Annotated in this window: 49 protein-coding genes and 1 tRNA gene (2 of these 50 only partly in view); 31 read left to right on the top strand and 19 right to left on the bottom strand. The window is 76.1% G+C overall.

Going from position 1 to position 56,812, the window contains the following annotated elements; genetic code table 11:
• The 4 genes from U5M74_RS08880 to U5M74_RS08865 form a co-directional block, all read left to right on the top strand.
• Positions 1-1,688 carry the 3' portion of an MMPL family transporter gene (locus U5M74_RS08880; RefSeq protein ID WP_410908179.1) on the top strand. The gene continues 1,330 nt to the left of window position 1, outside the view, so only the last 1,688 of its 3,018 coding nucleotides appear in the window; the start codon falls outside the window, past its left edge; the stop codon is at positions 1,686-1,688.
• Positions 1,685-3,904, top strand: coding sequence for a YhgE/Pip family protein (locus U5M74_RS08875; RefSeq protein WP_410908177.1), 2,220 nt, complete (start codon positions 1,685-1,687; stop codon positions 3,902-3,904). Before U5M74_RS08880 ends, U5M74_RS08875 begins: the two co-directional genes overlap by 4 nt.
• Positions 3,905-4,118: 214 nt before the next feature.
• Complete coding sequence (locus U5M74_RS08870) at positions 4,119-5,102, top strand: ATP-binding cassette domain-containing protein (protein ID WP_410908175.1); 984 nt, start codon at positions 4,119-4,121, stop codon at positions 5,100-5,102.
• Positions 5,099-5,959 (top strand): ABC transporter permease, encoded by an 861-nt coding sequence (locus tag U5M74_RS08865; RefSeq protein WP_410908173.1) that lies wholly within the window; start codon positions 5,099-5,101, stop codon positions 5,957-5,959. Before U5M74_RS08870 ends, U5M74_RS08865 begins: the two co-directional genes overlap by 4 nt.
• A gap of 57 nt (positions 5,960-6,016) precedes the next feature.
• Here U5M74_RS08865 and U5M74_RS08860 read toward each other — a convergent pair whose 3' ends face one another.
• Together U5M74_RS08860 and U5M74_RS08855 are read right to left on the bottom strand one after the other, a co-directional pair.
• Positions 6,017-6,733, bottom strand: a complete 717-nt coding sequence (locus U5M74_RS08860; RefSeq protein ID WP_410908171.1) for a hypothetical protein — start codon at positions 6,731-6,733, stop codon at positions 6,017-6,019.
• Between the two features lie 43 nt (positions 6,734-6,776).
• Entirely contained in the window at positions 6,777-7,610 is an 834-nt protein-coding gene (locus tag U5M74_RS08855) for an aldo/keto reductase (protein ID WP_410908169.1), read from the bottom strand.
• Positions 7,611-7,790: 180 nt separating this feature from the next.
• Here U5M74_RS08855 and U5M74_RS08850 point away from each other — a divergent pair, with 180 nt between their 5' ends.
• Positions 7,791-9,821, top strand: a complete 2,031-nt coding sequence (locus tag U5M74_RS08850; protein ID WP_410908167.1) for an NHL domain-containing thioredoxin family protein — start codon at positions 7,791-7,793, stop codon at positions 9,819-9,821.
• Positions 9,822-9,958: 137 nt separating this feature from the next.
• Complete coding sequence (locus tag U5M74_RS08845; RefSeq protein ID WP_410908165.1) at positions 9,959-10,333, top strand: DUF5655 domain-containing protein; 375 nt, start codon at positions 9,959-9,961, stop codon at positions 10,331-10,333.
• Between the two features lie 49 nt (positions 10,334-10,382).
• On the opposite strand, the gene U5M74_RS08840 is transcribed toward U5M74_RS08845, so the two are convergent.
• The 5 genes from U5M74_RS08840 to U5M74_RS08820 all read right to left on the bottom strand — a co-directional run bounded on the left by U5M74_RS08840 (position 10,383) and on the right by U5M74_RS08820 (position 12,999).
• Positions 10,383-11,048, bottom strand: coding sequence for an HAD family hydrolase (locus U5M74_RS08840; protein WP_410908163.1), 666 nt, complete (start codon positions 11,046-11,048; stop codon positions 10,383-10,385).
• An 89-nt stretch (positions 11,049-11,137) separates the two neighbouring features.
• Positions 11,138-11,596, bottom strand: coding sequence for a PTS glucose transporter subunit IIA (locus U5M74_RS08835; protein WP_410908161.1), 459 nt, complete (start codon positions 11,594-11,596; stop codon positions 11,138-11,140).
• Entirely contained in the window at positions 11,593-11,823 is a 231-nt protein-coding gene (locus tag U5M74_RS08830; protein ID WP_069984131.1) for a PTS glucose/sucrose transporter subunit IIB, read from the bottom strand. Before U5M74_RS08830 ends, U5M74_RS08835 begins: the two co-directional genes overlap by 4 nt.
• A gap of 67 nt (positions 11,824-11,890) precedes the next feature.
• On the bottom strand, positions 11,891-12,136 hold the full coding sequence (locus U5M74_RS08825; RefSeq protein WP_069984132.1) for a glucose PTS transporter subunit EIIB: 246 nt from the start codon (positions 12,134-12,136) through the stop codon (positions 11,891-11,893).
• Entirely contained in the window at positions 12,133-12,999 is an 867-nt protein-coding gene (locus U5M74_RS08820; RefSeq protein ID WP_410908159.1) for a GntR family transcriptional regulator, read from the bottom strand. The genes U5M74_RS08825 and U5M74_RS08820 overlap by 4 nt, the downstream gene beginning before the upstream one ends.
• Positions 13,000-13,221: 222 nt before the next feature.
• Here U5M74_RS08820 and U5M74_RS08815 point away from each other — a divergent pair, with 222 nt between their 5' ends.
• Both U5M74_RS08815 and ptsP read left to right on the top strand, forming a co-directional pair.
• Positions 13,222-14,805 (top strand): PTS transporter subunit EIIC, encoded by a 1,584-nt coding sequence (locus U5M74_RS08815; protein ID WP_410908157.1) that lies wholly within the window; start codon positions 13,222-13,224, stop codon positions 14,803-14,805.
• Positions 14,802-16,481: a phosphoenolpyruvate--protein phosphotransferase gene (gene ptsP, locus U5M74_RS08810; RefSeq protein WP_410908155.1), complete on the top strand. Its 1,680-nt coding sequence runs from the start codon at positions 14,802-14,804 to the stop codon at positions 16,479-16,481. Before U5M74_RS08815 ends, ptsP begins: the two co-directional genes overlap by 4 nt.
• Before the next feature lie 68 nt (positions 16,482-16,549).
• Here ptsP and U5M74_RS08805 read toward each other — a convergent pair whose 3' ends face one another.
• Positions 16,550-16,819 carry an HPr family phosphocarrier protein gene (locus U5M74_RS08805; protein ID WP_410908153.1) on the bottom strand — a complete coding sequence of 90 codons (270 nt, stop codon included), beginning with the start codon at positions 16,817-16,819 and terminating at the stop codon, positions 16,550-16,552.
• Positions 16,820-16,953: 134 nt separating this feature from the next.
• Between U5M74_RS08805 and U5M74_RS08800 the strand changes: the two genes are divergently transcribed.
• On the top strand, positions 16,954-17,883 hold the full coding sequence (locus tag U5M74_RS08800; protein ID WP_410908151.1) for a sugar phosphate isomerase/epimerase family protein: 930 nt from the start codon (positions 16,954-16,956) through the stop codon (positions 17,881-17,883).
• Positions 17,884-17,997: 114 nt separating this feature from the next.
• On the opposite strand, the gene U5M74_RS08795 is transcribed toward U5M74_RS08800, so the two are convergent.
• On the bottom strand, positions 17,998-18,600 hold the full coding sequence (locus tag U5M74_RS08795) for a TetR/AcrR family transcriptional regulator (protein WP_410908149.1): 603 nt from the start codon (positions 18,598-18,600) through the stop codon (positions 17,998-18,000).
• Positions 18,601-18,653: 53 nt separating this feature from the next.
• Here U5M74_RS08795 and U5M74_RS08790 point away from each other — a divergent pair, with 53 nt between their 5' ends.
• The 3 genes from U5M74_RS08790 to U5M74_RS08780 all read left to right on the top strand — a co-directional run bounded on the left by U5M74_RS08790 (position 18,654) and on the right by U5M74_RS08780 (position 22,361).
• Positions 18,654-19,205, top strand: a complete 552-nt coding sequence (locus tag U5M74_RS08790) for a DinB family protein (RefSeq protein ID WP_410908147.1) — start codon at positions 18,654-18,656, stop codon at positions 19,203-19,205.
• 23 nt (positions 19,206-19,228) lie between these two features.
• Positions 19,229-20,233, top strand: coding sequence for a hypothetical protein (locus U5M74_RS08785; RefSeq protein ID WP_410908145.1), 1,005 nt, complete (start codon positions 19,229-19,231; stop codon positions 20,231-20,233).
• Positions 20,234-21,248: 1,015 nt separating this feature from the next.
• Positions 21,249-22,361, top strand: coding sequence for a pirin family protein (locus U5M74_RS08780; RefSeq protein ID WP_410908143.1), 1,113 nt, complete (start codon positions 21,249-21,251; stop codon positions 22,359-22,361).
• Between the two features lie 78 nt (positions 22,362-22,439).
• Here the strand turns inward: U5M74_RS08780 and U5M74_RS08775 are convergent, their stop codons facing one another.
• Complete coding sequence (locus tag U5M74_RS08775; protein ID WP_410908141.1) at positions 22,440-25,268, bottom strand: DVUA0089 family protein; 2,829 nt, start codon at positions 25,266-25,268, stop codon at positions 22,440-22,442.
• Positions 25,269-25,546: 278 nt separating this feature from the next.
• Between U5M74_RS08775 and U5M74_RS08770 the strand changes: the two genes are divergently transcribed.
• The gene (locus U5M74_RS08770) at positions 25,547-27,805 is read left to right on the top strand and encodes a diguanylate cyclase domain-containing protein (protein WP_410908139.1); all 2,259 of its coding nucleotides are present in this window, start codon (positions 25,547-25,549) and stop codon (positions 27,803-27,805) included.
• A gap of 40 nt (positions 27,806-27,845) precedes the next feature.
• Here the strand turns inward: U5M74_RS08770 and U5M74_RS08765 are convergent.
• A tRNA-Gly gene (locus U5M74_RS08765) sits at positions 27,846-27,919 on the bottom strand.
• Between the two features lie 96 nt (positions 27,920-28,015).
• On the opposite strand from U5M74_RS08765, the gene dcd reads away from it, so the two are divergent.
• The 9 genes from dcd to U5M74_RS08720 all read left to right on the top strand — a co-directional run bounded on the left by dcd (position 28,016) and on the right by U5M74_RS08720 (position 37,535).
• Positions 28,016-28,591, top strand: a complete 576-nt coding sequence (gene dcd / locus U5M74_RS08760; protein WP_410908137.1) for a dCTP deaminase — start codon at positions 28,016-28,018, stop codon at positions 28,589-28,591.
• 185 nt (positions 28,592-28,776) lie between these two features.
• The gene (locus U5M74_RS08755) at positions 28,777-29,898 is read left to right on the top strand and encodes a hypothetical protein (RefSeq protein ID WP_410908135.1); all 1,122 of its coding nucleotides are present in this window, start codon (positions 28,777-28,779) and stop codon (positions 29,896-29,898) included.
• Between the two features lie 190 nt (positions 29,899-30,088).
• Complete coding sequence (locus U5M74_RS08750) at positions 30,089-33,133, top strand: Na+/H+ antiporter subunit A (protein ID WP_410908133.1); 3,045 nt, start codon at positions 30,089-30,091, stop codon at positions 33,131-33,133.
• The gene (locus tag U5M74_RS08745) at positions 33,130-33,729 is read left to right on the top strand and encodes a Na(+)/H(+) antiporter subunit C (protein ID WP_410908131.1); all 600 of its coding nucleotides are present in this window, start codon (positions 33,130-33,132) and stop codon (positions 33,727-33,729) included. The genes U5M74_RS08750 and U5M74_RS08745 overlap by 4 nt, the downstream gene beginning before the upstream one ends.
• The gene (locus U5M74_RS08740) at positions 33,726-35,342 is read left to right on the top strand and encodes a Na+/H+ antiporter subunit D (protein ID WP_410908129.1); all 1,617 of its coding nucleotides are present in this window, start codon (positions 33,726-33,728) and stop codon (positions 35,340-35,342) included. The genes U5M74_RS08745 and U5M74_RS08740 overlap by 4 nt, the downstream gene beginning before the upstream one ends.
• Positions 35,339-35,971, top strand: a complete 633-nt coding sequence (locus U5M74_RS08735; protein ID WP_410908127.1) for a Na+/H+ antiporter subunit E — start codon at positions 35,339-35,341, stop codon at positions 35,969-35,971. Before U5M74_RS08740 ends, U5M74_RS08735 begins: the two co-directional genes overlap by 4 nt.
• Positions 35,968-36,357, top strand: coding sequence for a monovalent cation/H+ antiporter complex subunit F (locus tag U5M74_RS08730; RefSeq protein ID WP_410908125.1), 390 nt, complete (start codon positions 35,968-35,970; stop codon positions 36,355-36,357). Before U5M74_RS08735 ends, U5M74_RS08730 begins: the two co-directional genes overlap by 4 nt.
• On the top strand, positions 36,354-36,752 hold the full coding sequence (gene mnhG, locus U5M74_RS08725; RefSeq protein WP_410908123.1) for a monovalent cation/H(+) antiporter subunit G: 399 nt from the start codon (positions 36,354-36,356) through the stop codon (positions 36,750-36,752). The genes U5M74_RS08730 and mnhG overlap by 4 nt, the downstream gene beginning before the upstream one ends.
• Positions 36,753-36,812: 60 nt before the next feature.
• A complete protein-coding gene (locus tag U5M74_RS08720; protein ID WP_410908121.1) occupies positions 36,813-37,535 on the top strand; it encodes an AAA family ATPase in 723 nt (240 codons plus the stop codon).
• 79 nt (positions 37,536-37,614) lie between these two features.
• On the opposite strand, the gene U5M74_RS08715 is transcribed toward U5M74_RS08720, so the two are convergent.
• The 5 genes from U5M74_RS08715 to U5M74_RS08695 form a co-directional block, all read right to left on the bottom strand.
• The gene (locus U5M74_RS08715; protein ID WP_410908119.1) at positions 37,615-38,523 is read right to left on the bottom strand and encodes an alpha/beta fold hydrolase; all 909 of its coding nucleotides are present in this window, start codon (positions 38,521-38,523) and stop codon (positions 37,615-37,617) included.
• Between the two features lie 84 nt (positions 38,524-38,607).
• Complete coding sequence (locus U5M74_RS08710) at positions 38,608-39,183, bottom strand: methylated-DNA--[protein]-cysteine S-methyltransferase (protein ID WP_410908117.1); 576 nt, start codon at positions 39,181-39,183, stop codon at positions 38,608-38,610.
• A complete protein-coding gene (locus U5M74_RS08705) occupies positions 39,180-40,928 on the bottom strand; it encodes an AlkA N-terminal domain-containing protein (protein WP_410908115.1) in 1,749 nt (582 codons plus the stop codon). The genes U5M74_RS08710 and U5M74_RS08705 overlap by 4 nt, the downstream gene beginning before the upstream one ends.
• A 158-nt stretch (positions 40,929-41,086) precedes the next feature.
• The gene (locus U5M74_RS08700; protein ID WP_410908113.1) at positions 41,087-42,106 is read right to left on the bottom strand and encodes an alpha/beta hydrolase; all 1,020 of its coding nucleotides are present in this window, start codon (positions 42,104-42,106) and stop codon (positions 41,087-41,089) included.
• Complete coding sequence (locus U5M74_RS08695) at positions 42,103-42,348, bottom strand: hypothetical protein (protein WP_410908111.1); 246 nt, start codon at positions 42,346-42,348, stop codon at positions 42,103-42,105. The genes U5M74_RS08700 and U5M74_RS08695 overlap by 4 nt, the downstream gene beginning before the upstream one ends.
• Positions 42,349-42,520: 172 nt before the next feature.
• Between U5M74_RS08695 and clpB the strand changes: the two genes are divergently transcribed.
• On the top strand, positions 42,521-45,145 hold the full coding sequence (gene clpB / locus U5M74_RS08690; protein ID WP_410908109.1) for an ATP-dependent chaperone ClpB: 2,625 nt from the start codon (positions 42,521-42,523) through the stop codon (positions 45,143-45,145).
• Between the two features lie 231 nt (positions 45,146-45,376).
• Positions 45,377-46,543, top strand: a complete 1,167-nt coding sequence (locus tag U5M74_RS08685) for a glutamate--cysteine ligase (RefSeq protein WP_410908107.1) — start codon at positions 45,377-45,379, stop codon at positions 46,541-46,543.
• 3 nt (positions 46,544-46,546) lie between these two features.
• Here the strand turns inward: U5M74_RS08685 and U5M74_RS08680 are convergent, their stop codons facing one another.
• Complete coding sequence (locus U5M74_RS08680; RefSeq protein WP_410908105.1) at positions 46,547-47,242, bottom strand: septum formation family protein; 696 nt, start codon at positions 47,240-47,242, stop codon at positions 46,547-46,549.
• Between the two features lie 62 nt (positions 47,243-47,304).
• Positions 47,305-48,141: an exodeoxyribonuclease III gene (locus U5M74_RS08675; protein ID WP_410908103.1), complete on the bottom strand. Its 837-nt coding sequence runs from the start codon at positions 48,139-48,141 to the stop codon at positions 47,305-47,307.
• 317 nt (positions 48,142-48,458) lie between these two features.
• Here U5M74_RS08675 and U5M74_RS08670 point away from each other — a divergent pair, with 317 nt between their 5' ends.
• From U5M74_RS08670 to U5M74_RS08645, 6 genes are read left to right on the top strand one after another with little or no spacing between them, the layout of a single operon-like run.
• The gene (locus U5M74_RS08670) at positions 48,459-50,066 is read left to right on the top strand and encodes an ABC transporter substrate-binding protein (RefSeq protein ID WP_410908101.1); all 1,608 of its coding nucleotides are present in this window, start codon (positions 48,459-48,461) and stop codon (positions 50,064-50,066) included.
• A gap of 28 nt (positions 50,067-50,094) precedes the next feature.
• Entirely contained in the window at positions 50,095-51,078 is a 984-nt protein-coding gene (locus tag U5M74_RS08665; protein WP_410908099.1) for an ABC transporter permease, read from the top strand.
• Positions 51,075-51,938 carry an ABC transporter permease gene (locus U5M74_RS08660; RefSeq protein WP_410908097.1) on the top strand — a complete coding sequence of 288 codons (864 nt, stop codon included), beginning with the start codon at positions 51,075-51,077 and terminating at the stop codon, positions 51,936-51,938. Before U5M74_RS08665 ends, U5M74_RS08660 begins: the two co-directional genes overlap by 4 nt.
• A complete protein-coding gene (locus U5M74_RS08655; RefSeq protein WP_410908095.1) occupies positions 51,935-53,743 on the top strand; it encodes a dipeptide ABC transporter ATP-binding protein in 1,809 nt (602 codons plus the stop codon). The genes U5M74_RS08660 and U5M74_RS08655 overlap by 4 nt, the downstream gene beginning before the upstream one ends.
• Positions 53,744-53,779: 36 nt before the next feature.
• Positions 53,780-54,433 carry a hypothetical protein gene (locus U5M74_RS08650; RefSeq protein WP_410908093.1) on the top strand — a complete coding sequence of 218 codons (654 nt, stop codon included), beginning with the start codon at positions 53,780-53,782 and terminating at the stop codon, positions 54,431-54,433.
• A 10-nt stretch (positions 54,434-54,443) separates the two neighbouring features.
• Positions 54,444-55,208, top strand: a complete 765-nt coding sequence (locus U5M74_RS08645; protein WP_410908091.1) for an SDR family NAD(P)-dependent oxidoreductase — start codon at positions 54,444-54,446, stop codon at positions 55,206-55,208.
• Here the strand turns inward: U5M74_RS08645 and U5M74_RS08640 are convergent.
• The gene (locus tag U5M74_RS08640; RefSeq protein WP_410908089.1) at positions 55,205-56,248 is read right to left on the bottom strand and encodes a magnesium and cobalt transport protein CorA; all 1,044 of its coding nucleotides are present in this window, start codon (positions 56,246-56,248) and stop codon (positions 55,205-55,207) included. The two genes, U5M74_RS08645 and U5M74_RS08640, sit on opposite strands and share 4 nt — an antisense overlap.
• A 50-nt stretch (positions 56,249-56,298) precedes the next feature.
• Between U5M74_RS08640 and pyrE the strand changes: the two genes are divergently transcribed.
• On the top strand, positions 56,299-56,812 hold the 5' portion of the coding sequence (gene pyrE, locus U5M74_RS08635; protein ID WP_410908087.1) for an orotate phosphoribosyltransferase. The gene runs 62 nt beyond the window's last position; 514 of the gene's 576 nt are visible here — the first part of the coding sequence; its start codon is at positions 56,299-56,301; its stop codon lies beyond the right edge, outside the window.

Genomic DNA, 56,812 nt, shown 5'->3' with positions numbered 1-56,812 from the left:
CGCTGACGATCGCCGCCGTCGTCGTCCTCGTGGGCCTGCTGGCCTACCCGGCCCTGGACCTGCGCCTGGCCCTGCCCGACGCGGGCGTGCTGCCCGAGGAGAACTCGGCGCGGGTCACCTACGACCTGGTCTCCGAGGAGTTCGGCGCCGGCTACAACGGCCCGCTGATCGTCACCGGCACCATCGTCACCAGCACCGACCCCGTGGGGCTGATGAACGAGATCGCCGACGAGCTGCGCGTCCTGCCCGGCGTCGCGGACGTGCCCACGGCCACGCCGAACCTCTCCGGCGACACCGGCATCGTCCAGGTGACACCCGAGGGCGGCCCCACGTCGCAGGCCACCGAGGACCTCGTGCGCGAGATCCGCTCGCTGCACGACCACTTCCTCGACGAGTACGGGGTCGACCTGTCCGTCACCGGCAGCACGGCCGTCGGCATCGACGTCTCGGCCAAGCTGGGCGCCGCGCTGCTGCCGTTCGGCATCGTCGTCGTCGGCCTGTCGCTGCTGCTGCTGACGATGGTGTTCCGCTCCGTGTGGGTGCCGATCAAGGCCTCGGTCGGCTACCTGTTCAGCGTGGGTGCCGCGTTCGGCGTGGTGACGCTCGTGTTCGAGCACGGCTTCCTCGCGGACGCCCTCGGCGTCACGCGCACCGGGCCGGTCATCTCCTTCATGCCGATCGTGCTGATGGGCGTGCTGTTCGGCCTGGCCATGGACTACGAGGTGTTCCTGGTCTCCCGCATGCGCGAGGACTACGTGCACTCCGCGCGCCGCCCCGGCGCGGCGCGGGCCGCGGTGCTCACCGGCTTCCAGGGCTCGGCCCGGGTGGTCACCGCCGCCGCGATCATCATGTTCGCCGTCTTCGTGGCGTTCGTGCCCGAGGGCGACATGAACCTCAAGCCCATCGCGCTCGGCCTGGCCGTCGGCGTGGCGGTCGACGCGTTCGTGGTCCGCATGGTGCTGGTGCCGGCCGTCATGGCGCTGCTCGGCGACCACGCGTGGTGGATGCCGCGGTGGCTCGACCGGGCCCTGCCGCACTTCGACGTCGAGGGCGAGGGCGTGGCCAAGGAGCTGGCGCTGGCCGGCTGGCCCGAGCCCGGCGCCACCGACGCCCTCGTGGCGCACCGGCTGCACGTCGGGGGCCCGCGCGGCGAGGGCACGCTGGTGGGTCCCCTGAGCGTGCGGGTGCCCGACGGCGGCGCGCTCGTCGTGGCCGGCCCCAGCGCCCCGCCGGTGAGCGCGTTCCTGCTCGCCGTCGCCGGCCGGCTCACGCCCGACGCGGGCACCGTCAAGGTCACCGGCCTGGTGCTGCCCGAGCGGGCCTCCGCGATCCGCGGCCGTGTGGCGGTGCTCGACGCCGCGCGCCTGGGCGGCGGCACCGCTGCCGCGGTGGACGCCGCGGTCGCCGACGGCGCCCGGGTGGTGGTCGTCGACCGGACCGAGGCGCTGGGCGACCTGGCGTGGCGCGCCGGCGTCGCCGCCGCCCTGCGGCGCGCCCACGCGGCCGGCGCCGGCGTGCTGCTGGGCGTGGTGGGCGACGACGTCGCGGTGGCCGAGGCGGAGGAGATCGCCCCGGTCCGGGCCGCCGTCCTCGACGTGACCGCCACCGACCCCGCGCCCGAGCCCGCCGCCGTCGGCGGCCCCGGGAGTCCCGACCCGCAGACCGCACGGAACGAGGTGCCGGCATGACCCGCCGCAACCCCTGGAGCGTGGTGGCCGTCGCGCTGCTGCCGGTGCTGGCGCTCGCGCTGCTGCTGGCCGCGCTGTGGAACCCGCAGGAGCGCCTGGACACGGTGCGCGCCGCCATCGTCAACCTCGACGAGCCCGTCGAGGTCGGCGGCCAGACCGTGCCCCTCGGCCGCCAGCTCGTCGCCGGGCTCGTCAGCGGGCAGGCGCCGTCGACCGACCCGACGGCGCGCGCGGTGCCGGCGTCCGACGAGGGCTACGACTGGCAGATCACCGACGCCGACGACGCGGCGGCCGGCCTGGAGGACGGCACCTACGCCGCCGTCATCACGATCCCGGAGAACTTCTCCGCCGCGGCCACCTCCGTCGGCGGCGACGACCCGTCCGCCGCGCAGCAGGCCACGATCGACGTCGCGACGCCGCCCGGCGGCCGGGTCGTCGACGAGGCGCTCGCGGGCATCGTCGCGACCACCGCGACCGACGTCATGAGCTCCTCGATCACCGAGACCTACGTGGACAACGTGCTCGTCGGGTTCACCACGCTGCACGACCAGCTCGGGCAGGCGTCCGACGGCGCGACCCAGCTCGCGGACGGCGCCGGGTCGGCGGCCTCCGGGGCGGACCAGCTCGCCGACGGCGCGGGGCAGCTCGCCGACGGCGCGGCCGCCTCGGCCGCGGGGGCGGGCGAGCTCGCGGACGGCGCGGGGCAGCTCGCCAGCGGCGCGGCCGCCGCGGCGACGGGCGCGGGGCGGCTCGCGGACGGCGCGGGGCAGCTCGCGGCCGGCATCGGGCAGAGCGCCGACGCGGCCCGCGGCCTCGCCGAGGGCGCGGGCGAGGTCGCCGTGGGCGCGCGGGGCGTGGCCGACGGCGTCGCGGGCCTGAACCAGGGCCTGCAGCAGCTGGACCAGGCGCTTCCGCAGGTCCCCGCCCTGCCGGAGACCGGCGCGCTGCTCGAGCAGCTCGCCCCGGCTCTCCAGCGGGCCCTCACCACCCTGGGCGAGGCGTGCGCGGACGGCGACGAGGTCGCCTGCGCCGTGGCCGAGCAGCTCGCCGGCCAGGTGGACGTCGGCGGCCTCGAGGCGGGCCTCGGCCAGCTCGACCGCGCGCTGGACCAGGCCGGGCAGCTGCGCTCCGCCGTCGGCGACCTGGCCGGCGCCGCGGCCGAGATCGCGCCGGCGGCCGAGCAGGTCGCCGCCGGGACCGAGGGCCTCGCGACCGGTTCCGGCGAGCTCGCCGCGGGTCTCGACCAGCTCGAGACCGCCGCCGGCCAGGTCGCCGGCGGCGCCGGGGACCTGCGGTCGGGCGTCGGGCAGCTCGCCTCGGGCGCGGGCGGCCTGCAGGGCGGTGCCTCGGCGCTGTCCTCCGGCGTCGGGCAGCTCGCTTCGGGCGCGGACGGCCTGCAGGGCGGAGCCTCGGCGCTGTCCTCCGGCGTGGGGCAGCTCGCCTCGGGCGCGGACGGCCTGCAGACCGGCGCCGCGGACCTGTCGTCCGGCGTCGGCCAGCTCCGGGGCGGCGCGGACGAGCTGGCGGGCGGCCTGTCGCAGGCCGTCGACCAGGTGCCGTCCTACGACGACGGCGAGCGCGCGTCGCTCGCCTCGGTGGTCGCGGACCCCGTGCGGTCGCCGGCGCCCACGAGCCTGGGCAGCGGGTCCACCGGCCCCCTGTTCGCCGTCGTCGCGCTGTGGCTGGGCGCGCTCGCGCTGACCCTCGTGTACCCACCGGTCGCGCCCGGCGCGCTGGGCTCCACGCGCAGCTCGCTGCGCCTGGCCGTGCGGTCGGTCCTCGCGCCGGCGGCGGTCGGCGCCGCCACGGGCGCCGTCGTGGGCGGCATCCTGGCGGGCGTCCAGGGCCTGTCGGCCGGCGGGTGGGTCGGCACCATCCTGGTCGGCGCGCTGGTGTCGGTCTGCTTCGTCGCGGTCAACCAGGGCCTGGTGGGCCTGCTCGGCGACGTCGGGCGGGCGGCCAGCATCCTCGTGGCCGTCCTGGCCATCGCGACCGGGGTGGTGGCCACCGTGCCGGCGATCCTGGTCACGATCACCGACGTGCTGCCCGTCGGCGCCGCGCAGGACGCGCTGGCGGGGCTGGTGATCCCCGAGGTGGGCGGCACCGGGGGCGCCGTCGCGGCGCTCGTGGGCTGGACGCTGCTGGGCGTGGCGCTCACCGTGGCGGCCACGGCACGGCGGCGGCGGGTGCGCGCGGCGGAGCTGGTCGCCGCGTAGCGGGTCGCCGGATAGCGGGTCGCCGAGTCGCGAGTCGTCCCCAGCCGCCGCCGGCGGCGCGGCGTGGTCGGCGCCCGGGTCCCGCGCGGGCCCGGGCGCCGTCCCGTGTCCGGTCGCGCGAAAAGGCGATGACTCCGTGTGGGTGGTGCGGTCTAGCGTGGTGTGAGCCGGGTCACTCCGGCGATCCACTCCCCACTGACGACGAGGTGGTCGCATGCCGACCGGGATGATCAGGGCGCGCGGGCTGGTACGGACGTTCCACCGCCGCAAAGAGGTGATCGAGGCCGTCAAGGGCATCGACGTCGACGTGGCCGAGGGCGAGCTGGTCGCGTTCCTCGGCCCCAACGGCGCGGGCAAGTCGACGACGCTGCGGATGCTGACGTCGCTGCTGGCCCCGAGCTCGGGCAGCGCCGAGGTGGCCGGGTACGACGTCGTCGCCCACCCGGAGCAGGTGCGCGCCCGCATCGGGTTCATCGGGCAGGGCAACGGCGGTGGCTTCTCCTACAAGGTGCGCGACGAGCTGCACAACCAGGGCCGGTTCTACGGGCTGGCGCCGCAGGTGTACAAGGAGCGGGCGGCCACGCTGGTCGAGGCGCTCGAGCTCGGCGGCCTGGAGAAGCGCAGCGTGCAGTCGCTCTCCGGCGGCCAGCGGCGGCGCCTCGACGTCGCGCTGGGCCTCATGAACCACCCGCCGCTGCTGTTCCTGGACGAGCCCACCACGGGCCTCGACCCGCACTCGCGGGCCAACCTGTGGGAGCACATCGCCGCCATGCGCGAGCGCTACGGCATGACCATCGTGCTCACCACGCACTACCTCGACGAGGCCGACAGCATGGCCGAGCGCGTCGTCGTCATCGACCACGGCGAGATCGTCGCCGACGCGCCGCCCGACCTGCTCAAGCACGAGCACGCCGACGACGTGCTCACGCTCGGCGTCGCCTCCACCGACGAGGACGCGGTGGTCGCGGCGCTGCGGCCCGACGTCGTGGGCGGCGGCGAGGTCGCCGTGAGCCGGCGCGACGGCGAGCTGCGGGTCGTGGTGCGCACTGCCCACGGCGCCGAGCGGCTGCCGGGCGTCATGGAGGCGCTGCGGGCCGCAGGCCTCACCGTGACGTCGGCGAGCGGCAAGCAGGCCAGCCTCGACGACGTCTTCCTCAACCTCACCGGTCGCAGCCTGCGCGAGGAGGCCGCAGCATGACCAGCACCACGTCCGTCACCACCGCCGCCGGGACCGCCGTCGACCATGAGGCGCCCCGGATCGTCACCCGCACCGGGCCCGGCAAGCTCCTCGCCGACACCTGGGCGGTGTTCACCCGCGAGATCCTGCTGACCCTGCGCGACCCGTTCACGCTGATCTTCTCGCTGCTGCAGCCGCTGATCTTCCTCGGCCTGTTCGGCCCGCTGCTCACCGGCGCGTTCGGCAGCGGGTTCGGCGCGCCGGGCGGCGCGAGCACCGGCGACACGCTGCAGTGGTTCGTCCCGGGCGTCATCGTGATGATCTGCCTGTTCGGCACCTCGATGACCGGCTCGAACCTGCTGTACGAGGTCATGACCGGCTCCTACGAGCGGGTCCTGGCCACGCCGCTGAGCCGCTCGGCGATCCTGGTGGGGCGGGCGCTGAAGGAGTTCGCCCCGCTGCTGGTGCAGGGCGTGATCATCGCGCTCGTGTGCGTGCCGTTCGGGTTCACCCTGCACCCGCTGCCGGCGCTGCTCGGCCTGGTGCTGCTCGGCGTCTTCGGCATCGGGGTCGGCGCGCTGAGCCACGCCCTGGCGCTGGCGTCCAAGAACCGCGAGTGGCTCTTCTGGGGCGTGCAGCAGTCGCTGCTGTTCCCGCTGCTCATCCTCTCCGGGATGATGCTGCCGCTCGAGGCCGGGCCGGCGTGGATGCAGACGGCGTCGCGCTTCAACCCGCTCACCTACATGGTGGACGGCGAGCGGCTGCTGTTCGCCGGGCGCCTCGACGACCCGAAGGTGGCGTGGTGCGCGATCGCCGCCGTGGTCACCTGCCTCGTCGGGATCGTCGTGGGCATCCGGGCCACGAAGAAGGTGATCTGAGCCGTCGCGCCCTCGCGCCGTGCCGTGGTGCCGCGCCGTGGTGCCGTGCCGGCCGGCTCAGGCCGGCGGCGCGGCGACGTCGCGCACCCAGCGCTCGCCGGCGTCGTCGGGCACGAACCCGACGCGGCGCAGGTAGGCGTGGTCGTGCGGCGCGGCGTGCGGCACCACCACGCGGGTGAAGCCCTTGCCCGCGAAGACCCCGCTGCGCCGGTGCACGAACTCGCCGGGCGTGAAGTCGCGGAAGCGGCGGCTGACCCAGTCGAGCTCGACGACGGCGGTGCGGCCCGGGGCCTCGCCGGCGGGCGCCGACGCCGGGCCGGGCGCTGCGCCGGGCGCTGTGCCGTCGGGTCCGGCGTCGCGCACCTCGACGACGCCGACGGTCTCGTCGCCGCGCTGCACCAGGAAGGCGTACCGCCGCTCGTCGGGTGCCGGCTCCGCGCGGAAGCCGGGCGCGAAGCCGGCGATGTCGGCGGCGTGGGTGCGCAGCACGTGCAGCAGGTAGGCGTCGTCCGGCGCGACCTCGACGACCGTGTACGCCGCGGCGTCGTGCCGCTCCCGGTACAGCCGCGCCAGCCAGTAGACGTTGATGAGGCAGATGGCGCCGTTCATCGCGACGAACGGCCAGATGCCCAGGATCGCGTTGTACGCCGTGGCGATCACCGAGCCGGTGAGGTTGAGCCACCGGAAGCGCAGCACCCGCGCCTGCGTCAGGGACAGGACGACGAGCACCGAGCCGACCCAGCCGCCCACCTCGAGCCACGACTGGACGGTCACGGTGCCACCCCCGCGGCCCGGGCCCGCGCGGCCGACGCCGACGTCACCGGCCGGTGTCGTTCATCTCGTCGGGGTGCGACCCGGTGCGCTCGCCGCGGTCCAGCGCCGAGATCGCGACCATGTCGTCGGCCGGCAGCTCGAAGTCGAACAGCTGCGCGTTCTCCACGATCCGCTCCGGCGTCGCCGACTTGGGGAACACGACGTCGCCCCGCTGCAGGTGCCAGCGCAGCACCACCTGGGCGGGCGTGCGGCCGTGGCGGCGGGCGACCTCGGCGATGACCGGGTCGCCGAGCACGGCGCCGCGGCCCAGCGGCGACCACGCCTCGGTGACGATGCCGTGCTCGGCGCCGAAGGCCCGCACCTCGTCCTGGGCCAGGTAGGGGTGCACCTCCACCTGGTTCACCGCGGGCACCACCGTGCCCTCGGCGAGCACGCGGCGCAGGTGGTGCGGCTGGAAGTTGGAGACGCCGATCGCCCGGGCGCGGCCGGAGGCGTAGATCTCCTCCAGCGCCGCCCACGCCTCGGTGTATCGGCCCTGGGCCGGCAGCGGCCAGTGGACGAGGAACAGGTCCACCCGCTGCAGGCCCAGCGCCTCGAGCGACCGGTCGAACGCCGCCAGGGCGTCGTCGTGCGCGTGGAAGGCGTTGTTGAGCTTGGTCGTCACGAACAGCTCGTCGCGCGGCAGGCCCGAGGCGGCCACGGCCTCGCCGACCTCGCGCTCGTTGCGGTACATCTGCGCGGTGTCCACGTGGCGGTAGCCCGCCTCGAAGGCGCGCAGCACCAGGTCGCGGGTGTCCGCGGGCGGCAGCTTGTACGTGCCGAAGCCGAGCTGCGGGATGGCGACGCCGTTGTTGAGGTCGATCGACGGGATGCTCACCCGCCCATCCTGGCGACTCGGCCCCGGCGGGGCACGTCGTCCGCGCCGTGTCCGCGCCGTGTCCGCGCCCCGTCCGCGCCGTGTCCGCGTCGGATCTCGCGGCCGGACGCACTGTCCAGCATGCGGAACACTCCGTGGACAGCGGGAACGACCGGCGACCTCGTCGGGTTGACTGTCTCCGTGACGCAGTCGACCACCTCCCTCAGCACCTTCAAGACCGGCGCCGACCTGCCCCGCGTACGCGCCTCCGAGCTGGTCGGCCGCGGCTGGCTGAACACCGGCGGCAAGGCGGTCACGCTGGCCGACCTGCGCGGCAAGATCGTGGTGCTCGACTTCTGGACGTTCTGCTGCATCAACTGCCTGCACGTCCTCGACGAGCTGCGCGAGCTCGAGGAGGCGCACCGCGACGTCCTGGTGATCGTCGGCGTCCACTCGCCCAAGTTCGAGCACGAGGCCGACCCGGACGCCCTGCGCGCCGCCGTCGAGCGCTACGACGTGCGCCATCCGGTCCTCGACGACCCCGACCTGGTCACGTGGGGCGCGTACACCGCCCGCGCCTGGCCGACGCTCGTCGTCGTCGACCCCGAGGGCTACGTCGTGGCGCAGATGGCGGGGGAGGGGCACGCCTCCGCGGTCGCCGCGCTGGTCGAGCAGCTCGTCGTCGAGCACGAGGTCAAGGGCACGCTGCACCGCGGCGACGGCCCGTACGTGGCCCCGGAGCCGACGTCGGGCACGCTGCGCTTCCCGGCCAAGGCGGTGGAGCTGCCCGGCGGCACGCTGCTGGTCGCCGACGCCGGGCACCACTCGCTCGCCGAGCTGGCCGCCGACGGCGAGACGCTCGTGCGGCGCATCGGCTCCGGCGAGCGCGGGCTGGTCGACGGCGGCCCGGACGAGGCCCGGTTCAGCGAGCCCAACGGCCTGACGCTGGTGCCCGCCGAGCTGCGCGAGCGCCTCGGGTACGACGTGCTCGTGGCCGACACGGTCAACCACGTCCTGCGCGGCGTGCGCCTGGCCGACGGCGCCGTCACGACGGTGGCCGGCACGGGCGAGCAGTTCATGGTCGGCGGCCAGGAGAACGTCGTCGTGCCCGGCGAGCAGCCCACCGCCTTCCAGGCGGGCGACGAGTACCCGCCGCTGCAGGTGCGGCTGTCCTCGCCGTGGGACGTGGCGTGGTCGCCGGAGCTGGCGGCGTTCGTCGTGGCCATGGCCGGCAACCACACGCTCTGGGCGTTCGACGGCGAGCAGGCGTCGCTGCGGCTGCTGGCCGGCACGATGAACGAGGGCCTCGAGGACGGCGACGGCGCGGGCGCCTGGTTCGCGCAGCCGTCCGGCCTGGTGCCGTCCGTCGGCCCGGACGGGACGCCGGACGGTGCGCTGTGGCTGGCCGACTCCGAGACCTCCGCGCTCCGCCGGGTCACGCCCACCGGCACGGACGACGTCGAGCTGACCACCGCCGTCGGGCAGGGCCTGTTCGACTTCGGCCACCGCGACGGCGACGCCGCGCAGGCGCTGCTGCAGCACCCGCTCGGCGTGGCCACGCTGCCCGACGGCTCCGTCGTCGTCGCCGACACCTACAACGGCGCGCTGCGCCGGTTCGCGCCGACGGGCGAGCCCGGCGCCGTCGACGCGGAGGGTCGCGTCGCCGGCGAGGTGACCACGCTGGCCACCGGCCTGGCCGAGCCGTCCGACGTGCTGGTGCAGGTCACCGACGACGGCGGGGTGCACCTGCTGGTCGTCGAGTCCGCCGCGCACCGGCTCACGCGGGTGGCCCTGCCGGCCACGCTCGCCGGCGAGGTGCTCGACGGCGGCGCCCGCCGCACGCAGCGGCCGGCGACGCCCGTGGCGGGCGGGGCGCTGCGCCTCGAGGTGCCGTTCGTCCCGGCGCCGGGCCAGAAGCTCGACGAGCGCTGGGGCCCCGCGACGTCGCTGCAGGTCAGCGCCACCCCGCCCGAGCTGCTGCTCGAGGGCGCCGGCGGCGGCACCGACCTGGTGCGCGAGCTCGTCATCAACCCGGAGGTCGCCGAGGGTGTGCTGCACGTGACCGCCAAGGCGGCGTCGTGCGACATCGTGCCGCTCGGCCCGGACGGCGAGCCGCTGCCGGACGTCTTCCCCGCGTGCCACCTGGCGCAGCAGGACTGGGGCGTGCCGGTCACGGTCGTGCCGGCCGAGGACGCCGACGGCCCGGCCCTGACGCTGCCGCTGCGCGGCTGACGCGAGATAGAGAAGGCTCCCGCCGAGATAGAGACCCATCCCGCCGAGATAAAGAGCAACCTCTCTATCTCGGCGGGAGGGGTCTCTATCTCGGCGGTCCGGTTTTCTATCTCGGCGGGGGTCCTTAGCGTGGGGGCGTGAGCGACGACGACGGGCGCACGGCCGAGGACCTCTTCGCGGGCTCCCCGGAGGGGCTGGCGCTCCACGACGCCGTCGCGGCCGCCGTCGCCGAGCTCGGCGAGCACGAGGTGCGCGTCAGCCGGACGCAGGTGACGTTCCGCCGGCCCCGGCGCGGCTTCGCGTACGTCTGGCCGCCCGACCGCGTCGGCCACCACGAGGCGCCCGCCGTCCTGTCGGTCGCGCTGCCGCGCCGGCTGCCCTCCGAGCGCTTCCGCGACGTCGCGCAACCCCGGGCGAACCTGTGGATGCACCACCTGTGGCTCACCGACGTCGCCCAGGTGGACGACGAGGTGCGCGACTGGCTCGCCGAGGCCTACGACGCCGCCGGCTGAGCCCGGCGCCGGCACGCGGCCCGGGCACGCGGCCTCGGGCGAGGGCCGGTCAGGCGGCGAGGACCCGCGGCAGCTCGGCGAGGGAGTCGACGACCGTCGCCCGCGCCGCCTCGGGGCGCTCGGCGTGCAGGTACCCCCACGGCCCGCGGCGGACCAGGACCGGCCGCATCCCGGCCGCGGCGGCCGGCAGCACGTCGTTGTCGAGGCGGTCGCCCACGTAGGCGGTCTGCGCCGCCGGCACGCCCGCGAGCTCGGCGGCGGCCGCGAAGAACTCCGGCGACGGCTTCTCCGCGCCGATCTCGGCGGAGTTGCGGATCGCGTCCACGGGCAGGTCCATCGCCCTGAGGGCGGCCAGCGCCGCCAGCGGCTGGTTGCCCGCGATCACGACGCGCAGCCCGGCGTCCCGCAGCGCCGCGAGCGCGGGCCGGGCGTCGGGGTACAGGTCTTCGGCGTCGAAGCCGTTGCGCAGCCCGTCGGGGTCCTCGGCGGCCCACGCGGCCTCCTCGGTCTCGACGTCGAACCCGGGGCGGATGATCCGGAACGCCTCGCGGTGCGGCAGGTCGAGCGCGGCGCACCCGCCGAGCACCCCGAGGAGCGTCAGCGCGGGCACGCCGAGGCGCTCGGCCCAGCGGCTCCAGATCCGCGTCTCGTCGATCAGGGTCTCGCCGACGTCGAACACCACGGCGCGGATCGGGGCGCTGGTCTGCTGGCTCACGCCGCTCATTCTCCCCGAGACCTGAGGAGTGGCCGCCTCCGACGCCGTGGAGGCGGCCACTTCTCAGGTCTCGGCGCGCAGCGGCGCGGTCACTCCGCGCGGAACAGCACGTCCCCGGCCGTCACCGACGTCCCGGGCTCCGGCGCGTCCTTGAGCGCGTCGGGCGCGGCGTCGAGCAGCACCACGGGCACGACGGCGGAGCGCCCGCCGGCGGCCACGGCGGCCGGGTCCCAGGTGACCAGGTGCTGCCCCACCTCGACGGCGTCGCCCTCGGCGACGTGCAGCGTGAAGCCCTCGCCGTCGAGCTGCACGGTGTCGATGCCAAGGTGCACCAGCACGCCCCGCCCGTCCGCCTGCGCCACGACGAACGCGTGCGGGTGCAGCTTGGCCACGGTCCCGGTCACGGGCGCGACGACCGTGCGCCCCGCGCCGGCGTCGGGCGCCACCGCGAGGCCGGGCCCCACGTAGCCGGCGGAGAACACGGGGTCGGGCACGTCGGCCAGCGCCATCACCGTGCCGGCGACCGGGGAGACGGCCTCGACGGTCACCGCAGGTCCTCGATGTCGGAGGCGAGCGTGTCCGCCTCGGGGCCGACGATGACCTGCACCGCGGTGCCGGACCGGACGACGGCGATAGCCCCGGCGGCCGTGAGCGCCTTCTCGTCGACGCGCGCCGGGTCGTCGACCTCGACCCGCAGCCGGGTGATGCACGGCTCGAGGTCGACGATGTTGTCGTCGCCGCCGAGTCCGGCCAGGATCTGCTCTGCCTTGCTCATGGGGTGCTCCTCGGGTGGTGCGCGGACGGGGTCTCAGGGGTGCCGGCGGGGTGCGGGCGACGCCGGCTCAGAGCAGCTCGGCGAGGTCGGAGGCGATGGTGTCGGCGTGCGGCCCGACCACGACCTGCACGACCCGGCCGGAGACCATCACGCCGTAGGTGCCGGCGGCGCGCAGCGCGGCGGCGTCGACGCGCGCGGGGTCCTTGACGAGGGTGCGCAGCCGGGTGGTGCACGGGTCGATCTCGTCGACGTTCTCCACGCCGCCGAGGCCGTCGAGGATGGCGGCGGCGCGCGCGGTGTCGGGCACGGTCATCGGTCGGTCCTTCCGTCGGGCGGTCCGGCCGGCGACCCGTCGGGGGATCCGTCCGGCCCGTCGTGCGGGCCCGCGTCGCGCGCGCGGGGCACGATGGTGGGCTTCGCCTCGCGCAGCGGCACGACGACGGAGTAGCGGTCGCCGCGGTAGGAGGCCTGGGAGTACATCACGGCGGTGTCCTCGGCGTAGGTGCGCCGCCGGGTGCGCAGCAGGGCCACCGAGGCGTGCATCTCGAGCAGCGCGGCCTCCTCGGGCGTGGCCTCCGACGCGGAGATGGTGTCCTCGCCCCAGGTCGGTGCGTACCCCGCCGCGCGCAGCGCGCCGTAGAGCGACTCGGGCACGCCGTCGTCGAGCATGGCCGGCAGCAGCCGCGCCGGCAGCCACGCGTGCTCGAGGCTCATCGGCACGCCGTCGGCGCTGCGCAGGCGCCGCACCTCGTGCACCGGCTCGCCCGGCGCGAGCGCCAGCTGCTCGGCCACCCGCGGCGACGCGGGCACGGTGGCCGCGTCGAGCACCTGCGTGCCCGGCGCCATGCCGCGGCGGCGCACGTCCTCGCCGAACGTCGTCAGGCGCATCTCGAAGTCCACCCGCGCCGGCGCGACGAACGTGCCGCGCCCCTGCTCGCGCACGAGCACGCCGTCGGCGGCCAGCGAGTCGAGCGCCTGGCGCACGGTCATGCGCGAGACGCCGAACCGGTCCGTCAGCGCCCGCTCGGAGGGCAGCGCGTCGCCCTCGGACAGCTCGTTCTCGATGAGGTCCGCCAGGTAGGCGCGCACGGCCTGGTACTTGTGGCCGGCACGGTGCGAGGCCGGCTGCGGCGCGGCCGGCGGCGCGTCGGTGGCCGGGGCGACGGGAACGGTCATGGCCGAATTCTCACCCCTCCCTTGCGGCGATCGACGGCGTGCGCGAGAGGCGTCGAGGCCCGCGGCGGCGCACCGGTGTGGCGGTTGACACATCATGCGGTCTAGACCATTCTGGCCGCAAGTGGTCTGGACAACTGCGCGACGACGCGCCGCTCGTCCAGCTCTCGTACGGCCACGTCCCACGGCGCCGGCGACCCGGCGCCTCCACCACGAGGAGCCACCATGACCACGGTCGCGGAACCGACCACGAGCAAGCGCGGGTTCCCCGGGCTCGCCCAGCTCCAGCGCATCGGGCGCTCCCTGATGCTGCCGATCGCCTCGCTGCCCGCCGCCGCCCTGCTGCTGCGGCTCGGGCAGCCCGACATGCTCGGCGCCGACGGCGTCGCCGGCACCCTGTCGTGGATGCAGCCGGTCGCGGACGTCTTCGCCGCCGCCGGCAACGCCCTGTTCGGGAACCTGCCGCTGATCTTCGCCCTCGGCGTCGCCGTCGGGTACGCGAAGAAGTCCGACGGCTCCACGGCCCTCGCGGCCCTCATCGGCTACCTCGTCTTCCAGGGCGTCAGCGACGCGCTGTCGCCCTACGTGCTGGGGGAGCCGGCCGCGGTGGGCGCCGAGGACGTGCTCTCCGGAGCCGAGCCGGCCGCCTTGGCCGCGGCGCAGAACGGCGACTTCACCGCGCTGCTGACACAGGCGATCGGCATGGGCCTCGAGGCGCCGCAGCAGGAGCTCATCAACTACGGCGTCCTCGGCGGCATCGTCATCGGCCTCGTCGCCGCGCTGCTGTTCCAGAAGTACTACCGGATCAAGCTGCCGGCCTGGCTGGCGTTCTTCGGCGGCCGCCGGTTCGTGCCCATCGTCACCGCCGGCGCCGCCGTCGTCATCGCGGTGATCGGCGCGCTGATCTACCCCGCGTTCGACTGGCTGCTCAACGACACCATCGGCGCCTGGGTCACCGGCTCGACCGTGCTGGGGGCCTTCGTCTACGGCACCGCCAACCGCCTGCTGCTGCCCATCGGCCTGCACCACCTGCTCAACTCGCTCCCGTGGTTCCAGTTCGGCGCCTACACCGACGAGAACGGCGAGGTGTGGCACGGCGACATCGCCCGGTTCCTGCACGGCGACCCCACCGCCGGCACGTTCATGACCGGGTTCTTCCCGATCATGATGTTCGCCCTGCCGGCGGCGGCGCTGGCGATCATCCACACCTCCAAGCCGAAGAACCGCAAGGCAGTGGCCTCGATCATGGGCTCGGCCGCGCTCGTCGCCTTCATCACCGGCGTCACCGAGCCGCTCGAGTTCGCGTTCGTCTTCGTCGCCTACCCGCTGTACGTGATCCACGCGATCCTCACCGGCACGTCGCTGGCGCTGGTCAACGCCCTGGGCATCCGCGACGGGTTCGGGTTCTCCGCCGGCGCCATCGACTACCTGCTCAACTTCCGCATCGCCGAGCGGCCGCTGCTGCTCATCGTGATCGGCCTCGGCTACGCCGTCGTCTACTACTTCCTGTTCCGGTTCGTCATCACGCGGTTCAAGCTCAGGACGCCGGGCCGGGAGGACGACGACGACGCCGCGGCGACGCCGGAGGGCACGGCGGGCGGCACGACGCCGGGCGCCGCCCAGGGCGCGGCCGTGGGCGCCGCGCCGGCGGCGGGCCCGGGCGCGACGGCGGAGGGCGCTCCCGCGCCCGGGCCGCACGGCGCGAGCCCGTACCCGGCGTCCGGCGGCGGTGCGTCCGGGGCCACCGAGTCCGGGAGCGCCGGTGCGGCAGGCGCCCGCCCGGACGGGGCGGGCGGTGACCTGCCGTGACCGGCACCCTCCACGGGGTCCCGGTCAGCCCGGGGCGGGCCGCCGGCGTCGTCGCCACGATGCCGCCGGCGGTCGCCGAGCCGCCGGCCGAGCCCCGCCCCGCGGGCGACGACGCCGACGCCGCCGTCGCGCGGCTGACCGCGGCGGCCGGCGTCGTGAGCGACGCGCTGCTGGCCCGCGCCGGGGAGGCCGGCGGCACCGCCGCGGAGGTGCTCGCCGTGACCGCGGGCATGGCCACCGACGCCACCCTCGCGCGCGACGCCGAGCGGCGCGTGCGCGAGGAGGGCGCCTCGCCCGAGCGCGCCGTGTGGGATGCCGCCGGCGCCCTCGCGGCGCAGCTGGAGACGCTCGGCCCGCCGCTGAGCGAGCGGGCACGGGACGTGCGCGACGTGCGCGACCGGATCGTCGCCGAGCTCACCGGCGTGCGGCCGCCCGGCGTCCCCGCACCCGGGCACCCGTTCGTGCTGGTGGCCGAGGACCTCGCGCCCGCCGACACCGCCACCCTCGACCCGCGGCAGGTGCGCGCCGTCGTCACCGCCGGCGGCGGCCCGACGTCGCACACCGCGATCCTCGCGCGCTCGCTCGGCATCCCCGCGGTCGTCGCCGTCGCAGGCGCGCTTGGCCTCGCCGACGGCGACACGGTGCTCGTGGACGGCACGGGCGGCGTGGTCGAGCGCGACCCGGACGAGGCGACCGTCGCGGCGCTCGCGGACGCCGGCCCGCGCGGGCAGCGCGCCCTCGAGGGCCCGGGGCGAACGGCGGACGGCGTGCGGGTCGAGCTGCTGGCCAACGTGGCGGACGCCGACGCCGCCAAGGTCGCGGCCGAGGCGGGCGCCGAGGGCGTGGGGCTGTTCCGCACGGAGGTCTGCTTCCTCGGGCGGGGCGCGGAGCCGTCGGTCGAGGAGCAGGTGGCGGCCTACCGGCCGGTGCTGGGGGCGTTCGCGGACCGCAAGGTCGTGGTCCGCACGCTCGACGCCGGGGCGGACAAGCCGCTGCCGTTCGTCACCGCGGCGGACGAGCCCAACCCCGCCCTGGGCGTGCGCGGCCTGCGCACCGCCACCCGCCACCCCGAGGTGCTCGACCGGCAGCTCGAGGCGATCGCCGCGGCCGCGGAAGCCGAGCGGGCCGAGGTGTGGGTGATGGCGCCGATGGTGGCGACGGCGGCCGAGGCCGCGGCGTTCGTCGCGGCGTGCGCCCGGCACGGGCTGGAGCGGGCCGGCGTCATGGTGGAGGTGCCCGCGGCGGCCCTGCGCTCGCGGTGGGTGTTCGAGCACGCGACCTTCGGCAGCCTCGGCACCAACGACCTCACCCAGTACGCCATGGCCGCCGACCGCGAGCTGGGTGACCTGGCGGTGCTGTCGACGGCGTGGCAGCCGGCGGTGCTCGAGCTGGTGCGGGCCACGTGCGAGGGGGCGGCGGGGCGCGGGCGGCCGGTCGGGGTGTGCGGCGAGGCGGCGGGCGACCCGGTGCTGGCCCCGGTGCTGGTGGGGCTCGGCGTGACGTCGCTGTCGATGGCGCCGCGCGCCCTCGGCGACGTCGGCGCGGTGCTCGCCGCGACCTCGTCGGACGACTGCCGGGAGCTGGCGCGGGCGGCGCTCGCGGCGCCCGACGCCGAGGCCGCCCGGGACGCGGTGCGCGAGCGGCTGCGCCCGGTGCTCGACCGGATCGGCCTCTGACGCCGGTGCGCGGCGGACGCTCGCGCGCCGCGCGCCCGGGGCTCGGAGCCGGCCGGCGGCCCGCGCGGTCAGGCCACCTCGGTCCGCTCCAGGAACGCCACGAGGGCGTCGAGCGCGGCCCGGTCGTCGTCCCCGTCGGCCGGCGTGCTGAGCACCACCTCGTCACCCGCGCCGGCGCCGAGCGTCATGAGGCCGAGGATGCTCGCGGCGTCGACCGGGTCGCCGCCGGGCCTGGCGATCCGCACGGGAACGGGCTGCTCTCCCGCGGCCTTGGCGAACAGGGCGGCGGGCCGGGCGTGCAGCCCCTCGCGGATCGCGACGACGACGGACCGTTCCATGGTGCCTCCCTCGGCGTGGGTCCACTGGTCTGGACCAGCCGTCGCATCATAGGCAGGGCGGCCGGGCGCCGCGACCCTGCGGGGCCCGGTCGCTCGCCCAGCCAGTGCCCGGTGCTCGGGCTTAGGGTGACGCCATGGCGGACCAGACCCGGAACGCGCACGACGGCGAGGCGGGGCCGGCACCGCGGCGGCCGGTGCCGGAGCGTGCCCTGCCCGACATCCCCGTGACGCTCTCGACCGCCTCGGTGTACCCGCGCCGGGCGGCCTTCGCCTTCCAGGCCGCGGCCGAGCTCGGCTACGACGGCGTCGAGGTGATGGTGTGGTCGGACCCGGCCACCCAGGACGCCCGCACCCTCCAGCACCTGGCGGCGGTGCACGGCGTGCCGGTGCGCAGCATCCACGCGCCGACGCTGCTGGTCAGCCAGCGCGTGTGGGGCCGCCCGCCCGCCCCCAAGCTGCGCCGCAGCGTCGACCTCGCCCTCGAGGTCGGGGCCGGCACGGTCGTCGTGCACCCGCCGTTCCGCTGGCAGTACAGGTACGCGCGGGAGTTCCAGGACCAGGTGCGCGAGCTCGCCGAGGACACCGGTGTGACGATCGCCGTGGAGAACATGTACCCGTGGCGGCCGCGCAAGCACCGCGGCCGGCGCGACTACATGGCCTACCTGCCGGGCTGGGACCCCACCGAGCACGGGTACGACCACGTCACCCTCGACCTGTCCCACGCGGCCTGCGCCGGCCAGGACGGCCTCGAGCTCGTCAAGGTCTTCGGCGACCGGCTGCGGCACGTGCACCTGGCCGACGGCTCCGGCGCGGCGCGCGACGAGCACCTCGTGCCGGGCCGCGGCAACCAGCCGTGCGACCTGGTGCTCGAGGAGCTGGTGTCCCGGGGCTGGCGCGGCGACGTCGTCGTCGAGATCGCCACCCGACGGGCCCGCACCGCCCACGAGCGGCACGCCGACCTCGAGGCGGCGCTCACGTACGCGCGCTCCTACCTGCAGCCGGAGCCGCGCGAGTACACCCCGCCGCCGCCCGAGCACCACCACCGGGTCGCCGACGCCTGGTGAGGCGCTGGTGAGGCGCTGGTGAGGCGCTGGTGAGCCGAGGCGCTGACGAGGCGTCCGGCGCCGGGCCTCGGGACGCCGGGCCCCCGGCCGGTCCTCCGGCGGCGACGTCGCGCCTCAGGCGGCGACGTCGCGCGCGCCCACCGCGCGCAGCACGAACGCCTCGGTGGCGCGCACGGCTCGCTCGCGCGCGGGCGCGTCCTCGGGGATGAGGCGCCCGGACAGGCAGGCGTTGACCAGCTGCACGGTGGGGTCGATGTCCTGCTCCGGGAACTCCCCGCTCTCGATCCCGGAGCGCAGGATGCGGCGCAGGATCGACTCGACGATCTCGGCGTGCTCGCGCAGCCGCTGCAGCGTGCTGCGGGACAGCACGGTGCGCAGGTCCGGGCCCGGGGCCAGGTGGAAGACCCGCGCGAGCTGGGCCTGCTGGCGGATGTACGTGCGCAGCTGCTCGACCGGGTCGTCCACGCCCTCGAGCGACCGCTCGAGCGTCAGGGCGTACTGCTCGGTCTCGTGCGTGATGAAGCCGAGGAGCAGCGCTTCCTTGTCGGGGAAGTGGTTGTAGACGGCCGTCCGGCCCACCCCCGCCGCGGCGGCGATGTCCGCGAGCGTGATGGTGTCGAAGCCCCGCTCCTGCATCAGCGTGGACAGGGCGGTGAACAGCTTGTGCCGGGTCATCTGGCGGTGCTCGTGCAGACTCTTGCCGATGATCTTGGGCATGCTGACATCATAGGCGCTCGCCGTCAGTACCCCCGGCCGCTACTCTCGCCCTTGTGACCGATCCCACGCCCGAGCCTGCGGCCGCCGACCCCATCCTCCCCGACACCAAGGACTGGACCTGGGTGCTGGAGCGCCCGTGCCCCGAGTGCGGCTTCGTGGCGGCCGACGCCGACCCGCTCGGCGTCGGGAACGCCGTGCGCGCCACGCTGCCGCGCTGGCGCGCCGCGCTGGAGCGTCCCGACGCCCGCGAGCGGCCCCGGGCCGACGTCTGGTCCCCGCTGGAGTACGGCGCGCACGTGCGCGACGTCTTCCGCATCTTCGACCAGCGGCTCGAGGCGATGCTCACGCGGGACGACCCGCAGTTCGCGAACTGGGACCAGGACGCCGCCGCGGTGGCCGAGGGCTACGCCCGGCAGGACCCGGCCGTCGTCGCGCGCGAGCTCGAGCTGGCCGGCGAGCAGGCGGCCGAGCGCTTCGACTCCATCACCGCCGCCGACCTGGACCGCCCGGGCCGCCGGTCCAACGGCTCGGTGTTCACCGTGCGGACCCTGGGGCAGTACTTCCTCCACGACGTCGTGCACCACCTGCACGACGTCGACGCCTGACGCCCGCCCCGCGGTCGCGCGCCGTGCCGTCCGCCCCGCCGTCCGTGCCGGCCGAGCACGCTCGCGACCACCTGCTGCTGGTGCCGTCCGACGGTGCGCCGTCGCTGCCCGTGCTCGCGGAGGCCTGGTTCGCCGAGGTGGTCTGGCTGCGCCAGCCCGTCGTCGTGCCCGCGCCCCGGGCCGCCGCCGGCGCGCGGTTCCGCGGCGCGCACGCCGCGCCCGCGGAGCAGCGGTCGCCGGGCGTGCTGCGGGTCGACGGCGAGCACGTCGTCGTCGGCCCGTTCCCGGTGGCCGCGGACGACGCCGCGGCGCTGGAGGTGCGCGGCGGCCGGGCCGCCGACGCGTACGCCGTGGCCCGGACCGACGGCGCGCCGCCCGTCCGCGGCCCGCGGCCGAGGTCGCACGACGACCGCGACGGCGTCGCCCGCGCGTTCGCGGCAGGGCTGCCGCAGGGCGGGGAGCTGCGCGCCGTGCAGTGGGCGGTGGCCGTGGCGCGCAAGACCGGGGGCGCGGTGCTCGCGGACGGCCGCACGCTGCTGGCGCCCGACCCCGGCGGCGCCGTCGACCTCGTGCTCTACGCCGCGCACGGGCTGCAGCCCGACGACCTGCTCCGAGCGGTGCGGGCGCTCGTGGCGTCGGCCGTGCTGGAGCCGCGGACCACCGCGCCCGGCGCCCCGCTGCGGTACGGCGTCGTGGCGAGCACGCCGTACGACGGCGAGCTGCGCGTCGACGTCGAGCACGTCGACCGCGTGCCGCGCGCCCTCGGCGCGCTGGGGTGGCGGGAGTACGGGCCGTTCGCGTACCGCCTGCGGTGGCTGCCGCCGGACCCCTACGAGCTCCAGGTGGAACGGCCGTCGGCGCTGCACGTCGTCGCGCGCGGCCGGATGCGGTCGGTGGTCGCGCGGCTGGCGCTCGCGCTGCGCGAGCGGGCCGGCGGGGCGCTCGTGGACGACGGGGGGTTCCTCGCGTCGCCGGACGAGGTGCAGGCACGGCTGGAGCCCGGGGCGACGACCGGGGCGTGGGTGTGACCGGTCGCGCGGCGGCCGTCGGAGCGGCGTCCCCAGCACTGTCCACAGCCTCCGTCCACAGGGGCTTGTGGACAAGGGTGTGATTTCCACCGCGTTGTTCACCGCCTGTGAATGACGCCGGCGGCATCCCGGCGCAAGGCCTCGACGCCGCGGATCCTCCGCCGCTGGCGGCCCTCGGCCGGTCGGGGCAACGGCCGTCGCGGCCCTGCCTGCAGGGAGGACCGCCCGATGCTACCGGTACTCCGGAAGGCGCGAGAACACTCTGTTTCCGTCCTGTTACCTGGAGCGATGTGACGTCGGGCGCTCGGGGCCGCGGCGCTCCCCACGGTCGGGCCCGCGGCGTCGCCCGCGGCCTCGCGGGGCGGTGCGCGGGGCCGCCGCGCCGGGTCCGCAGGGCTGTGGGGAACGCCTCGCGAGACGCCGGGACCGGTGCGGACGGCACTCCCGTCCACAAATTTTGTCCACAGGCCTGTGGGTGATGTGGGGATTCCGCGGCACACCCTGTGGACGAGTCTGTGGTCAGCCGGAGCGGCCCCGATCCACCCCGGAAGGGTCTTGCCCCGAGGGTGATGCCGGCACTACAAACGTGGCTACCGGTCTCGCCGACGACCACCGGACACCTCGCTGCAGGAGGTGCCGGCCTCGCGGACGAGACACCGGTCGACCGGAGAACGAACGAGCCTCCCGTGCCGCGGTGCGGGCTGCGGATGACGACGCAGGTGCTCGAGCGGGGCCGGAAGACCACCCGCGTCCGGCGGGCCGTGGAGAAACGGGTGGGGGCCCTGCGCACGACTGCGTGCGCGACGGCTCCGCGCCCGGCGGTCCTGCCGGGGTCGTGACGTCACACGGCGCCCCTGGCCCCCACCACGTCGGCCAGGGGATCGCGGTCCTCGCCGAGGCCCCCGGCCGCCCCGGGGGCCTCGGCCGACTCCGATGTCCGGAGCCGGCCGAGGTCCGGAGCCGGCCGGGGTCGGGACCCTGCCGACGCCCGGCGTCCTGGCCCTAGGCTCGCGACATGAGCAACCTCGAGTCGCGGCCCGACGAGCAGGTGTGCGCCGCCGGCGACGCGGCCCCGGGCGTCCAGCTGCTCACCGCCCGCGACGTCCCGCTGGGCGGCCCGCGCGCGATGAGCGTGCGGCGCACCATCCCGCAGCGCGTGCGCTCCCTCGTCGGCGCCTGGTGCTTCTGCGACCACTACGGCCCCGACGACGTCTCGCGCTCTGCGGGGATGCAGGTGCCCCCGCACCCGCACACCGGCCTCCAGACGGTGAGCTGGCTGTTCGAGGGCGAGATCCTGCACCGCGACTCCGTGGGCTCGCTGCAGACCGTGCGCCCGGGCGAGCTCAACCTCATGACGGCCGGCGTGGGCATCTCCCACTCGGAGGAGTCGCCCCGCGCGGGCCGGCCGCCGCTGCTGCACGGCGTACAGCTGTGGACGGCGCTGCCGGCGTCAGCGCTCGGCGAGGCGCCGCACTTCGAGCACCACGAGGACCTGCCGGTCCACGAGGCCGACGGCGCGCGGGTCCAGGTGTTCATGGGCGCGCTCGCCGTGGCGGGACGGCGGCTCGTCTCGCCGGCTCGGACCTACACGCCGCTGGTCGGCGCGCAGGTCGACCTCGCCCCGGGGGCGCGGCTCGAGGTCGAGGCCGACCCGGCGTTCGAGCACGCGCTGCTCGTGGACGCCGGCGAGGTGACGTTCGAGGGCGCCGCGGTGCCGAAGGACCAGCTCGCCTGCACCGCCCCGGGCCGCGACCGCCTCGTCGTCGAGGCCGGCGCCGGCGGGCCGGCGCGGGCGGTGCTCGTCGGCGGGGTGCCGTTCGACGAGGACATCGTCATGTGGTGGAACTTCGTGGGCCGCACGCACGAGGACGTCGCGCGGGCGCGGGCGGACTGGATGGCCCAGGTGGCGGACGCCCCGGACGCCGGGAGCGGCGCGGACGGGCCGGACGGGCCGGACGGCGCGACGGCCTACACCGACGGCGCCGCCGGGCGGAGGTTCGGCCGCGTCGACGGCTACGCGTCGGGCCCGCTGCGCGCCCCGGCGCTGCCCGACGCGACGCTCAAGCCGCGCACCCGGCCGGTCACCCCGCCCGCGCCGGGCGTCGCGGAGCCGCCGGCGATGAGCTGATCCCGTTGTGGGTCCAGGACATGCCGGGCGTCTCCCGGAACCTCCGGCGTGTCCTGCACCCACGACGGGAGGGGTGTGTCAGGAGACCTTGAAGCTCCGCAACGGGCTGTAGCCGGCCGCGTGGTCGGTGTCGGCCGGCACGTGCACCCGGTAGGTGTAGGTCCCCCGGGTGGTCGGCTTGATCGAGAAGGAGTAGGCGCTCGACGCCGAGAGCTTCCTGCTCGTGACGTTCTTCCACGACCCGCCGACGTGGCGCTGCAGGTACACCGTCCGGCCCGCGTGGCTGGGCGCGACCGAGCCGGAGAGCGTGACGGTGCCGCCGAGCGGGAACGAGGTCCTCGACAGCGTCCCGGTCACCCGGGTGGCCACGGTCACCGTCCGGAGCGGGCTGACGCTGCCGGTGAGCGTGCCGGAGCCCCGGTAGACCCACTTGTAGGTGACGCCCTTGGTGGGCTTGTGGGTGTACGTGAGCGCACCGCCGGTGCCGCTGGTCACCGTGGCGATCAGGGTGTCCGAGGACGCGCCCTTGTCCCTGCCGTACAGCTGGACGGGCAGCCCGGACAGCCCGCCGCCGGTGTCCTTGCGGACCAGCCTGCCCGTCAGCGTCACCGAGCCGCCGGAGGTCAGCGCGGTGGTGCTGCTGGCCGAGGAGACCTGGGTGCCGCGCAGCGTCACGGTCGACGCCGGGCCGTAGGCGCCGGACCGGTCCCGCACCCACGCGCGGAAGGTGTAGGTGGTGCCGGCGGTCAGGCCGGTGGCCTTGGCGGAGCTGCCGGTCCCGGCGTACACCGCGATGCCCTGGCTGGGGCTCGACGGCGCGGTGGTGCCCGCGCTCGCCCGCACGACGACCTTGTCCAGGTCGGTGATGCCTGGTAGCGCCCAGGTCAGCGTGGCCGCCTGGAGGGCGCCCTGCGCCTTGAGGCCCGCGACCGCCGGCGGCGCCACGTCGACCGTCCGGAAGGTGGGGCTGAACCGTCCGGTCTGGACGCTGCCCGCGCGGTCCGTGACCCCGCTGACGGCGATCCGGTACGGCGTGTTGTCCTGCAGCGCCGCGGCGGGGGTCAGGGTCACCGTGCCCCCGCTGACCGAGAGCCCGGCGGCGACGGGGGCCCCGGTGCGACCCGAGAGCAGCCGCACCGTGGAGGCCGTCACCGAGGCGGGGTCGACGTCGCGGGCGAAGGTCACCGCCGGCCTCGCCGTCACCGGGACGGACGTGGCGAAGTCGGCCGGTGACGCCCCGCGGACCCAGGCCTGCTCGCTCGCCGGGCTCGGGGCCGACGACGTCGGGGCGGAGGTCAGCGCCACGGTGTAGGGGCGCGTGTCCAGCGCGCCGTTGTAGCTGCTCACCGCGACGTAGTAGGAGCCCGCGGCGAGCGTGACGGCGGCCTTCTCCGGGTCGCCGGCGGCACCGGCGTCGACCTGGTCGAGCAGGCGCAGGTCGCGGTCGTAGACGGCGACGACCGGGTCCACGTTCTGCGACCGGCCGAGGTCGTACGCGGGCGGGGTCACCGTGACGCCGACGGACCTGAGGCCGCCGACCGAGAACGTGTACCAGTCGACGTCGCCCTCGGCGCCGACGGTCCCCGTGCGGGCGAGGGTGGTGGCGAGGGCGCCGAGCGCGGTGGCCCGGGCCGGCACGTCGTTGGGCTCGCCTGCCCCGAGGGACGGGGCGGGGAACTCCCTCGCCCAGGAGCCCCCGACCGACGCGTACGCGTCGAGGACGCCGTAGCCGTAGTACGGGTCGATGCCGCGCGGGCCGGCGTCCCGGGCGGTGCCGCGCAGCCGGGCGAGCACCTGCGCCGGGGTCAGCGACGGGTGCAGCGTCCGCACCAGCGCGACGGTGCCGGAGGCGATGGGGGCGGCGAAGGAGGTGCCGTCGCCGACGTAGTAGCCCCCGCCCGGACCGGTGGAGACGATGGCGGCACCGGGCGCGGCGACGTCGATCCAGTCGCCGTGGGAGCTGAAGTCGGTGAGCCTCCCGGCGGCGTCGGTCGCGGCGACCGCGACGACCTCGGGGTACGCCGCGGGGTACTGGGGGCGGCCGTCGCCGTCGTTGCCGGCGGCCACCACGACGACCACGCCCTTGCCGGTGGCGTACCGGATCGCGTCGTGCAGCACCGAGCCGTCGTCCGGGCCGCCGAGCGACAGGTTGATGACCCGGGCGCCGTGGTCGGCGGCCCAGACCACGCCCTCGGCGACGTCCGAGTCGTACCCCACGCCCCCGGCGTCGAGGACCTTGACGGGCATGACGCGCGCCGTCCAGGCGGCGCCGGCCACGCCGGCGGCGTTGCCGGTGTCGGCCGCGGCGATGCCGGCGACCATCGTGCCGTGGCCGTTGTCGTCGGCGGGCGCGGTGCCCGGCGTGATGGCGTTGTAGCCGGCGACCGTGCGGCCCCGGAGGTCCGGGTGGTTGACGTCGACGCCGCTGTCGACCACCGCGACGACCTGGCTCGTCGAGCCCTTGGTCCGGTCCCACGCCTGCGGCAGCCGGACCGTGTCCAGGTAGGACTGGTCGCCGTAGGCGTACGCCGGGTCGTTCGGCGCGGCGGTGGCGCTGCGCGCGTAGTCGAGGCTGACGTCGGCGACCGCCGGGTCGTCGCGGAGGCTCTCCACGAGGTCGACGGCGGACCCCTCGGCGCGCACCTCGACCCACCCCGTGCCGCGGACGGCCGTCCCGGCGCGCGCGTCGCGCCGGGACAGGGCCCGGTCCTTCGCGGCCTTGGCGGCGCCAGGCTCGAAGCGGACCAGGACGGCGTCCGCGTCGAACTCGCGTTCCGTCACGTCGCGCGGACGCTCGGGCCGCGGCAGGTGCTCGGCGTCGAGGTCGTGGTCGGGCGACGGGGCTGCGGAGGCCGGGACGGTGGGCAGCAGGAGCGCCCACGAGACGGCCAGTGCGAGCGCAGCCACCGCCGGGCGGCGGAGAGGCAAGAGAACCCCCGGGCGATGAGACGTGGAGACCGCGGCCCCGGTCGGAGCCCCTGTCGAAGACGAGGCGAGCGAGGGGGAGTGTGTCAGCGGGACACCGCGAGAACCAGAACCAACGGGCACCATCACCCCGAAATCACCCGAGAGCGCCCAGGTCCGCCCCGGTCCGTCGCGCCGTTCCTCACGGCGTCGCCCGCCCGGCCGATGGGTAACTCGCACGACCGCTCCGGTCGGCACCGGTGGCGACGAGGGGACGGGCCATGACAGGCATCGACGAGGTGCTCCGGCACGGTCAGGTGCGGAGCGTCTTCCAGCCGATCGTCGACCTGGACTCGGGCGCCGTGGTCGCCTACGAGGCACTGGCCCGGGGGCCGCAGGGCCCGCTCGAGCGGCCCGACCTGCTCTTCGCCGCAGCCCGCGAGGCCGGCCGGCTGCGCGAGCTGGACGAGCTGTGCCGCCGGACCGCGCTGCGGACGGCGATCACCACGGGTGTCCTCGAGCCCCTCACGCTCTTCGTCAACGTGGAGCCGGAGGTGCTCGACACCGCCCCGCTCGAGGAGCTCCTGGCCATCGGCGCCGCCGCCCCCCGGGGCCTGCAGGTGGTCCTCGAGATCACGGAGCGCGCCATCGCCGCCCGTCCGGCCGAGCTGCTCGCGACGGTGCAGCGCCTGCGCGAGGCCGGGTGGCGCATCGCGCTCGACGACGTCGGCGCGGACGACCTCTCGCTGGCGTTCATGCCGCTGCTGCGTCCCGACATCGTCAAGCTCGACCTGCGGCTCGTGCAGCAGCGCCCCGGCCCCGAGGTGGCCGAGATCATGAACGCCGTCAACGCCGAGGCCGAGCGGGCGGGCACGGTGGTGCTCGCCGAGGGCATCGAGCACGAGGGGCACCTGAAGACGGCGCGCGCCCTGGGGGCCACCCTCGGCCAGGGATGGCTGTTCGGCCGACCGGGCGAGGCCCTCGTCCCGGGGCTGCCCACCGCGCCGCTGCAGCTGCGCACCCCGCCCGCCACCCGCCGGCAGGACTCGCCGTTCGCCTGCCTGCCCGTGGGCACGCCGGTGCGCCGGTCCACGAAGGCGCTGCTCATCGAGGTCAGCAAGCACCTCGAGCGGGAGGCGATGCGGCTGGGCTCCACCTGCACCGTCGTCGCGGCGTTCCAGGAGGCCCGGCACTTCACGCCGGCCACGGCGCACCGCTACCGCGAGCTCGCGGACCGGGTCGGCTTCGTCGCCGCGATCGGCCAGGGTTTGGACGCCGAGCCGGTCGCCGGCGTCCGCGGCGCCGACCTGGACCCCGGCGACGTCGTCCGCGGCGAGTGGGACGTGGCGGTGCTCGCGCCGCACTTCGCCGCCGCGCTGCTGGCCCGCGACCTGGGCGACACCGGCGTCGACCGGGAGCGGACGTTCGAGTTCGCGCTGACCTACGACCGCGAGGTCGTCGCCGACGCGGCGCAGGCGCTGATGTCGCGGGTGCTGCCGCAGGACGCCGTCCGCCACGTCGCTGCCGACGCCGCCGCGGGCGGGAGCGACGGCGACGCCGGGGCCGCACCGGCTCCGGGCGGCGCCCCGGGCCGGCGCGCGAGCGACACGACGGAGCGCACGCTGCGCCGGGCGCTCGCCGCGACCGGCAACGGGGTGGCGATCAGTGACGTGACCCGCCCCGACCAGCCGCTGGTCTACGTCAACACGGCTTTCGAGCGTCTCGCGGGGCTGCGCGCGGAGGAGGTGCTCGGGCGCAACTGCCGCTTCCTGCAGGGCGAGGGCACCGACCCCGCGGCCGCGGCACGGCTGCGGTCGGCGATCGCCGAGGGGCGCGAGGCCCGCGAGACGCTGCTCAACTACCGCGGGCCGGAACGGACGCCCTGGTGGAACGAGGTCTACGTCGCGCCCGTCTTCGACGACGACGGCCGGCTCGTCCAGTACATCGGGGTGCAGAACGACGTCACCGACCAGGTCGACGCCCAGGAGCGGCTGCGGGCCGAGCACGAGAGGTCGCAGTCGTACCTGCGCGAGCTCGAGCGCCTGGCGTACCTCGACCCGCTGACCGGCCTGCTCAACCGCCGGCGGCTGGCCGAGTCGCTCGAGACGACGCTGCAGGAGGCGCGGGGCGCCGGCACGGGGGTCGCGGTGCTGTACCTCGACCTCGACGGCTTCAAGCAGGTCAACGACGACCACGGCCACGCGGTCGGGGACGCGCTGCTGCAGGTCGTCGCGGACCGGCTGCGCACCCGCCTGGGCGACGGCGAGCTGGTCGCGCGGCTCGGCGGCGACGAGTTCCTCGTCATCGTCCCAGGCGTGGGCCGGGAGTCGGGGCGGGCGGAGGCCGAGCGCCTCGCGGACGAGCTCGCCGAGGCGCTCGCCGAGCCGGCGACGACGGACCGGGGGACCGTCGACGTGCGGGTGTCGATCGGCGTCAGCGCCTACCCGCAGGACGGCGCGAGCTTCGACCGCCTCGTGCACGCCGCGGACCAGCGGATGTACCGCACGAAGCACGGCGCCGACGTCGGCGCCGGCCGCTGACGACGAAGGCCCCTCGCCGCGTGGCGGGGGGCCTTCGTGCTGGAGCGGGTGACGGGAATCGAACCCGCGCTGTCAGCTTGGGAAGCTGAAGTTCTACCATTGAACTACACCCGCGTGACGCACCGACGGCGGTGCGCGCGTCCCGATCATAACCACCACCTGCGGGTCGGCCGAAACCGACGCCCCGGGGCGGGGACTACGGTGTCCCTCGTGCTGCTCTCCGACCGCGACATCCGTGCCGAGCTCGACGCCGGGCGCGTCGTCCTGGACCCGTACGAGCCGGACATGATCCAGCCGTCGAGCATCGACGTGCGGCTCGACAAGTACTTCCGGCTCTTCGACAACCACAAGTACCCGGTCATCGACCCGTCGCAGGAGCAGCCGGAGCTCACCCGCCTCGTCGAGGTCGGCCCCGAGGAGCCGTTCGTGCTCCACCCGGGCGAGTTCGTGCTCGGCTCCACGTTCGAGACCGTCACGCTGCCCGACGACGTCGCCGCCCGTCTCGAGGGGAAGTCGTCGCTGGGCCGCCTGGGCCTGCTCACCCACAGCACGGCGGGCTTCATCGACCCGGGGTTCGGCGGTCACGTGACGCTGGAGCTGAGCAACGTGGCCACGCTGCCGATCCTGCTGTGGCCGGGCATGAAGATCGGCCAGCTGTGCTTCTTCCGGCTGACCTCGCCCACGGAGCACCCCTACGGCTCCGCCGCGTACGGCTCGCGCTACCAGGGGCAGCGCGGCCCGACGGCGAGCCGGTCGTGGCAGTCGTTCCACCGCACCACGATCTGAGCCACGGCACTGGCCACGGCACCGACCACGGCACCGACCACGGGCAGACGGAGACGGGGATGGGCGACGAGAACAAAAAGGACGATCCGGGTCTAGGCGGGCAGCGCTCGCGGCGCTACGCTCGGTCGCGCCACGCCGGCGGGACGCGTCGTCGTGCGCTGCCGACCCGGAAGGAGCTCCGTCGCATGGCCCAGTCCGCCGCGTCCGCGCTCCCCGCGCTGCCGCGCTCGGTCACCCGCGGGCACGAGGCCCGGCACCTGCTCGCCCTGCCGGCCGACGTCGCCGTCGACGAGGTCGAGGTGCTCGCGATGTCCCGGTTCGTCGGCACCCGCTGGGACGTGGTCCCGGCGGACCTCGCGGCCGTCGACGTGCCCGCGGGCCGCGCCGCCGGCTCCGGCGAGCCCGGCGTGCTGCGGCTGAGCCGCCACTCCACGCTCACCGGCCCGTACGCGCCGGCCGGCCAGGGCTTCGACCCCGGCCTGCCCCCGGGCACGCAGCTGGTGTTCGACGTCGTCACCCCGCGCGAGCGCTGGGACGACCCGCCCGCGCCGGGCGGGGGCGACCGCGACGGGCTGGCGCGCTCGTTCCCGGCGGGCCTGCCGAACCGCGAGGAGGAGCGCGTCATGACGTGGCTGGTCGCCGCCGCGCGCCGGCTCGGCGGCTCGGTGCGCGTCGACGTCGCGGGGCTGTGGGACCCCGCCGTGGCCGACGACCGGCGCGGCAGCGGCGTCCTGCTCGCGCCCGACCCGGCCGCGGCCGTGGACCTCGCGGTCTTCTCCGACGTCTGGCTCGACCCGCTGGCCTGCCAGCAGGTGGCGCAGGCGGTGCACCCGGCGGCGGCGCTCGCCACGGAGGGCGCGGAGTACCAGGGGCCGCCGAAGGGCCTCGCCGAGCGGCAGCTGTTCCCGGGGGAGGACCTCGACCCGGACGAGCGCCGGGAGCTGCACGCCCGCGCCGACGACTTCGACATCGCCGCGCTGCAGGCCCCGCAGGTGCTGGACGGCTACGGCGTCGTCACCGACCTCGGCCCGGACGGGTACGTGACCGTCGAGGTCATGGGCGAGGAGACGCTGCCGCTGCTGCTGCGCGACCTGCCGTGGGCGCAGGGCGGGTGCGTCGCCTACCACGTGCGGTGGGACCCGCCGGACGTGGTGGCGGCGCAGCGCGAGGTCCCGGACCCGGCCCTCGTGGCTGCCCGGCGCCGCGCGGCCGAGGTGGTGGCCGGGATGTCGCGCGCGCTGTGGGAGGCCGTCGGCGGCGAGATCGCCGACGAGGCGGACTTCCTGGTGGACCCCGAGGACCTCTGAGCGGCCGCCGGCGCGCGGCTGCGCCCGTCCCGCGGGCACCCGGGATCGATACCCCGGGCAGGTAACGGTCAAGAACCGGTAAGATGGGTCGCGAAATCGCCCACCCGCCCGCGTCACGCGGTACGTCGTCGACCCTGCCTGTCCGAGGCTCGAATGCGTTCCGTACGGCGCCCGACCGGACGGAGCGGACGTGCTGCTCGTACTTCTCGCCCACCTCGTGCTCGCCCTGGCCGCGCCTGCCCTCGTGGGGTGGTGGGGCCGGCGTGCCTTCTGGGCGCTCGCCCTCGGCCCCGCGGCCGCGGCGGCCTACGCCCTGACCAAGACGCCGGCGGTGCTCGCCGGCGAGACGGTCGTCGAGCAGGTGCCCTGGGTGCCCGGCCTCCACCTGGCGCTCGACTTCCGGATCGACACGTTGTCGTGGCTGATGCTGCTGATCGTCGGCGGCGTCGGCGCCCTCGTGCTGCTGTACTGCAGCGCCTACTTCTCCCGCGACGCGCAGGGCCTGCGCCGGTTCGGCGGCGTTCTCGTCGCGTTCGCCGGCGCCATGGCCGGCCTCGTCACCTCCGACGACCTGCTGCTGACCTTCGTGTTCTGGGAGCTCACGACCGTCTTCTCGTACCTGCTGATCGGCCACTACGCCGACCGCAAGGCGTCGCGGCGCGCCGCCATGCAGGCCATCGTCGTCACGACGGCGGGCGGCCTGGCGATGCTCGTGGGCCTGGTCATCCTCGGCGTCGACGCGGGCACCTGGCAGGTGTCCGAGGTGGTCGCCGCGGGTGCCGACGGCCGGCTCACCGGGCCCGCCGTGACGGCCGCGGCCGTGTGCCTCGTGGTCGGCGCGGCGAGCAAGTCGGCGCTCGTGCCCACCCACTTCTGGCTGCCGGCGGCGATGGCGGCCCCCACGCCGGTGTCCGCCTACCTGCACGCCGCGGCGATGGTGAAGGCCGGCATCTACCTGGTCGCGCGGTTCGCCCCCGCCTTCGGCGGCGTCCCGGCCTGGCGCGTGACGCTCGTCGTGCTCGGGGCGGCGACGCTGCTGCTCGGCGGCTACCGCGCCATGCGCCAGCACGACCTCAAGCTCGTGCTCGCCTTCGGCACCGTCTCCCAGCTGGGGCTGCTCACGATGCTGCTGGGCTACGGCACGCGCGCCGCGGCGCTGGCGGGCCTGGCGCTGCTCGGGGCGCACGCGATGTTCAAGGCGTCGCTGTTCCTCGTCATCGGCGTCGTGGACCGCGCGACGGGCACCCGCGACCTGCGCCGGCTGTCCGGCCTGGCGCGTCAGCTGCCGATCACCTGCGCCGCGGCCGTGCTCGCCACCGCCTCGATGGTCGGCCTGCCGCCGTTCGCCGGCTACGTGGCCAAGGAGGCGGCGCTCGAGGCCTTCGTGGCGGACGCCCACCACGGCGACCCGCTCGGCTGGTGGATGGTCGCGATCGTCGCCGTCGGGTCGGCGCTCACCCTGGCCTACGGGCTCCGCTTCCTGTGGGGCGCGTTCGGCACCAAGCGCGACTGGGAGCGCCGCTGGCACACCGAGCACCCGCTGCCCGCAGACGAGGAGGGCCCCGTCGCGGGCCCGACGCCGGCCGAGCGGCAGCCCTTCTGGCTCGTGGCCCCGCCGGTGGTGCTCGGCGTGCTGGGCCTGGTCGCCGGCCTGCTGCCGGGTCTCGGCGAGGGGGTGCTGGCCCCGTACGCGGACACCTACCCCGTCGGGGAGCCCGGGCACCTGGCACTGTGGGCCGGCGTCGCCCCGCCGCTGGGCGTCACGCTCGTCGTCTTCGCCGTCGGCTTCCTGGCGTTCTGGCAGCGCTTGCGCGTGGAGCGGTGGCAGGACCTGCTGTGGTCGCCGCGCGGCGCCGACGCCGTCTACCGCCGCTCGATGCGCCGGCTCGACGACCTCGCCGCCGACGTCACCGGCCGCACCCAGCGCGGCTCGCTGCCGTTCTACCTCGGCGCGATCCTCGTCGTGCTCGCCGTCGGGCCCGGCCTGGCGCTCGCGTACGGGCTGCTGGACCCCGCCGCGGGCACGGGCGTCCTGCCGGTCGCGGCCGACGCCGCGGACCGGGACGGCGTCGTCGCCCTCGGGCCGCTCGCCCTGGTGCTGTGGGACCGGCCCGCGCAGCTGGCCGTCGTCGCGGTGGTCGCGGTGGCGGCGGTGCTCGCCGCCCGGTCGCGCCGCCGCCTCAAGGCGGTGCTGCTGGTCGGCGTGGCCGGCTACGGCAACGCCGCGCTGTTCCTGCTGCACGGCGCGCCCGACCTCGCGCTGACGCAGGTGCTGTGCGAGACCGTGACGCTCGTCGTCATGGTGCTGGTGCTGCGCCGCCTGCCCCCGTACTTCTCCTACCGGCCGCTGCCCGCGAGCCGCTGGCTGCGGCTCGCGGTGGGCGTCGTCACCGGCCTGGTGATGATGCTGTTCTGCGTCGCGGCCCCGCTGGCCCGGGTGCACCTGCCGATCTCCGTGGACTTCCCCGAGGAGGCCGTGGCCTTTGGCGGCGGAAAGAACGTGGTCAACGTGACCCTCGTGGACATCCGCGCGTGGGACACCGTGGGCGAGATCTCGGTGCTGCTGGTGGCCGCCACCGGCGTCGCGTCGCTGGTGTTCCTGCGCCAGCGCAGCGGCACCGTGCTGCGCGCGGTCGACGACGCCGCGGCCACCCGGCGGGAGGCCGAGGCGTTCGCCAAGGCGCCCAAGCGCCCCCAGTACGCGCGGTGGCTCGTGGCCGTGCCGACGCTCGCCCCGGAGCGGCGGTCGGTGATGTTCGAGGTCATCACCCGCGTGATCTTCCACGCGATGGTCGTGTTCGCCCTGTTCCTGCTGTTCAGCGGGCACAACGCCCCGGGCGGCGGCTTCGCGGCCGGCCTGGTGGTGGGCATCGCGCTCACCGTGCGCTACCTGGCCGGCGGACGGTACGAGCTCGGCGAGGCCGCGCCCGTGCACCCCGGCCTGCTGCTGGGCACGGGCCTGTTCCTGTCCGCCGGCGTGGGCCTCGCCGCTCTGCTCAGCGGGCACGAGGCGCTGCAGAGCTTCATCGTCCACGACCTGCACCTGCCCGTGCTGGGCGAGGTCCACCTGGTCACCAGCCTCTTCTTCGACATCGGGGTGTTCCTGGTCGTCGTCGGGCTCGTGCTCGACATCCTGCGGACGCTGGGTGCCGAGCTCGACCGGCAGGCCGACGACCGCGACGACGTCGAGGAGGCCGCCCGGATCGCCCGAGCCCGCGAGGAGGAGCCCGCATGATCGTGCTCGACACCGTGCCGTCCGGCGCGCTGGTGCTGGTGGTGGGCGTGCTGTTCGCCGCAGGCGTGTACCTGCTGCTCGAGCGCTCGCTCACGCGGGTGCTGCTCGGCTTCGTGCTCGTCAGCAACGGCGCGAGCCTCGCCATCCTCGTGGCCGGGGGCCGCGCCGGCGCGTCGCCGATCGTCGGCAACGCCCCCGAGGACGAGCGGATGAGCGACCCGCTGGCGCAGGCGATGATCCTGACCTCGATCGTCATCACGCTCGCCCTGGTGGCGTTCGTGCTGGCGATGGCCTACCGCTCGTGGCAGCTCAACGGCCACGACGAGGTGCAGGACGACGTGGAGGACCGCCGCATCGCGCGGCTCGCGGCGCGCAACGCGCCGTCGTACGAGGACGCGGACGCCGGCGAGCCCGGCGTCTCCCTGGACGAGGAGGCGGCAGAGATCCACGACGAGGTCGCACAGGTGACGAAGGTGCGCACGCCCGAGGCGGCGCCCGACGACGGGCGCGACCCCGCGCCCGGCACGGGCCGCGACGGCAGGGACGGCAGCGACGGCAGCGACGGCCGCGCCGGCCGGGACGGGGGCCGCGCGTGAGCCTGTGGTCCCTCGAGACCCTCGTCCCCCTGCCGGTCCTGGTGCCGCTGTTCGGCGCCGGGCTCACCCTGGCGCTGCACCGCCACGTGCGCGCCCAGCGGGCGATCTCGGTGGCCGCGATCGCCATCGCGCTCGCGGCGTCCGTCGCGCTGCTCGTGGCCGCAGACGACGGTCCCGTCGTCGTGGAGATCGGCGACTGGGCGGTGCCGGTCGGCGTCGGCCTCGTCGCCGACCGCCTCGCCGCCCTCATGCTCACCGTCAGCGGCGTGGTCATGCTCTGCGTGCTGCTGTACTCGATGGCGCAGGGTGTCGCCGACAGCCCCGGCCGGGACGACGACCCGGACGCCGACGAGGAGGCGCAGTCCGAGGTCATCCCGGTGGCGATCTACCACCCGACCTACCTGGTCCTGGCGGCCGGCGTGGCCGACGCGTTCCTCGCCGGGGACCTGTTCAACCTCTACGTCGGGTTCGAGATCCTCCTGGCGGCCTCGTACGTGCTGCTCACCGTGGGCGGTACGGGCGAGCGGATCCGCGCCGGCAGCGTCTACGTCGTCGTCGCCCTGCTCAGCTCGGTCCTGTTCCTCACCGCGGTCGGGTTCGCCTACGCCGCGACGGGCACGGTGAACATCGCCCAGCTGGCCGAGCGGCTGCCCGACGTCGACCCCGCGGTGCGCCTGGGCATCCAGCTGCTGCTGCTGCTCGCGTTCGGCATCAAGGCGGCGATCTTCCCGCTGTCGGCCTGGCTCCCGGACTCCTACCCGACGGCTCCGGCCCCGGTCACCGCCGTGTTCGCCGGCCTGCTCACCAAGGTGGGGGTGTACGCGATCCTGCGCACGCAGACGCTGCTGTTCCCGGGGCACGAGCGGGTGGAGCAGGTGCTCATGGTGCTCGCCGTGCTCACGATGGTGGTGGGCATCCTCGGCGCCGTGGCGCAGGACGACGTCAAACGACTGCTGTCGTTCACCCTGGTCAGCCACATCGGATACATGATCTTCGGCATCGCGCTGGCCTCGGAGGCGGGGACCGCCGCGGCGATCTTCTACGTGGTCCACCACATCACGGTGCAGACCACCCTGTTCCTCGTCGTCGGGCTGGTGGAGCGGCGCGGCGGCTCGACGTCGCTCGACCGCCTCGGCGGCCTGGCCAAGGTGGCACCCGGGCTGGCGATCCTGTTCTTCGTGCCCGCGATGAACCTCGCCGGCATCCCGCCCCTGTCCGGGTTCCTCGGCAAGGTCGGGCTGCTGGAGTCCGGCGTCGCGGACGGGTCCCTGCTGGCCTGGCTCGCCGTGATCGGCTCCGTGGTGACCTCGCTGCTGACCCTGTACGCCCTGGTCAAGGCGTGGAACAAGGCGTTCTGGCAGGCGCCGTCCCAGGCGATCGTCGAGGGCACCACGGGCGAGGCCGTGCTGCCGCGCGGCATGGTCGGCCCGACGGCGGCGATGGTCGCCGTCGGCCTGGCCCTCACCGTGGTGGCAGGGCCGCTGTACGCGTACTCCGAGCGCGCGGCGGCCACGTCGATGGACGGACGCACGTACGTCGACTCCGTCTTCCCCGGGGGCGCGGAGCGCGGCACCGGGTCGTCCAACGACGTCGTGGGGGAGGGGCACCCGTGAGCAGCGCGACCGTGACCGCACCCGGGCCGTGGCGCCGCCGCGCCCGCCGCCTGCGCCACCAGTGGACCACCATCGCCGCGCTCACCGTGCTCTGGGTGCTGCTCTGGGGCGACCTGTCGTGGGCCAACCTCATCGCCGGCGCGCTGCTCGGCGCCGTCCTCGTGACCGTGCTGCCGCTGCCGTCCGTCGAGACGCGCGGTCGGCTGCGGGTGGTGCCCTTCCTCGTGCTGGCGGGGCGCTTCCTCGTCGACCTCTTCGCCGCGTCGTTCCACGTCGCGTGGCTCGCGCTGCGGCCGGGCCCGGCGCCGCGCTCCGGGATCGTCGGGGTGTGCCTCGCGTCGAGCTCCGAGGTGTTCCTCACGATCACCGCGGAGATGACCTCGCTGGTGCCGGGCTCCGTGGTCGTCGAGGCGCACCGCAGCACCCGCATGCTCTACCTGCACGTGCTCGACCTGCCCTACTCGGGCGGGCCGGACGGCGTCCGGGAGACGACGCTCGCGCTCGAGGCGCGCGTGCTGCGGGCGTTCGCGTCCGACGACGAGCTCGTCCGGCTCGGGCTCGCGGCGCCCGGCGACCCGCTCGTGCGCCGGACCGCCCGGCAGGCCGGCCGGAAGGAGGGACGCGCATGATCGTCGCCGTCTTCGTCACGACCGCCCTGCTGGCCGTCGCGGCGCTGCTGGCCGTCGTCCGGATCGAGCGAGGCCCGTCCATGCTCGACCGCAGCATCGCGTTCGACGTGCTCACCAGCGTCCTCGTCGGCGCCATCGCCGTCGAGGCCGCGTGGTCGCGCCGCACCGAGACCATCCCGATCCTCGTGGTGCTGTCCCTCGTGGGGTTCGTGGGGTCGGTGACCATCGCGCGGTTCGCGTCGGTGGAGCCCGAGGGCGAGGCGTCGGTCCCTTCGTCGGAGGAGATCGCGGCCGACGAGGCCGACCGGCTGGAGGCCCTGGACACCGCGGAGGCGTCGCACGACGCCGAGCACCACGGTGGCGGCGCGGAGGGAGAGGTGCGATGACCGAGGTCCTGCCCGGCTTCTGGACGACGCTGGCCGACGTCGTGGCGGCCGTGTGCCTGCTGCTCGGCGGGTTCTTCTCGCTGTCCGCGGGCGTGGGCGTGCTGCGCTTCGGCGACCTGCTGGCGCGGACGCACGCCGTGGCGAAACCGCAGGTGCTCGGCCTGATCCTGCTGCTCCTGGGGGTGGCGCTGCGGGTGCGCTCGTGGCCTGCCGTGACGATGCTCGCGCTGGTGGTCGCCTTCCAGCTGCTGACGTCGCCCGTGGCCGCGCACATGGTGGGCCGGGCCGGCGTGCGCACCGGCAAGGTGGACCCCGCCGGCCTCGAGGTCGACGAGCTGGGCGACGACCCCGCCGAGCCGCGGCAGGCGCCGCAGCAGCCGACGCCGCCGCGGTAGGCGCGCCGGGCAGCGGGCGGGTCCGCGGCCGTGCCGCCGGCGGCGCGGCATGATGCCCGGGTGGACTTCTCGCAGCCGCCCGTGGTCCGCGTCGTGCCCGACGCCCGGCACCCGCTCCCGGCGGGGGAGTGGCCGCGGACGGTGCCCGCCGTCGAGCAGCTGCTGCGCGACGGGCTCGACCTCGCGCCGGGCGTGACGTTCCTGGTCGGCGAGAACGGCAGCGGCAAGTCGACGCTCGTCGAGGCCGTGGCCGTCGCCTACGGGCTGTCGCCGGAGGGCGGCACCGCGCACGGGCGGCACTCGACCCGGCAGACGGAGTCGCCGCTGCACCGTGCCGTGCGGCTGCAGCGGGGCGTCGGGTCGGGCCGCTGGGGCTTCTTCCTGCGCGCCGAGACGATGCACGGCTGGTACACGTACCTGGAGGAGCACCCGGGGGCGGGGGACCCGGTGTTCCACGAGATGAGCCACGGCGAGTCCTTCCTCGCCGTCCTGAAGTCCCGGTTCGACGGCGCCGGCCTGTACTGCCTCGACGAGCCCGAGGCGGCGCTCAGCTTCGCCTCCACGCTCAGCCTCATGAGCGTGCTGGCGGACCTGGCCGAGCGCGGCGGGCAGGTGCTGTGCGCCACGCACTCGCCGGTGCTCGCGGCGCTGCCCGGCGCCACGATCCTGGAGGTGGGGCCGTGGGGCCTGCGCCCGACGACGTGGGAGGAGCTCGAGCTCGTGCAGCACTGGCGGGCGTTCCTCGACGCTCCCGGGCGCTACCTGCGGCACCTGCTCGCCTGACGCCGCCGCGGCAGGCCCCTGCCCCGGTCTCCACGGTCTCGACGCCGGAGGAGCCGCCGCTGCCCGCGTGACGGGCCCGTCACGCGGCGCGCGCGAACCAGTCGAGCGCCAGGGCGGCGACCGCGTCGGGCGCGTCGTCGGTGATGAAGTGCGCGGCGTCGTCGACGTAGGCGAGCTCGACGCGGTCGGCGTACCGCTCCGGGTCGCGGCAGATGCGGCCCATCAGCTCCTCGGTGGTGGGGTGGTCGCGGCGGCCGAACACGACGAGCGTCGGCACCGTGAGCCGCCGGCGGCGGTAGACGCCGCGCATCATGCGCACGGCCTCGGCCAGGACCGTGCGGCGCACGAGCGGCCGCACCGCGGCGTCGACCTCGGGCCGGCGCATCGGCGCGAGGTGGGCCTCGATCGTCGCCTCCGGCAGCGGGTGGGCGACGTACCGGTCGGAGAAGATCCCGCGCAGCGAGGCGCCCGGGCGGTGCCAGACGAGCGGCGGCAGGTGCTGGAACGCCGGGAGGAGCCTCGGGCTGAACGAGAAGAAGGCCGGCCACACGGACAGCTGCACCGCCGTCCGCACCCGCTCGGGGTGGAAGTACGTCAGCTGGATCGCGGTGATGACGCCCATGTCGTGCGAGACGACGTGGGCCCGCTCGACGTCCAGGGCGTCGAGGAGGGCGAGCAGGTCGCGCAGCCGGGTCTCGCGCTCGACCCGCGGGTCGTCCGCCACCGTCCAGCCGGCGCCGCGCAGGTCGGGGCAGACGACGCGGTAGCCGGCCGCGGCGAGGGCCGGGGCGACGGCGCGCCACTGCCACCAGTGCTGGGGGAACCCGTGCAGCAGCACCACCGGCTCGCCCTCGCCGACGACGGCGACGTGCGTGCGCAGCCCGGGCGTCTCGACGAGGAGGTGGTCGAACCCGGCGGCCTCCGGCAGCGGCGGCGACCAGGCCGCGGCGTCGGCGGGACGGGTGCCGCGGGGCTCGAGCGTGGCCATGGCGACCTCCTCGGCGAGGCATTCCTACTACGTCCATAGTAGGACTCGCGCGAGCGGGCGTCCATGCCCGGTCCCGGGTGCCGATCAGGCCGCGGCGGCCTCGCGGGCCAGCAGCCTCTCCTTGACGCCCAGGCCGTAGCGGAAGCCGCCGAGCGACCCGTCCGTGCGCAGGATCCGGTGGCACGGCACGAAGAGCGCGGCGGCGTTCATCGCGCAGGCGCCCGCGGCGGCGCGCACCGCGGCCGGGCGTCCGGCCCGCGCCGCGTACTGCGTGTAGGTCACGCGCTCGCCGGGGGTCACGGCGCGCAGCACCTCCCACGCGTGCTGGCGGAACTCGCCCGACCGCTGCCGCACCGGCACGACGCCGACCGCGGCGAGGTCGCCGTCGTAGTAGGCGGTCACGGCGTCGACGGCGGCGCGCAGGCCGTCGTCGAGCCGGTCCGCGACCCCGGCGTCGACCCCGGCGTCGACCCCGGCGTCGACCCCGTGGGTGAGCCCGACCGGGCGCAGGCCCGGGTGGACGAGGGGCAGCAGCGCGCCCGGGTCGTCGGTCCAGCCCGAGGCCAGCACGGCGGCGGGCGCCTCGGCGGCCGGGGCGCCGACGACGACGGTGAACGGGCCGTCCGGAGTGCTGAGCGTGGCGGTGCGGGCGGCGGTCATCGGGTCTCCTCGAGGGTGCGGGTGCGGGTGCGGGCGGGGACGCGGGGTCGGGCCGGCGCCGTGCCGGCGGGTCGGTCGGCGGCCGCGGGCCGCTCGGCGGCGGCGCGCCACAGGTGCAGCGCGGCGTAGGAGCGCCACGGCGCCCAGGCGCCGGCACGCTCCGCGAGCGCCCGGTGCGCGCGGGTCCTGGCCGTGCCGGGCGGCAGGTCGAGCGCGCCGGCGGCGGCCGCGCCGGCCAGCAGCGCGACGTCGCCGTCGAGCCACGCGTCCGGGTCGCCCAGCACGCGCATCGCCACGTAGGCGGCGGTCCACGGCCCGACGCCCGGCCGGGCGACGAGCGCGGCGCGCAGCGCGTCGGGGTCCGTGCCGACGTCCACGGCCAGCTCGCCGTCGGCCATCGCGCGGGCGGCGCCGACGACGGCGGCCACGCCGCGCGCGGGCAGCCGCAGCGGCCGTCCGGGGTCGGCGCCGGAGGCGGCGGACGGCACCGGCACGCCCGCCGCCACGTCCGCCGGCGTGGGGAACAGCCGCTGCAGGCCTGGGATCGACGAGGCGTAGGGGCGGCCGACGGAGGCGGCGAGCCGGCCCAGGTGCGTGCGGGCCGCGGCGACGGAGATCTGCTGGCCGACGATCGCGCGCAGCACCAGCTCCTGCGGGTCCACCGCGCCGGGCACCCGGGTGCCCGGCGTCGCGGCGACGAGCGGCGCCAGCGCCGGGTCGGCGGCCAGGGCGGTGTCGACGGCGACCGGGTCGGCGTCGAGGTCGAGCAGGCGGCGCACCCGGGCCACGGCCGTGGCGACGTCGGCGAGCGACGTCAGCTCGAGGCGCAGCCGGAGCGCCCAGGAGGCCGGCGTGCCCGGGCCGGGCGCCGGCGCCGCCGTCACCTCGCACGCGCCGGGCCCGTGCGGCAGCGCGAGCGTGCGCGCGTACCGCAGCGCGCCGTCGTCGTCGGTGCCCGCCGCCTCGACGCCCGCGACGGCGCGCGCGGCGAGGAAGCCCAGCACGCCGGGGGCGTCGAAGGGCTGCCGCACCGGCAGCGCGAGCTCGAGCCGCACGGCCGCGGCCGCCGTCGTGCTCGCCGCGGGCCGTCCCGCCCGCCGGGCGCGGGCGCGCAGCTCGCCCGGCGTCGCGGCGAAGACCTCGGCGACGGTGTCGTTGAACTGGCGGATCGAGCCGAACCCGGCGGCGAAGGCGACGTCGGCCAGCCGCAGGTCCGTGCCCACCAGCAGGGCGCGCGCCGTCTGCGCGCGCTGCGCCCGGGCGAGGGCGAGCGGCCCGGCGCCGAGCTCGGCGACCAGCAGCCGGTGCACGTGCCGGGCGCTGTAGCCGAGGCGGGCGGCGAGCCCGTCCACGCCCTCGCGGTCGACGACGCCGTCCGCCACGAGCCGCATGGCGCGCCCGGCGACGTCGCGGCGCAGGTTCCACTCCGGTGTGCCCGGTGCGGCCTCGGGCAGGCACCGCTTGCAGGCGCGGTAGCCGGCCTCGTGCGCCGCGGCCGACGTGAGGTAGAAGGTGACGTTCTGCGGCCGCGGCGTGCGCGCCGGGCAGGAGGGGCGGCAGTAGATGCCGGTGGTGCGCACGGCGGTGAAGAACTGGCCGTCGAACCGGGCGTCGCGCGCGGCGATGGCGCGGTACCGCTCGGCGAACACCGGGTCGCCGGGACCCGGGGTGCCGGGACCCGGGGTGCCGTGCGCCGGGGTGCCGTGCGCCGCCGGCGCGGGAGCCGGGACCGTGATCGCTGCCATGCCGCCATCCTGACCTGCCCCGCGGCGCGCGGGCTAGCGCCTTTCGGACACGGCGGTGGTGCGGGCCGTGGCCGCGCTCGCGTGCGCCGAGACCTGACTTGTGGCCGCCTCGGACGCGCCCGAGGCGGCCACAAGTCAGGTCTCGGCGAGAGGGCGGCTCAGCCGAGGCGCTCGGCGAGGAAGCCCAGCACCTCCGCCAGGTAGCGCTCGCGGGCGGGCGACGGGGACAGCGCCAGGTCGTGCGCGCCGCCGTCGACCTGCACGAACCGCACGTCGTCGCCGAGCCGCTGGGCGCCCGTGCGGATGTGCGCCACGTCGAGCACGGAGTCCGTGGTGAGCACGTCGGGGTGGTCCTTGGTGTGGGGGCCGGTGCGAGCCGACGCCGCCACCAGCACCGGCACGCCGACGTGCAGCCCGCGGCGCACGCGCCGCTGCGCCCGGCGCACGGACCGGAACCAGCCGGCGCGCGCCGGGAAGCCCTCGTGCGGCTTCCAGGCCAGGTCGTAGTCCCACTCGCCGCCGGTGGCGGCGTGCAGCGCCCGCCCGTAGTGCGGGTGCACGCGCCCGACGACGAGGCGCGGTGCGAACCGCCCGGCGACGTCGATCGCGCGCGTGACCGGGCCGCGCAGCAGCCAGCCCGCGTTGAGGTCGAACCACGGGCTGTTGAGCACGAGCGCGTCGAGGCGGCCGGGCCGGGCGTCGGCCCACAGCGCGGCCACCAGCCCGCCCGTCGAGTGGCCCAGGAGGGCGAGCCGCTCGTGCCCGGCGGCGCGGACGGCGGCCGTCGCGGCGTCGAGGTCCTGGGCGTGCGCCGCCACGTCGTCGACGAGGTTGGGGTCGCCGCCCCCGGCCGTGTGCGCCGCCATCGAGCGGCCGTAGCCGCGCAGGTCGACGGCGTAGAACGCGTGGCCGGCGCCGGCGAGGGTCTCGGCCGTGCGGCGCTGGAAGAAGTAGTCGACGAAGCCGTGCACGTACAGCACGGCCGTGCGGGCGGGCTGGCCGGCGGGCGCGACGGACCCGGTGTGCCGCACGAGGGTGGCCTCGGCGCCGTCGGGCAGCCGCAGCGTGCGCTGCTCGAACCCCGCGCCCAGCACGTCGGGGCGCCAGCCGTCCTCGGCCGGCCCGGTGCTCGCCACGCCGGTGCCCCCGGCGCCGGGAGCGCGCGTCGTGCCGCTCACCAGCCGCCGCCCGGCGGGTTGTCCCGGGCGCCCTCCGGCACGTTGCCCCACGGGCTCGCGCCGTGCGCGCCGGTGCCCGTCTGGTACCGCTCGGGCGAGGGGTGCGGCGGCCGCTCGCCGGCCGGCACCCGCGGAGCCTCCGTCGGCTCCCCGCGCCGCCGGCGCAGCGCGACGACCAGCGCGACGACCACCACGGCGACGACCACCAGGGTCACCACGACCCCCACCACGCTCACGCTCATCCGTGCCCCTTCCCTGCGCCGCGCTGCACGTGTGCCGACCGTAGCGGCCCGGGGAGGACGGTGTCCCTCGTCGGAGCCGCCCGAGCGGTAGCCGTGCAAAGTTGAGCGGAATAGACTCAACTTCAGCAGGGTTCCACCGAAGAGTTCCCCGTCAGTCATCCCCGGAGAGTCCATGGACACCAAGCTCACGACCATGTCGCAGCAGGCCGTGTCGGACGCCGTGCAGTCGGCGGCCGCGGCCGGCAACCCCCAGCTCGAGCCCGTGCACCTGCTGGCCGCGCTCCTGCAGCAGGAGGGCGGCGTCGCCGTCGGCCTGCTCGAGGCCGTCGGCGCGCACCCGCAGAAGATCGGGCAGAAGGTCCGCGCCGCGCTCGTCGCGCTGCCGACGGCCTCGGGCAGCGCCGTCGCGCAGCCGAGCGCGAGCCGCGCCAGCGCCGTCGTGCTCGACGTCGCGAAGAAGGAGGCGCAGGCGCTCGGCGACGAGTACGTCTCCACCGAGCACCTGCTGATCGGCATCGCCGCCGGCCAGTCCCAGGCCGCGCAGATCCTCGCCGACGCCGGCGCCTCGGCGGACGCCCTGCGCGCCGCCCTGCCCGCCGTGCGCGGCAGCTCCCGCGTCACCAGCCCCAACCCCGAGGGCACGTACAAGGCGCTCGAGCAGTACGGCACCGACCTCACCCAGCGCGCCCGCGACGGCAGGCTCGACCCGGTGATCGGCCGCGACGCCGAGATCCGCCGCGTCATCCAGGTGCTGTCCCGGCGCACCAAGAACAACCCCGTGCTCATCGGCGAGCCCGGCGTCGGCAAGACCGCCGTCGTCGAGGGCCTCGCCCAGCGCATCGTCGCCGGTGACGTGCCGGACTCGCTGCGCGGCAAGCGCCTCGTCTCGCTCGACCTGGCCAGCATGGTGGCCGGCGCCAAGTACCGCGGCGAGTTCGAGGAGCGCCTCAAGGCCGTGCTGGCCGAGATCCAGGGCTCCGACGGCGAGGTCGTCACCTTCATCGACGAGCTGCACACCGTCGTCGGCGCGGGCGCCGGCTCCGAGGGCGCCATGGACGCGGGCAACATGCTCAAGCCCATGCTCGCCCGCGGCGAGCTGCGCCTGGTCGGCGCCACCACGCTCGACGAGTACCGCGAGCGCATCGAGAAGGACCCGGCCCTGGAGCGCCGCTTCCAGCAGGTCTTCGTCGGCGAGCCCTCGGTCGAGGACACCGTCGCGATCCTGCGCGGGCTCAAGGAGCGCTACGAGGCCCACCACAAGGTGACCATCGCCGACTCGGCGCTGGTCGCGGCGGCCACGCTGTCCGACCGGTACATCTCCGGGCGCCAGCTGCCCGACAAGGCCATCGACCTGGTCGACGAGGCCGCCAGCCGGCTGCGCATGGAGCTCGACTCCTCCCCGGTGGAGGTCGACGAGCTGCAGCGCGCCGTCACGCGCCTGGAGATGGAGGAGGTCGTCCTCGCGGACTCGGAGGACGCCGGCTCCCGCGAGCGCCTCGAGCGGCTGCGGGCCGAGCTCGCCGACAAGCGCGAGGCGCTGGCGGCGCTGACCGCCCGCTGGGAGGCCGAGAAGGCCGGCCACAACCGGGTCGGCGACCTGCGCGCGCGCCTCGACGGGCTGCGCACCGACATGGAGCGCAAGCTGCGCGAGGGCGACCTCGAGGGCGCCGCGCGAATCCAGTACGGCGAGATCCCGGCGGTCGAGAAGGAGCTGGTCGAGGCCGAGCGCGCCGAGGCCTCGGCCGACGGCGACGGCGCGGCCGAGCAGGCCCCGATGATCGCCGACAAGGTCGGCGCCGACGAGATCGCCGAGGTGGTCTCCGCCTGGACCGGCATCCCGGCCGGGCGCATGCTGCAGGGCGAGACCGAGAAGCTGCTGCACATGGAGGAGGTCATCGGCGGCCGGCTCATCGGCCAGGCGAACGCCGTGCGCGCCGTCTCCGACGCGGTGCGGCGCTCGCGGGCCGGCGTCTCCGACCCCGACCGCCCCACGGGCTCGTTCCTGTTCCTCGGGCCCACCGGCGTCGGCAAGACCGAGCTGGCCAAGTCGCTGGCGGACTTCCTGTTCGACGACGAGCGCGCCATGGTGCGCATCGACATGTCGGAGTACTCCGAGAAGCACTCGGTGGCCCGGCTCGTGGGGGCGCCCCCGGGGTACGTCGGCTACGAGGAGGGCGGCCAGCTCACCGAGGCCGTCCGGCGGCGCCCGTACTCGGTCGTGCTGCTCGACGAGGTGGAGAAGGCCCACCCCGAGGTCTTCGACATCCTGCTGCAGGTGCTCGACGACGGCCGGCTGACCGACGGCCAGGGCCGCACGGTCGACTTCCGCAACGTGATCCTCGTGCTCACCTCGAACCTGGGCTCGCAGTTCCTCGTGGACCCGGCCCTGCCCGAGGAGGCCAAGCGCGAGAACGTCATGGCGGCCGTGCGCGCGGCGTTCAAGCCGGAGTTCCTCAACCGGCTCGACGACGTCGTCGTCTTCGACGCGCTGTCGCTCGACGAGCTCGGCCGGATCGTCGACCTGCAGGTCGCCGCGTTCGCCCGGCGCCTGGCCGACCGGCGGATCACGCTCGACGTGACCCCCGCCGCCCGCGAGTGGCTGGCCCTCGAGGGCTTCGACCCGGCGTACGGCGCCCGGCCGCTGCGCCGCCTGGTGCAGCGGGAGATCGGCGACCGGCTGGCCCGCCTGCTGCTGGCCGGGGAGGTGTCCGACGGCGACGCGGTCGTCGTCGACCGGCCGGTGGACCCGACGCGGGACGGGCTCGAGCTGCGGCCCGCCGAGGTCGAGGTCGCCTGAGCCGTCTCCCGGGCCGGCCTCAGGGCCGGCCGCTGGGCCGGTCCTGAGGCCGGCCGCCGGGGCGCTGACCTCCCACGACGCCGGACCGGCACGATCCCGCGGACGTCCCGCCCCGTCGTCCTCCCGCCCGCGGAGGGTGACGGGGCGGGACGTCCGTCGTCCACCGCCCTGCGAGCTCCGCCGCGGGGCCTCAGGATGGGCGGCACACCGAGAGGCGAGGGAGGCGATCGCGTGCGCACGTTCGGGGTGGAGGAAGAGCTGTTGCTGGTGGACGCCGGCACGCGCCGGCCGCTCGCCGCGGGGGAGTCGGCGGTGGCCCGCGCGGCGCACCTGACGGAGCGGGTCGCGCCGGAGCACTCCCTGACCGTGGAGCTGCAGCAGGAGCAGCTCGAGGTGGTCGGGCCCCCGTGCTCGACGCTCGCCGAGCAGCTCGCGGCGATCCGCGCGGGCCGGCGGCTCGCCGACGCCGCCGCGCAGGCGGTGGGCGGGCGCGCGGTCGCGCTCGCGAGCCCGGTCTCCGACGCGCAGCCGCACCTGGTCCCCAAGGACCGCCTCCAGCGGATCCGGCAGCACGGCGGGCTCATGGTCGCCGACCAGCTCACCTGCGGGTTCCACGTGCACGTCGCCGTGGGCGACCGCACCGAGGGCGTGGCGGTGCTCGACCGGATCCGGGTCTGGCTGCCGGTGCTGCTGGCGCTGAGCGCGAACTCCCCGTTCTGGTACGGGGCGGAGTCGGGCTTCGCCAGCTACCGCTACCAGGCGTGGTCGCGCTGGCCCACCGCCGGGCCGAGCGAGATCTACGGGTCCGCGGAGTACTACGACCGGCAGGCGCAGGCCGTGCTGCGGTCCGGGGCGCCGCTGGACGACGGGATGCTCTACTACGACGCCCGGCTCTCGGCACGCTTCCCCACCGTGGAGGTCCGGGTGGCGGACGTGTGCCTCGAGCCGCAGCACGCCGCGGTGGTCGCCGCGCTCGTCCGCGCGCTCGTGGAGGCCGCCGCCCGGCAGTGGGACGCGGGGGTCACGCCGGTCCAGGCGAGCCAGACGCAGCTGAAGGCGTGGAGCTGGTGGGCGAGCCGGTTCGGCGTCGAGGGCGACCTCGTCAGCCCGCGCACCGGCGCCCCGGCGCCGGCGGCCTCCGTCGTCGCCGAGCTGCTCGACCTGGTCCAGCCGGTCCTCGCCGAGCACGGCGAGGACGAGGAGGTGCGGCTCGTCGTGGCGGAGATCGTCACGGGCGGGTCGGGCGCGCGCCGGCAGCGGGAGGCCTTCGAGACCCGCGGCGACCTCGGCGACGTGGTCGACGCCGCCGTCCACGCCTCGATGCCGGCCCCCGCGGCGGCCGGCACGACGGCGGGCCCGGCGGCCGACGTCGACGAGCCCGCGCGCCGCGCAGGCTGACGGTCACTCCAGCAGGTCGGCCGTCCCCGGCTCGGCGGTCACGGCCAGGCACAGGCTGGTCCGGTCGCCCGCGTCCCAGCCGCCCTCGGTCGGGGTCACGACGACGAACCCGACGCCGTCGGCGTCGCGCCCCGCGCTGCCCAGCTCCTGCGGCCCGCACACCGCGGCGGCGCGCCGGGCCAGCGCCCCGGCACCCGGCCACACGGCGTCCGCGGCGGCGTCGGTGCGCCCCACCACCTGGGCGGCGTGCGGCTCGTCGCAGGGCACGGCGGTGAGGCGGTCGAGGTCGCCGTCGGGCAGGTCGCGCACGCACGAGCCGAGCACGAGCTGCACCACGTTCGCGTCCCGCGGCGCCGCCAGCGCCGCCTCGAGCGGGGCCCACGCCCGCTCCCGGGCCTGGGCGGCGCCCAGCGCGGCCCCCGTGCCGACCAGCGCCACGGCGACGACGCCGCCGGCGACCAGCAGCGCCCGACGGCGGCGGCCGCGGCGGGCCGCGGCCTGCGCGGCCGGGTCGGCGTCCGCGGGCGCGGCGGGCGCCCCGCCGGCGTGGGGGAGGCCCGACGGCGCAGCGCCGGGGGCGGTCCGGGCGCCGTCCTGGCCGGGCAGCACGACGCCCGACAGGTCCGGGACGGCCCCGACCGGCGACGGCGAGGCGAAGACGGGGCCCTCGGGCTCGCCGGAGTCCTGGCGCGACGTCATGCGCCCAACCTAGCGCCGGGAGCGGGCGCCGCCCGCCCGGCCGTCCCGCGGGAGCGGGCGGGTCAGTCGGCGAGGTCGAGGATGACCGGCACGTGGTCGCTGGCGCCCTTGCCCTTGCGCTCGTCCCGGTCGATCCGCGCGCCGGTCACGCGGGCGCGCAGCGCCGGGGAGGCCCACGTGAAGTCGATCCGCATGCCGTAGTTCCGCGGGAACGCCAGCTGCTTGTAGTCCCAGTACGTGTACGTGTGCGGCTCGGGCAGGTGCTCGCGGCTGACCTCGGTGTAGCCGGCCGCGCCGAAGGCGGCGAACGCGTCGCGCTCGGCGGGCGAGACGTGCGTGCTGCCGGCGAACGGCGCCATGTCCCACACGTCGGTGTCCAGCGGGGCCACGTTCCAGTCGCCGACGAGCGCGACCTGCGCCTGCGGGTCCTCCTCGAGCCAGCGGCCCGCCTCGGAGCGCAGCGCCTCCAGCCACGCGAGCTTGTAGGCGTAGTGCGGGTCGTCGAGCGCCCGGCCGTTCGGCACGTACAGCGACCACACGCGCACGCCGCCGCAGGTGGCGCCCAGCGCGCGGGCCTCGTGCGCGGCGTCGGGGGCGTCCCCGCCCGCCGGCGGCGCGTCCGCCCCGGCGGAGGCCTTGACGAACCCGGGCTGGCCGGCGAACGCCGTCTCGACGTCCTCGATCCCCACCCGCGAGATCACGGCCACGCCGTTCCACTGCGAGAACCCGACGTGCGCCACCTCGTACCCGGCCGCCTCGAACGGCAGGTACGGGAACTGGTCGTCCCGGCACTTGGTCTCCTGGATCGCCAGGACGTCGGTCTGCGACCGTTCGAGGAAGGCGACCACCCGGTCGACGCGGGCGCGGACGGAGTTCACGTTCCAGGTGGCGAGGCGCACGGTCGTCCAGCCTACGGGCCCGGCGGCCGCCCGGCCGGGCGGGGCCGGGCCCGCCCACCGGCACGGCGCCCGCGGCGAGACGCCGTATCGACTTTGCTGAGACAGCATCCCAGGCGCCGCCCCAAACCCGAGAAACCGCGCGGACGCGGCGATGACGCGGGATGATGGACGCCTTGCGCCCCCGCGCGGCGCGGCTCTACCGTCTGCGGACAGCCCGCGCCGGTGAGACCGAGTTCCAGCCCGATCCGGTCCCGTCCACCGCCGCGGCCCGCGTCGCACCGACCGCCTCCGACCGAGGCGTCCACGAAGGAGCCGTCATGGCACGAAGCGCCCGCCCCGGGTCGCGCCCCGGCGCGTCCGGCACCGCCGCCGGGCGTGCCCCCGGTCGTCCGCCCGCCGCCGGACGGGGCCGCCGGACCCTGCGCGGCGGCGCGGCGGCCGTCGTCGCCGGCGTCTCCGCGCTCGCCCTGGCCGCGTGCTCGGCCGGCAGCACCGCCACCGACGACGGCGCGGGCGTGGCGCGCACCGACGTGACCGTCGCCGTCGGCGCCGAGCCGGTCAACCTCGACTTCACCACCACCGCCGGCGCCGCGATCCCGCAGCTGCTGCTCAACAACGTCTACGAGACGCTCGTCAAGGTGGACCAGGACGGCGAGCTGCAGCCGCTGCTGGCGGAGAGCTGGACCGTCTCCGACGACCGCACCGTCTACGACTTCACGCTGCGCGAGGGCGTGACGTTCAGCGACGGCACGCCGCTCGACGCCGACGACGTCGTCGCCTCCATCGAGCGCGTCCGGAGCGACTGGACCACCAGCCTCAAGGCGAAGATGGACGTCGTCGCCGAGGCCGCCAAGGTCGACGCCACGCACGTGCGGGTCACGCTGACCCACCCGTCGAACGCCTGGCTGTTCGACATGGGCACGGCCGTGGGCGCGGTCTTCCCCGACACGCTCGACGTCGACCTGCGCACCGCCGCCGTCGGCTCCGGCCCGTACGAGGTCACCGAGGTGGTCCAGGGCGACCACGTCACGCTCACCGGCCGCGACGACTACTGGGGCGGGGCGCCCGCGCTGGACACCGTCACCGTCCGCTACCTCACCGACCCCGTGGCCGCGCAGAACGCCCTGCGCGCCGGCGACGTCGACATGCTGTTCAACCTGGCCCAGGCCGACTCGGTCGACCAGCTCGCCGCCGACGCCGGCCTGCAGGTCGTGGAGGGCACCTCGACCGGCGAGGTGCTGCTCAGCTACAACAACCGGGTCGCGCCGTTCGACGACCCGCGCGTGCGCCAGGCGCTCAACCACGCGATCGACCGCCAGGCGGTCCTCGACGCCACCGCGGGCGGCCACGGCACCCTGCTGGGCGCCGCGGTGCCGCCCACGGACCCGTACTACGAGGACCTGGCCGACGCCTACCCGTACGACCCGGACAGGGCCCGCGAGCTGCTGGCCGAGGCCGGCGCGAGCGACCTGCGCATCGCCTTCGACGTGCCGAACCGCGCGTACGCGACGTCGGCCGCCGAGGTGATCGTCTCCCAGCTCGCGGACGTGGGCGTCACCGCCGACATCGTCACCGACGAGTTCCCCGCCGTCTGGCTCGACAAGGTCTTCACGCGCCACGACTACCAGATGACGCTGATCCTCCACTCCGAGGCGCGCGACCTGCTGACGATCTACGGCGACCCGGACTACTACGTCGGGTACGACGCGGCGCGGATCGCGGACACCGCCGCACGGGCCGACGCCGGCACGCCGGAGGAGTACGTGACGGGCATGCGGGAGGTCGTGCGCACCATCGTCGCGGACGCCCCCGGCCAGGTGCTCTACCTCATGCCCAACCTCGTCGTCGCCGCCCAGGGCCTCGAGGGCATCCCCGCCAACGCCGTCACCGAGTCGATGGACCTCACCGACCTGCACTGGTCCTGAGCGCCCGGTCCGAGCCGAACCGCCACCCATGCCCCGTCACCTGCTGAGCCTGGCCACGCAGCTCGTGGTCACCCTCGTGGTCGCCTCGATGCTGGTCTTCCTCGTGCTGCGCGTGCTGCCCGGCGACACCGCCGCCGTCGCGCTCGGCGTGCAGGCCACGCCCGAGGCGCTCGCGGCCTGGCGGGCCGAGCACGGCACCGACCGCCCGCTGGCGGCCCAGTACCTCGAGTGGGTGGGCGGGCTGCTGCGCGGCGACCTCGGCACGTCGTCCGTCACCGGCCGGCCGATCACCCCGCTGGTGGCCGACCGCGTGCAGGTCACGCTGATCCTCGTGGGCCTCGCGATGCTGCTGGCGCTGGTGGTCGCGGTGCCGCTGGGCACCCTCGCCGCGGTGACGCAGCGGTCGGCGTGGGGCGCGCTGATCTCCGGCGCGTCCCAGGTGGGCGTGGCCGTGCCGAACTTCCTGGTCGGCGTGCTGCTGGTCTCCCTCGTGGCCGTGCGCGCCGGCTGGCTGCCCGCGGGCGGGTGGGTGCCGCCCGCCGAGGACCCCGCCGAGTTCTGGCGGCACGTCACGCTGCCCGTGGTCGCGCTGGGCACCGTGCAGGCGGCGATCGTCACGCGGTACGTGCGCAGCGCCGTGCTCGAGGTGATGCGCGAGGACTTCCTGCGCACCGCCCGCGCGGCCGGGCGCACCCGCACCGGCGCGCTGGTGCACCACGGCCTGCGCAACGCCGGGGTGCCGGTCGTCACCGTCGTCGGCGTGCAGCTCGCGGCGCTGCTCGTGGGCGCCGTCGTCGTCGAGCGCGTGTTCGTGGTGCCCGGCCTCGGCTCGCTGCTGGTCGACTCCGTGGCCAACCGCGACCTGCTCGCCGTGCAGTCGATCGTCATGGTGCTGGTGCTGCTCGTCGTCGTCGTGAACTTCCTCGTCGACGCCCTGTACACGGTCCTCGACCCGCGACTGCGCACCGGCGCCGGCGCGCGCGACGTCCTGGCCGGGGGAGGGGCGCGATGAGCCTGCTGCAGCCCGTCGGCGTCGACGCCGCCGGCCGCCGCGAGCCGGGCGTCCACGCCCAGCTCGTCGTCGGGGCGGCGCTCGTGGCCGTCGTCGTCGTGCTCGCCCTGGTCTCGCTCGTCTGGACGCCGTACGACCCGGTCCGGGCCGTGCCCGTCGACCGGCTCCAGGGCCCGTCGTCCGCGCACTGGCTCGGCACCGACCGGTTCGGCCGCGACGTGCTGAGCCAGATCATGGTGGGCGCCCGGATCTCGCTGTACGTCGGCGTCGTCGCCGTGGGCATCGGCGCGGTGGTGGGCGTGCCGGTCGGCGTGGTCGCCGGGATGCGCGGCGGCCTGCCGGGCACGCTGCTGATGCGCGGCTCCGACGTGCTGCTCGCCTTCCCCGGGCTGCTGCTCGCGCTCGTCTTCGGCGCCGCGTTCGGGGCGGGCACGACGACGGCGATGGTGGCGCTCGGCATCGCGTCGGTCCCGGCGTTCGCCCGGGTGGCGCGCTCCGGCACGCTGCGGGTGGTCCGCACCGACTACGTGCTCGCCGCGCGCGCCGCGAACCGGCCGCCGTCGGCCGTGGCGCTGCGGCACGTGCTGCCCAACATCGCCGGCCTCGTGATCGTGCAGTGCTCGGTCAACTTCGCCCTCGCCGTGCTGGCCGAGGCCGGCCTGTCCTTCCTCGGCCTGGGCACCACGCCGCCCACGCCGTCGTGGGGCCGCATGCTCGCCGAGTCCCAGCAGTACCTCGGCACGCACGACTACCTCGCCGTGGTGCCCGGCGTCGCGATCGCCGTCGCCGTGCTCGGGTTCAACCTGCTCGGCGACGGCCTGCGCGACGTGCTCGACCCGCGCCTCAAGGGGGTGCGATGACCGCGGTCCCCTCCGCGCCCCGCGGCGCCGCGCGCCCGGTCGTCCCGGCGCCCGCGCTCGCCGTCCGCGACCTCGCCGTCCGCACGCGCGACCGTGCCCTGGTCGACGGCGTCTCGCTCACCGTCGGGGCGGGCGAGCGCGTCGGCCTCATCGGCGAGTCCGGGTCCGGCAAGTCGATGACGGCGCTCGCGGTCATGGGCCTGCTGCCCGACGGCGTCACGGCGACCGGCGGCGTGGACGTCGCCGCCGAGCGGGACCTGCTCGCCCGCGGCGACCGCCGCCTGGCGCCGCTGCGCGGGCAGCTGATGTCGATGGTGTTCCAGGAGCCGATGACGGCGCTCGACCCGCTGGTGCGGGTGGGCGCGCAGGTGGCCGAGGTGATGACGCTGCACGGCGCGCGCGGGCGCGCCGACGCCGCCGAGCGCGCCGTCGGGCTGCTGCGCGAGGTGGGCCTGCCGGACCCGGACCGCGCGGCGCGCGCCTACCCGCACCAGCTCTCGGGCGGCCAGCGCCAGCGCGTCATGATCGCGATGGCCCTGGCCAACGACCCGGCGCTGCTGGTGGCCGACGAGCCGACCACCGCGCTCGACGTCACGGTCCAGGAGCAGGTGCTCGACCTCATGGCCGACCTGGTGGCGCGCCGCGGCACCGGCCTGCTGTTCATCACCCACGACCTCGCCGTCGTCGCGCGCGTCTGCGAGCGCGTCGTGGTGATGCGCGACGGGCGGGTGGTGGAGTCCGGTCCGGTGGCCGAGGTGTTCGCCGACCCGCAGCACCCGTACACCCGGGGGCTGCTGGCGGCGTCGGACCTGACCGCGACGGACGCCCAGGGGCGGCTGTTCACGGTCGCGACGGCGGACGGGTACCGCCCGGGCGCCGCGGCGGCACCCACGGCACCGACGGCGGTGCCGCCCGCCGCCTCGCCCGAGCCGCCGGACGGCGACGGTGCCCGCTCGACGGCGCCGGTCGTCCGCGTCCGTGACCTCGCCCGCCGCTACGTGCGCTCGCGCGCGGGCTGGCGCCGCCGGCCCGCCGACGTCGTCGACGCGCTGCGGGGCGTGTCGTTCGACGTCGCGCCGGGCGAGCGGTTCGGGCTCGTCGGGGAGTCGGGCTCGGGCAAGACGACGGCGCTGCGGCTGCTCGCGGGCCTCGACACCCCGACGTCGGGGACCGTCGAGGTGGCCGGCGTGCGGCTCGCGGAGGACGGCCCGGACGGCCGACGGCTGGCCGGCCCGCGCGAGCTGGCGCGCGTGCGCAGCGACCTGCAGATGGTCTTCCAGGACCCGATGGGCTCGCTCGACCCGCGCCTGCGCGTGGGCGACGTCGTCGCCGAGCCGCTGCTGAACCCCGCCAACCGGGCGGCCCTGCCCGAGGCGGCGACGCCCGACGGCCGGCGCGGGCTCGTGGCGGAGATGCTCGCCGCGGTCGGGCTGCCCGCCGACGCCGCCGGCCGCTACCCGCACCAGTTCTCCGGCGGCCAGCGCCAGCGCATCTCGATCGCCCGGGCCCTGGTGTGCCGCCCGCGCGTGCTCGTCGCGGACGAGCCGGTGAGCGCTCTCGACGTGTCCGTGCGCGCCCAGGTGCTCAACCTGCTGGCCGACCTCGCCGACGAGCGCGAGCTCACCCTGGTGCTCGTCTCGCACGACCTGGGCGTGGTGCGCCACCTGTGCGACCGCGTCGCCGTGATGCGCGCCGGCGAGATCGTCGAGCAGGGCACCACGGAGCAGGTCTGGGCGGACCCGCAGCACGAGTACACGCGCCGGCTGCAGGCGGCGACCCCGGTGCTCGACGTCGCCCGCCGCTGACGGCGCCGCAGGCCGCGGCCTGGCACGATGGCCGCCGTGACCCGCCTCTCCCGCCGCCGCGCCGCGCCCGCGAGCCCGCGCCGGCGGGACCGGGCGCCCCTGCGGGTGGTGTTCGTGCCCGGGCTCGGCGACCGCATGGACTGGCTGGTCTGGCTGCAGCGGCAGGGCCTGCGCACGTGGCGCTCCCTGGGCGTGCGGACGGCGGTGTTCCGCGTCGGCTGGTCGTCGGACGCCCGGTTCGCCGACCGCACCGCCGCGCTGCTCGACGTCGTGCGCGGCTACGAGGAGCGCGGGGAGCGGGTCGCGGTCGTGGGCGCCTCCGCCGGCGCCGGCGCCGCGCTCGCCGTGCTGGCGGAGCACCCGGGCCTCGCCGCGGCCGTGCTCGTGGTCGGCAAGTTCCGCCACCCCGACCACCTGCCGGACCCGGTGCTCGCCCACAACGACGTGTTCGACGAGTCGCTGCACGCCGTGCCGCGCCTGCTCGAGCGGATCGGGCCGCGCGAGCGCGCCCGCGTGCTGTCGCTGCGCTCGGCCGCGGACGGCATCGTCCCCGACGACGACCCGGTGCTGCCGGGCGCCGTGAACGAGCGCATGCGCGTCGTCGGGCACGTCACCGCGATCGGCTTCGCGCTCGTGTTCCGCGCCCGCCGGATCGTCACCTTCGCGCGCGCCGCGGCGGCCCGCCTCTAGGCTGGCCCGCATGGGTACCGCGCTCGTCACCGGCGCCACCGCCGGCCTGGGACTGGAGTTCGCCTGGCAGCTCGCCACGGCCCGGCACCACCTGGTGCTGGTGGCCCGCGACGCCGAGCGCCTGGAGGAGGTCGCGCAGCGCATCCGCGTCGTCGCGGGCGTCGACGTCGAGGTGCTGCCCGCCGACCTGTCCGTGCGCGAGGACCTGGAGCGCGTCGCGCAGCGCCTGGCCGAGACCGGCGCCCAGGACGCCCGCCCCGTGGGCCTGCTGGTCAACAACGCCGGCTTCGCCACCGGCCAGCGGTTCGTGGACGGCGACATCGCCGTCGAGGAGCAGGCGCTCGACGTCATGGTGCGGGCCGTGCTGGTGCTCAGCCGGGCCGCCGCCGGGCAGATGACCCGGCGCGGGCGCGGGGCGATCCTCAACGTCGGGTCGGTCGCGGCGCTCACCGCCGGCGGCACGTACGCCGCCGCGAAGGCGTGGGTGCGCTCCTTCACCGAGGGCCTCGCGGTCGAGCTGCGCGGCACCGGCGTCACCGCCACCGTGGTCGCGCCCGGCTTCACGCACACCGAGTTCCACGCCCGCGCCGAGCTCGACATGTCGCAGCTGCCCGAGGCGGCGTGGCTGGACGCGTCCGACGTCGTGGCCGAGGCGCTCGCGGACGTGCGCCGCGGGGCGGTGCTGTCCACGCCGTCGGGGCGGTACAAGGCCGCCGCCGCGCTGCTGCGGCTCGCGCCCCGCCGCGCCGTGCGCGCCGTCGGCAGGTACCGCTAGAGCCAGTCGGCGCGCTTGAACACCCGGTAGAGGACCACCGCCAGCGCGAGCATCAGCCCCACCGCCATCGGGTAGCCGAGCACCCAGTGCAGCTCCGGCATGTGGTCGAAGTTCATGCCGTAGACCGAGGCCACGAGCGTCGGGGCGAAGAGGATCGCCGCCCACGACGAGATCTTCTTCGCCTGCTCCGCCTGGCGCACGCTCACCTCGGACAGGCGCCGCATCTCCTCGTTCTGCTCCTGCCCCACCAGCGTCGAGTGCACCGTGAGGGCGTTCCCGAGCAGGGTGCGGAGCTCGTCGACCTGCTCCGCGCACCGGATCGTGTGGTCGAGGACGTCCCGCAGGCTGCGCTGCAGCTCGACGTCGAGCGTGCCGCCCGGCCCGGCGGCGCCCGCGGGCCCGGTGCGCACCGCGCCGGACTCCAGGGCGCGCAGCATGCCCGCCAGCGGGTGGACCGCCCGCTGGAACGCGATCACCTCGCGCGACAGCTCGTAGATGCGCCGCGACACGTCGGGGTCGCGGTCGAAGAGCTGGTCCTCGATCTCGTCGACGTCGTGGCGCAGCCCGGCCAGGACGGGGGCGTACTCGTCGACGACCTGGTCGAGCAGGGCGTGGAGGATGGACACCGGCCCCCGGCGCAGCAGCCGCGGGTCGGCCTCGAGCCGGGCGCGGACGGCACCGACGTCGGGCGACTCGGCCTGGCGCACCGTGACCACGAAGTCCGGGCCGACGAACGCGTGCAGCTCGCCGAACTCGACCTCCTCGGCCTCGTCCAGGTACCGCGCCGGGTGGACCACGACGAACACCACGTCGTCGTAGCGGTCGAGCTTGGACCGCTGGTGGGCGTGCACCGCGTCCTCGACGGCGAGGGGGTGCAGCCCGAACTCCTCTGCCACGGCCCGCAGCTCGGCCTCCGACGGCCGGTACAGGTCGATCCAGGCCACGCCGCCGTGCTCGCGCAGGGTCTCGAAGGTGTCCTCCAGCGACGGCGGCGCGGTGCGCCGCCCGTCCACGTACACGGCGTTGTCGACGATGCTCACGGGGACACTCTGCGCCGGGACGGCGGGCGCCGCCCACTACGCTGGCGGCCATGACCGCAGACTTCTCCCCGACCCCGCGCGAGCAGCTGGCCGAGCTCATCAAGGAGCTCGCCGTGGTGCACGGCAAGGTGACGCTCGCCAGCGGCAAGGAGGCCGACTACTACGTCGACCTGCGCCGCATCACGCTGCACCACCGCGCGGCGCCGCTGGTGGGGCACGTGCTGCTGGACCACCTCGAGGAGGTCGGCCTGGGCACGGCGGAGATCGACGCCGTCGGCGGCCTGACCCTGGGCGCCGACCCCATCGCGGACGCGCTGCTGCACGCCGCCGCCTCCCGCGGGCAGGACCTCGACGCGTTCGTGGTGCGCAAGGCCGCCAAGGCGCACGGCCTGCAGCGCCAGATCGAGGGCCCGGACGTCGCCGGCCGCAGGGTGGTCGTCGTCGAGGACACCTCCACCACGGGCGGCTCGCTGCTGCAGGCCATCGACGCCGTCGAGGCCGCGGGCGCGCAGATCATGGGCGTGGCGACGCTCGTCGACCGGGACACGGGCGCCCGGGAGAAGA

Origin of the sequence: Puerhibacterium sp. TATVAM-FAB25, from assembly GCF_046535855.1 — a bacterium.
Lineage (GTDB): Bacteria > Actinomycetota > Actinomycetes > Actinomycetales > Cellulomonadaceae > Puerhibacterium > Puerhibacterium variabilis_A.
This window is presented reverse-complemented; position numbering and strand designations above follow the sequence as displayed.

What these genes read in the sequence shown, in the direction of transcription:
- U5M74_RS08875 (WP_410908177.1), top strand. Translation starts at nt 1,685, where the DNA reads ATGACCCGCCGCAACCCCTGGAGCGTGGTGGCCGTCGCGCTGCTGCCG.
- U5M74_RS08870 (WP_410908175.1), top strand. Translation starts at nt 4,119, where the DNA reads ATGCCGACCGGGATGATCAGGGCGCGCGGGCTGGTACGGACGTTCCAC.
- U5M74_RS08865 (WP_410908173.1), top strand. Translation starts at nt 5,099, where the DNA reads ATGACCAGCACCACGTCCGTCACCACCGCCGCCGGGACCGCCGTCGAC.
- U5M74_RS08830 (WP_069984131.1), bottom strand. Translation starts at nt 11,823, where the DNA reads ATGAGCAAGGCAGAGCAGATCCTGGCCGGACTCGGCGGCGACGACAAC.
- U5M74_RS08825 (WP_069984132.1), bottom strand. Translation starts at nt 12,136, where the DNA reads ATGACCGTGCCCGACACCGCGCGCGCCGCCGCCATCCTCGACGGCCTC.
- U5M74_RS08820 (WP_410908159.1), bottom strand. Translation starts at nt 12,999, where the DNA reads ATGACCGTTCCCGTCGCCCCGGCCACCGACGCGCCGCCGGCCGCGCCG.
- U5M74_RS08815 (WP_410908157.1), top strand. Translation starts at nt 13,222, where the DNA reads ATGACCACGGTCGCGGAACCGACCACGAGCAAGCGCGGGTTCCCCGGG.
- U5M74_RS08805 (WP_410908153.1), bottom strand. Translation starts at nt 16,819, where the DNA reads ATGGAACGGTCCGTCGTCGTCGCGATCCGCGAGGGGCTGCACGCCCGG.
- U5M74_RS08800 (WP_410908151.1), top strand. Translation starts at nt 16,954, where the DNA reads ATGGCGGACCAGACCCGGAACGCGCACGACGGCGAGGCGGGGCCGGCA.
- U5M74_RS08795 (WP_410908149.1), bottom strand. Translation starts at nt 18,600, where the DNA reads ATGCCCAAGATCATCGGCAAGAGTCTGCACGAGCACCGCCAGATGACC.
- U5M74_RS08780 (WP_410908143.1), top strand. Translation starts at nt 21,249, where the DNA reads ATGAGCAACCTCGAGTCGCGGCCCGACGAGCAGGTGTGCGCCGCCGGC.
- U5M74_RS08770 (WP_410908139.1), top strand. Translation starts at nt 25,547, where the DNA reads ATGACAGGCATCGACGAGGTGCTCCGGCACGGTCAGGTGCGGAGCGTC.
- U5M74_RS08755 (WP_410908135.1), top strand. Translation starts at nt 28,777, where the DNA reads ATGGCCCAGTCCGCCGCGTCCGCGCTCCCCGCGCTGCCGCGCTCGGTC.
- U5M74_RS08745 (WP_410908131.1), top strand. Translation starts at nt 33,130, where the DNA reads ATGATCGTGCTCGACACCGTGCCGTCCGGCGCGCTGGTGCTGGTGGTG.
- U5M74_RS08730 (WP_410908125.1), top strand. Translation starts at nt 35,968, where the DNA reads ATGATCGTCGCCGTCTTCGTCACGACCGCCCTGCTGGCCGTCGCGGCG.
- mnhG (WP_410908123.1), top strand. Translation starts at nt 36,354, where the DNA reads ATGACCGAGGTCCTGCCCGGCTTCTGGACGACGCTGGCCGACGTCGTG.
- U5M74_RS08715 (WP_410908119.1), bottom strand. Translation starts at nt 38,523, where the DNA reads ATGGCCACGCTCGAGCCCCGCGGCACCCGTCCCGCCGACGCCGCGGCC.
- U5M74_RS08710 (WP_410908117.1), bottom strand. Translation starts at nt 39,183, where the DNA reads ATGACCGCCGCCCGCACCGCCACGCTCAGCACTCCGGACGGCCCGTTC.
- U5M74_RS08705 (WP_410908115.1), bottom strand. Translation starts at nt 40,928, where the DNA reads ATGGCAGCGATCACGGTCCCGGCTCCCGCGCCGGCGGCGCACGGCACC.
- U5M74_RS08695 (WP_410908111.1), bottom strand. Translation starts at nt 42,348, where the DNA reads ATGAGCGTGAGCGTGGTGGGGGTCGTGGTGACCCTGGTGGTCGTCGCC.
- clpB (WP_410908109.1), top strand. Translation starts at nt 42,521, where the DNA reads ATGGACACCAAGCTCACGACCATGTCGCAGCAGGCCGTGTCGGACGCC.
- U5M74_RS08680 (WP_410908105.1), bottom strand. Translation starts at nt 47,242, where the DNA reads ATGACGTCGCGCCAGGACTCCGGCGAGCCCGAGGGCCCCGTCTTCGCC.
- U5M74_RS08670 (WP_410908101.1), top strand. Translation starts at nt 48,459, where the DNA reads ATGGCACGAAGCGCCCGCCCCGGGTCGCGCCCCGGCGCGTCCGGCACC.
- U5M74_RS08665 (WP_410908099.1), top strand. Translation starts at nt 50,095, where the DNA reads ATGCCCCGTCACCTGCTGAGCCTGGCCACGCAGCTCGTGGTCACCCTC.
- U5M74_RS08660 (WP_410908097.1), top strand. Translation starts at nt 51,075, where the DNA reads ATGAGCCTGCTGCAGCCCGTCGGCGTCGACGCCGCCGGCCGCCGCGAG.
- U5M74_RS08655 (WP_410908095.1), top strand. Translation starts at nt 51,935, where the DNA reads ATGACCGCGGTCCCCTCCGCGCCCCGCGGCGCCGCGCGCCCGGTCGTC.
- U5M74_RS08645 (WP_410908091.1), top strand. Translation starts at nt 54,444, where the DNA reads ATGGGTACCGCGCTCGTCACCGGCGCCACCGCCGGCCTGGGACTGGAG.